53 protein-coding genes and 1 pseudogene (2 of these 54 only partly in view) are annotated in these 57,080 nt (G+C 66.8%); 29 read left to right on the top strand and 25 right to left on the bottom strand.

Annotated features, from left to right (window positions below; all coding sequences use genetic code 11):
- A protein-coding gene (locus DFO63_RS01295; protein WP_049445290.1) for a hybrid sensor histidine kinase/response regulator crosses the window boundary here: on the top strand, positions 1-429 show its final stretch. Its footprint begins 1,971 nt before the window's first position; 429 of the gene's 2,400 nt are visible here — the last part of the coding sequence; its start codon lies beyond the left edge, outside the window; it ends in the stop codon at positions 427-429.
- Between the two features lie 2 nt (positions 430-431).
- Here DFO63_RS01295 and DFO63_RS01290 read toward each other — a convergent pair whose 3' ends face one another.
- The 3 genes from DFO63_RS01290 to DFO63_RS01280 are packed head-to-tail and all read right to left on the bottom strand — an operon-like array spanning position 432 to position 2,429.
- Positions 432-1,133, bottom strand: coding sequence for an oxidoreductase (locus tag DFO63_RS01290; protein WP_259337345.1), 702 nt, complete (start codon positions 1,131-1,133; stop codon positions 432-434).
- A gap of 1 nt (position 1,134) precedes the next feature.
- Positions 1,135-1,809, bottom strand: a complete 675-nt coding sequence (locus DFO63_RS01285; RefSeq protein ID WP_049445293.1) for a ChrR family anti-sigma-E factor — start codon at positions 1,807-1,809, stop codon at positions 1,135-1,137.
- Complete coding sequence (locus DFO63_RS01280) at positions 1,806-2,429, bottom strand: sigma-70 family RNA polymerase sigma factor (RefSeq protein WP_049445296.1); 624 nt, start codon at positions 2,427-2,429, stop codon at positions 1,806-1,808. The genes DFO63_RS01285 and DFO63_RS01280 overlap by 4 nt, the downstream gene beginning before the upstream one ends.
- A gap of 133 nt (positions 2,430-2,562) precedes the next feature.
- Here DFO63_RS01280 and DFO63_RS01275 point away from each other — a divergent pair, with 133 nt between their 5' ends.
- The 12 genes from DFO63_RS01275 (at position 2,563) to DFO63_RS01220 (ending at position 17,614) form a co-directional block, all read left to right on the top strand.
- Positions 2,563-3,330, top strand: coding sequence for a hypothetical protein (locus DFO63_RS01275; protein WP_119006963.1), 768 nt, complete (start codon positions 2,563-2,565; stop codon positions 3,328-3,330).
- 81 nt (positions 3,331-3,411) lie between these two features.
- A complete protein-coding gene (locus DFO63_RS01270) occupies positions 3,412-4,362 on the top strand; it encodes an acyl-CoA desaturase (protein ID WP_049445299.1) in 951 nt (316 codons plus the stop codon).
- A gap of 1 nt (position 4,363) precedes the next feature.
- Positions 4,364-5,641 carry an FAD-dependent oxidoreductase gene (locus DFO63_RS01265; RefSeq protein ID WP_119006244.1) on the top strand — a complete coding sequence of 426 codons (1,278 nt, stop codon included), beginning with the start codon at positions 4,364-4,366 and terminating at the stop codon, positions 5,639-5,641.
- Positions 5,638-6,405, top strand: coding sequence for a DUF1365 domain-containing protein (locus tag DFO63_RS01260; RefSeq protein ID WP_119006243.1), 768 nt, complete (start codon positions 5,638-5,640; stop codon positions 6,403-6,405). Before DFO63_RS01265 ends, DFO63_RS01260 begins: the two co-directional genes overlap by 4 nt.
- Positions 6,402-7,661, top strand: a complete 1,260-nt coding sequence (locus DFO63_RS01255) for a cyclopropane-fatty-acyl-phospholipid synthase family protein (RefSeq protein WP_119006242.1) — start codon at positions 6,402-6,404, stop codon at positions 7,659-7,661. Before DFO63_RS01260 ends, DFO63_RS01255 begins: the two co-directional genes overlap by 4 nt.
- A 1-nt stretch (position 7,662) precedes the next feature.
- Positions 7,663-8,208, top strand: coding sequence for a DUF2878 domain-containing protein (locus tag DFO63_RS01250; RefSeq protein ID WP_119006241.1), 546 nt, complete (start codon positions 7,663-7,665; stop codon positions 8,206-8,208).
- Positions 8,205-8,990 carry a DUF1295 domain-containing protein gene (locus DFO63_RS01245; protein ID WP_119006240.1) on the top strand — a complete coding sequence of 262 codons (786 nt, stop codon included), beginning with the start codon at positions 8,205-8,207 and terminating at the stop codon, positions 8,988-8,990. The genes DFO63_RS01250 and DFO63_RS01245 overlap by 4 nt, the downstream gene beginning before the upstream one ends.
- Complete coding sequence (locus DFO63_RS01240) at positions 8,987-10,060, top strand: cyclopropane-fatty-acyl-phospholipid synthase family protein (protein WP_119006239.1); 1,074 nt, start codon at positions 8,987-8,989, stop codon at positions 10,058-10,060. Before DFO63_RS01245 ends, DFO63_RS01240 begins: the two co-directional genes overlap by 4 nt.
- Positions 10,061-10,068: 8 nt before the next feature.
- Entirely contained in the window at positions 10,069-10,602 is a 534-nt protein-coding gene (locus tag DFO63_RS01235; RefSeq protein WP_119006238.1) for a lipocalin family protein, read from the top strand.
- A gap of 298 nt (positions 10,603-10,900) precedes the next feature.
- Complete coding sequence (locus DFO63_RS01230) at positions 10,901-14,380, top strand: AAA domain-containing protein (RefSeq protein WP_119006237.1); 3,480 nt, start codon at positions 10,901-10,903, stop codon at positions 14,378-14,380.
- Positions 14,381-14,663: 283 nt separating this feature from the next.
- Positions 14,664-15,290: a response regulator transcription factor gene (locus DFO63_RS01225; RefSeq protein ID WP_049445327.1), complete on the top strand. Its 627-nt coding sequence runs from the start codon at positions 14,664-14,666 to the stop codon at positions 15,288-15,290.
- A complete protein-coding gene (locus DFO63_RS01220; RefSeq protein ID WP_119006236.1) occupies positions 15,287-17,614 on the top strand; it encodes an ATP-binding protein in 2,328 nt (775 codons plus the stop codon). The genes DFO63_RS01225 and DFO63_RS01220 overlap by 4 nt, the downstream gene beginning before the upstream one ends.
- On the opposite strand, the gene DFO63_RS01215 is transcribed toward DFO63_RS01220, so the two are convergent.
- From DFO63_RS01215 to DFO63_RS01175, 10 genes are all read right to left on the bottom strand, one after another.
- Positions 17,615-18,370, bottom strand: a complete 756-nt coding sequence (locus tag DFO63_RS01215; protein WP_014037169.1) for a SapC family protein — start codon at positions 18,368-18,370, stop codon at positions 17,615-17,617.
- 110 nt (positions 18,371-18,480) lie between these two features.
- On the bottom strand, positions 18,481-18,753 hold the full coding sequence (locus DFO63_RS01210) for a hypothetical protein (RefSeq protein ID WP_005409616.1): 273 nt from the start codon (positions 18,751-18,753) through the stop codon (positions 18,481-18,483).
- A gap of 55 nt (positions 18,754-18,808) precedes the next feature.
- Positions 18,809-19,210 carry a hypothetical protein gene (locus DFO63_RS21910; RefSeq protein WP_147416372.1) on the bottom strand — a complete coding sequence of 134 codons (402 nt, stop codon included), beginning with the start codon at positions 19,208-19,210 and terminating at the stop codon, positions 18,809-18,811.
- 63 nt (positions 19,211-19,273) lie between these two features.
- Positions 19,274-21,310, bottom strand: a complete 2,037-nt coding sequence (gene fusA, locus DFO63_RS01205) for an elongation factor G (protein WP_119006235.1) — start codon at positions 21,308-21,310, stop codon at positions 19,274-19,276.
- 414 nt (positions 21,311-21,724) lie between these two features.
- Positions 21,725-22,474: a hypothetical protein gene (locus DFO63_RS01200; RefSeq protein WP_119006234.1), complete on the bottom strand. Its 750-nt coding sequence runs from the start codon at positions 22,472-22,474 to the stop codon at positions 21,725-21,727.
- Between the two features lie 63 nt (positions 22,475-22,537).
- Positions 22,538-23,299: a heme ABC transporter ATP-binding protein gene (locus DFO63_RS01195; protein WP_119006233.1), complete on the bottom strand. Its 762-nt coding sequence runs from the start codon at positions 23,297-23,299 to the stop codon at positions 22,538-22,540.
- Positions 23,296-24,339, bottom strand: a complete 1,044-nt coding sequence (locus tag DFO63_RS01190) for an iron ABC transporter permease (protein ID WP_049421974.1) — start codon at positions 24,337-24,339, stop codon at positions 23,296-23,298. Before DFO63_RS01190 ends, DFO63_RS01195 begins: the two co-directional genes overlap by 4 nt.
- Positions 24,336-25,382: an ABC transporter substrate-binding protein gene (locus DFO63_RS01185; protein ID WP_119006232.1), complete on the bottom strand. Its 1,047-nt coding sequence runs from the start codon at positions 25,380-25,382 to the stop codon at positions 24,336-24,338. Before DFO63_RS01185 ends, DFO63_RS01190 begins: the two co-directional genes overlap by 4 nt.
- 51 nt (positions 25,383-25,433) lie before the next feature.
- On the bottom strand, positions 25,434-26,810 hold the full coding sequence (locus DFO63_RS01180) for an ATP-binding protein (protein WP_049445531.1): 1,377 nt from the start codon (positions 26,808-26,810) through the stop codon (positions 25,434-25,436).
- Positions 26,811-26,932: 122 nt separating this feature from the next.
- Positions 26,933-27,961, bottom strand: coding sequence for an alpha/beta hydrolase-fold protein (locus DFO63_RS01175; protein ID WP_049445345.1), 1,029 nt, complete (start codon positions 27,959-27,961; stop codon positions 26,933-26,935).
- 281 nt (positions 27,962-28,242) lie between these two features.
- Here DFO63_RS01175 and DFO63_RS01170 point away from each other — a divergent pair, with 281 nt between their 5' ends.
- A complete protein-coding gene (locus tag DFO63_RS01170; protein WP_119006231.1) occupies positions 28,243-28,617 on the top strand; it encodes a hypothetical protein in 375 nt (124 codons plus the stop codon).
- Positions 28,618-28,690: 73 nt separating this feature from the next.
- Here the strand turns inward: DFO63_RS01170 and DFO63_RS01165 are convergent, their stop codons facing one another.
- The 5 genes from DFO63_RS01165 to DFO63_RS01145 all read right to left on the bottom strand — a co-directional run bounded on the left by DFO63_RS01165 (position 28,691) and on the right by DFO63_RS01145 (position 35,904).
- Positions 28,691-29,062, bottom strand: a complete 372-nt coding sequence (locus DFO63_RS01165) for a DUF805 domain-containing protein (RefSeq protein ID WP_042359180.1) — start codon at positions 29,060-29,062, stop codon at positions 28,691-28,693.
- 181 nt (positions 29,063-29,243) lie between these two features.
- Complete coding sequence (locus DFO63_RS01160) at positions 29,244-30,521, bottom strand: replication-associated recombination protein A (RefSeq protein ID WP_014037159.1); 1,278 nt, start codon at positions 30,519-30,521, stop codon at positions 29,244-29,246.
- A 289-nt stretch (positions 30,522-30,810) separates the two neighbouring features.
- A complete protein-coding gene (lolA, locus tag DFO63_RS01155; RefSeq protein WP_049445350.1) occupies positions 30,811-31,449 on the bottom strand; it encodes an outer membrane lipoprotein chaperone LolA in 639 nt (212 codons plus the stop codon).
- Between the two features lie 111 nt (positions 31,450-31,560).
- Entirely contained in the window at positions 31,561-33,504 is a 1,944-nt protein-coding gene (locus DFO63_RS01150) for a DUF3857 domain-containing protein (protein WP_049445353.1), read from the bottom strand.
- Positions 33,505-33,543: 39 nt separating this feature from the next.
- A complete protein-coding gene (locus DFO63_RS01145) occupies positions 33,544-35,904 on the bottom strand; it encodes a DNA translocase FtsK (RefSeq protein ID WP_049445356.1) in 2,361 nt (786 codons plus the stop codon).
- Positions 35,905-36,137: 233 nt separating this feature from the next.
- Here DFO63_RS01145 and trxB point away from each other — a divergent pair, with 233 nt between their 5' ends.
- Positions 36,138-37,109, top strand: a complete 972-nt coding sequence (gene trxB, locus DFO63_RS01140) for a thioredoxin-disulfide reductase (RefSeq protein WP_119006230.1) — start codon at positions 36,138-36,140, stop codon at positions 37,107-37,109.
- 121 nt (positions 37,110-37,230) lie between these two features.
- Here the strand turns inward: trxB and DFO63_RS01135 are convergent, their stop codons facing one another.
- Positions 37,231-38,739 (bottom strand): N-acetylmuramoyl-L-alanine amidase, encoded by a 1,509-nt coding sequence (locus tag DFO63_RS01135; RefSeq protein ID WP_119006229.1) that lies wholly within the window; start codon positions 38,737-38,739, stop codon positions 37,231-37,233.
- A gap of 191 nt (positions 38,740-38,930) precedes the next feature.
- Here DFO63_RS01135 and DFO63_RS01130 point away from each other — a divergent pair, with 191 nt between their 5' ends.
- Positions 38,931-40,055, top strand: coding sequence for a GNAT family N-acetyltransferase (locus DFO63_RS01130; RefSeq protein WP_049445364.1), 1,125 nt, complete (start codon positions 38,931-38,933; stop codon positions 40,053-40,055).
- A 115-nt stretch (positions 40,056-40,170) separates the two neighbouring features.
- Here DFO63_RS01130 and DFO63_RS01125 read toward each other — a convergent pair whose 3' ends face one another.
- On the bottom strand, positions 40,171-41,439 hold the full coding sequence (locus DFO63_RS01125) for a hypothetical protein (RefSeq protein ID WP_101765427.1): 1,269 nt from the start codon (positions 41,437-41,439) through the stop codon (positions 40,171-40,173).
- Positions 41,440-41,511: 72 nt separating this feature from the next.
- Here DFO63_RS01125 and aat point away from each other — a divergent pair.
- The 3 genes and pseudogenes from aat to DFO63_RS01110 all read left to right on the top strand — a co-directional run.
- A pseudogene (gene aat, locus DFO63_RS01120) lies at positions 41,512-42,168 on the top strand (leucyl/phenylalanyl-tRNA--protein transferase); the annotation flags it as partial.
- A gap of 170 nt (positions 42,169-42,338) precedes the next feature.
- Entirely contained in the window at positions 42,339-42,557 is a 219-nt protein-coding gene (gene infA / locus DFO63_RS01115; RefSeq protein WP_005409596.1) for a translation initiation factor IF-1, read from the top strand.
- Between the two features lie 89 nt (positions 42,558-42,646).
- On the top strand, positions 42,647-43,141 hold the full coding sequence (locus DFO63_RS01110; RefSeq protein ID WP_235434916.1) for a hypothetical protein: 495 nt from the start codon (positions 42,647-42,649) through the stop codon (positions 43,139-43,141).
- A 57-nt stretch (positions 43,142-43,198) separates the two neighbouring features.
- Here DFO63_RS01110 and DFO63_RS01105 read toward each other — a convergent pair whose 3' ends face one another.
- The 3 genes from DFO63_RS01105 to clpA all read right to left on the bottom strand — a co-directional run bounded on the left by DFO63_RS01105 (position 43,199) and on the right by clpA (position 46,236).
- Positions 43,199-43,486: a HigA family addiction module antitoxin gene (locus tag DFO63_RS01105; RefSeq protein ID WP_049445372.1), complete on the bottom strand. Its 288-nt coding sequence runs from the start codon at positions 43,484-43,486 to the stop codon at positions 43,199-43,201.
- Between the two features lie 8 nt (positions 43,487-43,494).
- A complete protein-coding gene (locus DFO63_RS01100; RefSeq protein ID WP_233490860.1) occupies positions 43,495-43,839 on the bottom strand; it encodes a type II toxin-antitoxin system RelE/ParE family toxin in 345 nt (114 codons plus the stop codon).
- Between the two features lie 111 nt (positions 43,840-43,950).
- The gene (gene clpA, locus DFO63_RS01095) at positions 43,951-46,236 is read right to left on the bottom strand and encodes an ATP-dependent Clp protease ATP-binding subunit ClpA (protein ID WP_049445375.1); all 2,286 of its coding nucleotides are present in this window, start codon (positions 46,234-46,236) and stop codon (positions 43,951-43,953) included.
- A gap of 138 nt (positions 46,237-46,374) precedes the next feature.
- Here clpA and DFO63_RS01090 point away from each other — a divergent pair, with 138 nt between their 5' ends.
- A complete protein-coding gene (locus tag DFO63_RS01090) occupies positions 46,375-47,187 on the top strand; it encodes an APH(6) family putative aminoglycoside O-phosphotransferase (protein ID WP_119006228.1) in 813 nt (270 codons plus the stop codon).
- A 137-nt stretch (positions 47,188-47,324) separates the two neighbouring features.
- On the opposite strand, the gene clpS is transcribed toward DFO63_RS01090, so the two are convergent.
- Positions 47,325-47,651 (bottom strand): ATP-dependent Clp protease adapter ClpS, encoded by a 327-nt coding sequence (clpS, locus tag DFO63_RS01085; RefSeq protein WP_005416477.1) that lies wholly within the window; start codon positions 47,649-47,651, stop codon positions 47,325-47,327.
- A gap of 112 nt (positions 47,652-47,763) precedes the next feature.
- Between clpS and DFO63_RS01080 the strand changes: the two genes are divergently transcribed.
- The 8 genes from DFO63_RS01080 to DFO63_RS01045 all read left to right on the top strand — a co-directional run bounded on the left by DFO63_RS01080 (position 47,764) and on the right by DFO63_RS01045 (position 53,217).
- On the top strand, positions 47,764-48,237 hold the full coding sequence (locus tag DFO63_RS01080; protein WP_049445381.1) for a hypothetical protein: 474 nt from the start codon (positions 47,764-47,766) through the stop codon (positions 48,235-48,237).
- 1 nt (position 48,238) lies between these two features.
- Positions 48,239-48,700 carry an NUDIX hydrolase gene (locus DFO63_RS01075; protein WP_049445384.1) on the top strand — a complete coding sequence of 154 codons (462 nt, stop codon included), beginning with the start codon at positions 48,239-48,241 and terminating at the stop codon, positions 48,698-48,700.
- Positions 48,697-49,839 (top strand): tRNA 2-thiouridine(34) synthase MnmA, encoded by a 1,143-nt coding sequence (gene mnmA / locus DFO63_RS01070; RefSeq protein WP_049445387.1) that lies wholly within the window; start codon positions 48,697-48,699, stop codon positions 49,837-49,839. Before DFO63_RS01075 ends, mnmA begins: the two co-directional genes overlap by 4 nt.
- Positions 49,836-50,450 (top strand): high frequency lysogenization protein HflD, encoded by a 615-nt coding sequence (gene hflD / locus DFO63_RS01065; RefSeq protein ID WP_032127363.1) that lies wholly within the window; start codon positions 49,836-49,838, stop codon positions 50,448-50,450. The genes mnmA and hflD overlap by 4 nt, the downstream gene beginning before the upstream one ends.
- 173 nt (positions 50,451-50,623) lie before the next feature.
- Positions 50,624-51,814: a methyl-accepting chemotaxis protein gene (locus DFO63_RS01060; protein ID WP_049445390.1), complete on the top strand. Its 1,191-nt coding sequence runs from the start codon at positions 50,624-50,626 to the stop codon at positions 51,812-51,814.
- Between the two features lie 98 nt (positions 51,815-51,912).
- A complete protein-coding gene (locus tag DFO63_RS01055) occupies positions 51,913-52,128 on the top strand; it encodes a hypothetical protein (RefSeq protein WP_014037139.1) in 216 nt (71 codons plus the stop codon).
- A gap of 97 nt (positions 52,129-52,225) precedes the next feature.
- Positions 52,226-52,573: a hypothetical protein gene (locus DFO63_RS01050; RefSeq protein ID WP_101765423.1), complete on the top strand. Its 348-nt coding sequence runs from the start codon at positions 52,226-52,228 to the stop codon at positions 52,571-52,573.
- A gap of 137 nt (positions 52,574-52,710) precedes the next feature.
- Complete coding sequence (locus DFO63_RS01045) at positions 52,711-53,217, top strand: hypothetical protein (protein ID WP_049445399.1); 507 nt, start codon at positions 52,711-52,713, stop codon at positions 53,215-53,217.
- Positions 53,218-53,600: 383 nt separating this feature from the next.
- Here the strand turns inward: DFO63_RS01045 and DFO63_RS01040 are convergent, their stop codons facing one another.
- On the bottom strand, positions 53,601-56,360 hold the full coding sequence (locus tag DFO63_RS01040; protein WP_101765421.1) for a GGDEF domain-containing phosphodiesterase: 2,760 nt from the start codon (positions 56,358-56,360) through the stop codon (positions 53,601-53,603).
- A gap of 130 nt (positions 56,361-56,490) precedes the next feature.
- On the opposite strand from DFO63_RS01040, the gene DFO63_RS01035 reads away from it, so the two are divergent.
- On the top strand, positions 56,491-57,080 hold the start of the coding sequence (locus DFO63_RS01035) for a PAS domain-containing sensor histidine kinase (protein ID WP_119006227.1). Its footprint extends 1,513 nt past the window's final position; the window shows 590 of its 2,103 coding nt (coding positions 1-590); the start codon lies at positions 56,491-56,493; its stop codon lies beyond the right edge, outside the window.

Genomic DNA, 57,080 nt, shown 5'->3' with positions numbered 1-57,080 from the left:
GCCCTGCCCTGCGCGGCAAGCGCGCCTCAGACAGGCTTGGCGGGCTACTCGCCGCGCGAGGAAACCATCCTGGTGGCCGAGGACAACGATGATGTGCGTGCGCACACCGTTGATGCCCTGCGCCTGCTCGGCTATCGCGTGCTGGAAGCGCACGACGGCCCCTCCGCGCTGCGGCTGCTGGAACGTCCCGACACCCGGGTGGACCTGCTGTTCTCGGACGTGGTGATGCCCGGCATGTCGGGTTGGGAGCTGGTGCGTGAAGTGCGGGAACGCTGGCCGGAAGTCGCCGTGCTGTTCACTTCGGGGTATCCACGCGACCACGACCAGGTGGGCAGCCAGGGCCGGGCAGCCGCGCTGCTGCCCAAGCCGTTTACCCGCAGCGACCTGGCCCAGGCCGTGCGTACCGCGCTGGAAGGTGCCGCGCACTGAGGTCAGGCAACCGGGTCGCTCACGTCCATCGCGATCCGGTTGATGTCCGCGCACTCCACCGTGGCAGGCGGATGTTCCCTGCCGGCCAGTGCAATCATCGCCTGGCCGAGGGCCAGATTGCTGGTCATCAGCGATGGCGCAATCGCACCGGCCAGCTTCATCAACGGTGCGCCACCCCAGTACAAGGGCTTCAGCAGGGGATGGCGGGTATCAGTTCCCTCGACAGGGCGCACGCCACCCGGGCGCAGCATGACCGTGCGGACCGGCAGTTCCTGCAGTGCCCGCTCGGTCTCGCCCTTCACCCGCAATGGCATTACCCGGCTTCGCGCATCCGCGCCGGCGCCGGAGACATACAGGAAGCACCCCTGCGGATTCGCGGCGGCCCAGGCGCGGGCAACGGCCAGGGTGGTGTCCAGCGTCACCCGCCGGTACTCGGCCTCGGCCGTGCCCACCGGCGGAGCGCCGGCGCAGTAGAAGCAGGCGTCGAATCCCAACAGGTCATCCTGCCGTTCCTGGATACGCAGAAAGTCAGGCACGATCAGTTCGCTGCCAGTGCCATTGAGACTGCCCGGGTGCCGGACCAGGGCAGTCAGATCGGCGACCCGGGGCGAGCGCTGGCAGGCCAGGGCCACACCCTGCCCCACCAGCCCTGCAGCACCGGTCAACAGAACCCGTAGCGCGCCCGTTGCCATCGCCGCACTCATCCTAGAGCTTCACAAACCGCTGGATCTTCCGCGCCAGCCAGCCACTGAACACCAGTGGCGCATCCAGCGCCGACACGCAGATGCACGGCAGGCCCGGCGCCGTCACCGGTTGATGCTCCACTTCCTCATCCAGATCCGCCACGTCGCCCGGTGCAAACAGCCCCAGCGCATCGTTGTAGGAACCGCGCAGGATCTGGGTCAGCTCGCTGCGGCCATGGCTGTGCATGGGCAGGCACTTGCCCGGGGCGATCTTCAGCATGATCAGCGACGGCATCTGCTCGGCACGGATGCAGTGCACGCCCGGCGCCATCCAGCGCCAACGCAACCCGCTGAGCGAGGCGCCGAAGAAGGGGTGCAGCGAGGCAGGCAGATGGTCCGGGTCGGCCTCGGGCCGCTCCTTCGGCACGGAACGCGCGGCTCCGGTCATGGCAATCGGCATTTCCGCAGCCAACTGCATCAGCATGGCCTCACGCAACTGCTCACGCCGCGAATCGGCGGTGGACGGTTGTGTCTGTTCCAGCAGAGCGGAGCCGATCGCCTCAGCCTCGCGCAGGCGCTGGCGGCAATGCGGGCACTGCTCCAGGTGGGCGCCGGCCACGATGCTCAGCGGCGCCGGCAGCGCGCCGGCGGCATAGCTCATCAAGGTGGATTCATGCAGGTGGTGATGCGGATTCACAGCGCACCTCCCACTTTGGCCTGCAGTTGCAGAAACGCGCGGCGCAGGTGTGATTTGACCGTCCCCAGCGGCATGCCGAGTGCCTCGGCGATCTCGCTGTGGCTTTTGGCTTCGAAATAGGACATCCGCACCAGTCGCGCCTGCACCGCGGGCAGCTCGTTGATGCGCTGGCGCAGCCGTGCCTGGTCGGCGAACTGCTCGGCGCTGCTACGTTCGATCACATCCACCGTCGCAGCGTCCTCCACCGCCGCCTGCACCTGCATCCAGCTGCGTTCGCGCCGTATGCGATCGATATGCAGATTGCGGGCGATGCGATACAGCCAGGTACTCAGCGCCCCCTGCGCAGGATCGAAGTCGGCAGCGCGCAGCCATAGCCGCAGCAGGCTCTCCTGCGCCAGCTCCTCGGCCACCGCCTCAGGCACGCCCAGGCCACGCAGGTACACGCACAGCCGCGGCATGAAGTAGTCGTAGATCCGCATGAAACAGTCGCGGTCACGCAGCCGTGCCACGCCGTCCATGTCACCGGCCCAGTTCGTCGGCTCGTTGCTCGGCTGCTGGGCGCTGGACACGATGCGTACGCTATCGAAGTTGAGGAGGTGGCTGGCGGCGTCAGGGTACATCGGCGTTCGCGGCGGGCGGGTGAAGGTCTGTCCTCTGTACGGGCGGGGGCAGCAATTGGATGCAGGCAATGCAATGCATCCAACCAGCCGCTCCCGCCGTATCACCTGGACCCTTCCCTTCCGGATGAACGCCATGCGCGCTGCCTGGCTGTTGCTGTGCCTGCCCCATGCTGCGCTGGCGGCGCCCTGGCTGCGAAGCGAGGGCGTGGCGACCTCCAGCCAGGGCGCCGTCCTTTACCGTGAGGTGCACTGGCGGCGCGAGGCAGCGGAGGGCGCCGAGCGATGGGTGTTGTACCAATGCCCGGACGGCCAGCCATTCGCCCGCAAGCATCTGCCGGCAAGCGCCCGGCCGCAGGCACGGGGCTACTCGCTTGAGGATCGTCGCAGCGGCCAGAAGGCCGAGGTGGAGGCCGCCGGCGATTCGGTGTCGATCTCCTGGCGGGAAGATGGCACAAGCCCGCTGCGGCAGGGCAAGCTTGCGTTGCCGACGGATGCGGTGATCGATGCGGGATTCGACGCGGCGGTGCGCCTGCACTGGCCGGCGCTGCTGCGGGGCGAGCGCATCACGCTACCGTTCCTGGTACCGGCGCGCCAGCGCTACTTCCCGGTACAGGTGCGGCGCACCGGTCCTGTTCGCTGGCAGGGTATCGACGCCCAGGCCATCGAGGTCAGCCTTGATACCTGGTACGGCGGCATCGCGCCGCGCCTGGCCCTGGTCTACGCCACTGCCGACCGCCGCCTGCTGGAGTTCCGCGGCACCAGCAACCTGCGCGATGCGCGCGGCAGCTACCCGCAGGTGACGGTGCGCTTCCGCTCGCCACCGGCCGAGCAACCGGCAAGCGACTGGCAACAGGCGTGGGCGCAACCCCTGGTGGAGCGTTGCATCGTGACGCCCAGGTGAAATGGAAATTTACTGCGCCGTGGCGCATCCATTGCGCATCCTGCTGCGTAAAGGAAGACACGACACCCGCCGAGATCCGCCATGGCCTCTGTAGCGCCCCTTCCCCGTCGACGCTGGCACCTGCTGCGCACGCTGCAGCGCTGGTTCGATACCGGCAACGCCGCAGACGCCACCGGCGAGCGGCCGGGGCGCATCGACTGGTTGCGCGCCGTGCCCTTCGCGCTGATGCATCTGGCCTGCTTCGCGGTGATCTGGGTGGGCTTCTCGTGGACTGCGGTAATCGTGGCCGCAGCACTCTATGCGGTGCGCATGTTCGCCATCACCGCGTTCTACCACCGCTACTTCTCCCATCGCACCTTCCAGGCATCGCGTCCGGTGCAGTTCGTGTTCGCGGTGATCGGCGCCTCCAGCGTGCAGCGCGGGCCGCTGTGGTGGGCTGCCCACCATCGCCACCATCACCGTCACGCCGACCAGCCGCTGGACCCGCACTCCCCCCGTGAAGGCGGCTTCTGGCGCAGCCACATGGGCTGGTTCCTGACCCGCGAGGCCTTTGCCACCGATCTGTCGCGGGTACCGGACCTGGCGCGCTTCCCCGAACTGCGCTGGCTGGACCGCTTCGATACCGCCGTGCCGGTTCTGCTGGCCGCAGCGCTGTATGCACTGGGCGCCGGGCTGGAGCGATGGGCACCGGGCCTGCACACCTCCGGACCACAGTTGCTGGTGTGGGGCTTCTTCATCTCCACCATCGTGCTGTTCCATGCCACGGTCACCATCAATTCACTGGCCCATCGCTTCGGCCGCCGCCGCTTCGAGACCCGCGATGACAGCCGCAACAACCTCTGGCTGGCCCTGCTGACCTTCGGCGAAGGCTGGCACAACAACCACCACTTCTTCCCGGGCACCGTTCGCCAGGGCTTCCGCTGGTGGGAAGTGGACCTGACCTGGTATGGGCTGCGCGCGATGGCGGCGCTTGGGCTGGTCAAAGGGCTCAAGCCGATTCCCGAGTGGGTGCTGGCCAAGGCGAGGTACTGACATGCGCATCGCGATCATCGGTTCCGGCATTGCCGGACTGGCCAGCGCCTGGTGGCTGGACGGCGAACACGACGTCACGCTGTTCGAGGCCAACGACTACCTGGGCGGCCATACCCACACCCACGACGTGCAGGTGGAAGGCATGCGCATGGCGGTGGACACCGGCTTCATCGTGTTCAATCCCCAGCACTATCCGCTGCTGACCGCATTGTTCGACGAGCTGGGCGTCGCTTCGCAGCCGACCACGATGAGCTTCTCGATGCACAGCGAGCGCAGCGGCGTGGAGTACAACGCGACCTCGCTGGATGGCCTGTTCTGCCAGCGCCGCAACCTCGTGTCGCCGCGGTTCTGGGGCATGCTGGCCGACCTGCGCCGGTTCTACCGCGATGCCCCCCTGTTGCTGGCAGAAGACGAGGGCCCAACGCTGGGGCAGTACCTGCGCAGCCAGCGCTACGGCGATGCCTTCATCGACGAGCACCTGCTGCCGATGGCCTCCGCGCTGTGGTCGTCCCCGACGGCCACGGTGATGGACTTCCCGGCCCGCTACATGGCCCAGTTCATGGCCAACCACCAGATGCTGCAGATGACCGGGCGAGCGCCGTGGCGGGTGGTGAGCGGCGGATCGGCGCGCTATGTCGATGCCCTGCGTGCCCGCTGGCGGGTGCATGAGCGGCTGGAGTGCCCGGTGCAGTCGGTCGAGCGCATGCCCTGGGGGGCGCGCGTGCACAGCGCGGCCGGCGTGGAAGGCTTCGATCAGGTCATCCTGGCCTGCCACAGCGACCAGGCCCTGGCGCTGCTGCGTGACGCCGACTCCATCGAGCGCGACGTGCTCGGCGCCATCCGCTATCAAACCAATGAAGCGGTCCTGCATACCGATGCGTCATTGCTGCCGCGCAACCGCAAGGCGTGGGCGGCATGGAACGCCCATGTGCCCCGCGACCCTGCCGCGCCGTGCACGGTCAGCTACTGCATGAACCTGCTGCAGGGCCTGCCCGGCAACACGCCGCTGGTGGTCACGCTCAACCGCAGCGCGGCGATCGACCCCGGCAAGGTGCTGCGCACCCTGCGCTACGCCCATCCGGTGCACGACCATGCGGCAGTGCGCGCGCAACAGCGCTGGGCCGAGCTGCAGGGCCGCCGTCACACCTGGTTCGCGGGCGCCTATTGGGGCTGGGGTTTCCATGAGGACGGCATCCGCAGCGCCCGCCGCGTGGTCGATGCCCTGCGCACCTGCGAGCCGCACCGGGTCATGGCGGCTCACGGCGAGGTGGCCGCATGAGCGCCAGCGCGCTCTACTTCGGGCAGGTGATGCACCGCCGGCACCTTCCACACCCGCATGCGTTCCGCTATCCGATCGCACAGCTGCTGCTCGACCTGGATGAGCTCGACAGCGTGTTCGCCGGGCGCTGGCTGTGGTCGATCAATCGCCGCAACCTGGCCGAATTCCGTCGCAGCGATTACTTCGGCGATCCCGCGCGGCCTTTGGCCGATGCAGTGCGCGACCACGCTGCAGCCACCCTCGGCTACCGGCCCACCGGCCCGGTCCGCCTGCTCACCCATCTCCGCTTCGCCGGGCACGTGTTCAACCCGGTCAGCTTCTACTACTGCTACCGGGCCGATGGCAGCACGCTGGACTGCATCGTCGCCGAGATCACCAACACGCCCTGGAAGGAACGGCACGCCTACGTGCTGCCAGTCGCAACGGCCACGCACGAAGGCACCTCGCTGCGCTGGCGGTTCGACAAGTGCTTCCATGTCTCGCCCTTCATGCCGATGGATTGCCATTACGACTGGCGGTTCAACTGCCCTGATGAGGATCTGCGCGTGCACATGCAGGTCTGGCGCGACGGCGCGCGCCAGTTTGATGCCACCCAGGTCATGCAACGGCACGCCCTGGATGGCCGCGGGCTGGCCCGCGTCCTGGCCTGCTATCCACTGATGACCACCCAGGTGGTGGCCGCCATCCACTGGCACGCGTTGCGGCTATGGCTGAAACGCAATCCCGTGCACGACCACCCCACCCTTGCCGAGAAACCGCGATGAACTCAATGACTCCTTCGGTCGCGCTGCCGCGCCCCGGCTCCTTGGATGCCTTCCTGCGCCGCCGCCTGCTGGCCCAGCTGGCCCCGATGCGCGACGGCCGCCTGTGCGTGCGCGACGCGCTGGGCGAAGTCTGGTTGGGTGATGCCCGCGGCGAACTGCATGTCACCGTCACCATCGAAGACCCGGCGTTCTATCGCAAGGTGGCGGCACAGGGCAGCGTCGGTGCAGGCGAAAGCTACATCCACGGCGAATGGCACTGTGACGACCTGGTCGCCCTGATACGGCTGCTGGTGCGTAATCGCGATCTGCTCGACGGCATGGAACACGGCCCGGCCCGAGTGGGCGGCTGGCTGTTGCGTGGCTGGAACCGCCTGCGCCGCAACAGTCGTGAAGGCAGCCGCCGCAACATCGCCGCGCACTACGACCTCGGCAACGACTTCTTCGCCCTGTTCCTGTCGCCGGACCTGATGTACTCCTCGGCGCTGTTCGCCGAAGAAGGCGAGTCGCTGGAGTCCGCCTCGCACCGCAAGCTGGACCGCATCTGCCAGCAGCTGCAACTCAAGCCAGGCGACCGCGTGGTGGAGATCGGTACCGGTTGGGGTGGTTTTGCGCTGCACGCGGCGCAGCACTATGGCTGCCACGTCACCACCACCACCATCTCCGCTGAGCAGCATGCGCTGGCCACCGAGCGCGTCCGCATCGCCGGCCTGCAGGACAAGGTCACGCTGCTGATGCAGGACTACCGCGACCTGCAGGGCCAGTTCGACAAGCTCGTATCGATCGAAATGATCGAAGCCATCGGTGCGGAGTACCTGGACACCTACATGGCCACGCTGCAGCGCCTGCTCAAGCCCGATGGCATTGCCCTGCTGCAGGCCATCACCATCGAGGACCATCGCTACGAGCAGGCCCGGCGCAGCGTCGACTACATCAAGCGCTATGTGTTCCCGGGCAGCTTCATTCCGTCGATCAACGCGATCATGGCCGCCAAGACCCGCTCCAGCGACCTGCAGCTGATCGCCCAGCAGGACTTCGGCCACTCCTACGCACTGACCCTGCGCGCCTGGCGCCAACGTTTCCTTGCCCAGCTGCCCGCCGTGCAGGCGCAGGGCTTTGACACGCGCTTCTGCCGGATGTGGGAGTTCTACCTGGCCTATTGCGAGGGCGGCTTCCTGGAGCGTTCGATCGGCGTTTCGCATCTGCTGCTGGCGCGTCCGGGGCATCGTCCGAGTGCCTCGCCGGACCAGGGCAGCTGAGATGCGCCGGTTCTGGGCCAATCTACTTGGCAACCAGCTGGTCTGGCTGTGCGCCGTGGCCGGCGCCGGGCGCGGCTGGCAATGGCCGGCGCTGCTGGCAGCATCGCTCTACATCGGCAGCCAGCTACTGACGTCGCCACAACCCCGGCTGGATCTCCGCCTGATGCTGTTGGCGCTGGCCTGCGCGTGGCTGGTCGACGCCAGTGCCGCCGCCAGCGGCGCCGTGCGCTACGCTGCTGCCCCGCTGGGCTGGGCGCCGCCGCCCTGGATCATGGCGTTATGGGCCGCGTTTGCGATGACGCTGACCACCTCGATGCGCTTCCTGCTGCGCCACCCTGCCCTGCCAGCCCTGTTCGGCCTGTTGCTGGCCCCGCTGGCGTATCTCTCCGCAGCGCGCGGTTTCGAGGCGGTCCGTTTCACTGCGCCGCTATGGCAGGGCCTGCTGGTGCTGGGTGTGGGCTGGAGCATCGCGCTTTCGCTGCTGTGCATGGCCGCTCGTCGCGGCTCCCGCACCCTCCCGCCGCCCTTGGCCGGAGCACCGTCATGATCAATCTGCTGTGGGTGCTGCTGTATGCCGCGCTGGTGATGAGCTGGGGCTGGGCCTGGCAGCGCCGCCACCACAACATCGGCGTGGTCGATGTGCTCTGGGCCAAGGGTGTGGGCGCATCGGCCCTGCTGCTGGCGCTGCTGGGCGATGGCGCGATGGTGCCGCGGGTTGCACTGGGGCTGCTCGGCGGCCTCTGGGGCAGCCGACTCGCCCTGCACCTGTGGCATAGGGTCCGTCACGAAGACGAGGACGGGCGTTACCGTTACCTGCGCGAGCATTGGCACGGGCATCAGGGCAGGATCTTCGGCTTCTTCATGGCCCAGGCATTGCTGGTCGTACTGTTTGCCCTGCCCTTCGTTGCAGTGGCTGCCAATTCCCACGCCGGCCTGACACCGTGGATCGTGGCCGCGGCATGCGCCTGGCTGCTGAGCGTCGGCGGCGAGAGCCTGGCCGACCATCAACTGGCCCGGTTCCGCGCGAATCCAGCGAACAAGGGTCGCACCTGCCGCGACGGGCTCTGGCGCTACTCCCGCCACCCCAACTACTTCTTCGAGTGGCTCCACTGGTTCAGCTACGTCCTGCTCGCCATCGGCTCACCGCTATGGTGGCTGGCCTGGGCCGGCCCGCTGCTGATGTACGTATTCCTGCGCTACCTGAGCGGCATTCCGTTCACCGAGAAGCAGGCGCTGCGCAGCCGCGGCGACGACTACCGCGCCTACCAGCGCAGCACGCCGATGTTCTTCCCCTGGTTCCCCCGTTCTTCCAAGGAGCATTCCGCATGAGCGCGATCCCGTCACTGAACCCGGCCGACGACACGGAAACCGGGCTGGTCGCCTGGGCCGAGCGCGGACTGGTTCCCGATGCGGCGCTGCGCGCCGGCATCCGTCGCCTGTGCGCGCAGCGCCTGCATGAGGAATTGGCGGGCGGTATCGAGGCGCAGTCCGCGCGCTTCAGCCGTCGCATCGCAGAGCTCGCCGACAGCCCGCTCGCGCTGCACACCGACGCGGCCAACCGCCAGCACTATGAAGTTCCCGCAGCCTTCTTCCAGGCCTGCCTGGGCAAGCGCCTGAAGTACAGCAGCTGCTACTACCCCACCGGGCGCGAAACGCTGGACCAGGCGGAGGAGGCCATGCTGGAACTGTATGGCCAGCGCGCCGAACTGGCCGATGGCCAGCACATCCTGGAGCTGGGCTGCGGCTGGGGTTCGCTGACCCTGTGGATGGCCGAGCGCTTCCCGCAGGCCAGGATCACGGCGGTGTCCAATTCGCACAGCCAGCGCCAGCACATCCTGGCGCAATGCCAGGCCCGGGGGCTGCACAACGTCGAGGTGCTGACCCGCGACGTCAACCAGCTCGAGCTCCCAACCGCGCGCTTTGATCGCTGTGTCTCGGTGGAAATGTTCGAGCACGTGCGCAACTACGAACGCCTGCTGGCGCGAATCAGCCAGTGGCTGAAGCCCGACGGCGCGCTGTTCGTGCACATCTTCGCCCATCGCACGCTGATGTACCCGTTTGAAACCGAGGGTGGCGACAACTGGATGGGGCGTCACTTCTTCACCGGCGGGCTGATGCCGGCGGCCGATACGCTGCTGCACTTCCAGCGCGACCTGCGGCTCGATCAACGTTGGCTGCTGGATGGCACCCACTACCAGCGCACCGCCGACCACTGGCTGGCCAACCAGGATGCAGCCCGCGAGCAGGTGATGCCGGTTCTTGTCGCGACCTACGGCCAGACCGCGGCGAAGATCTGGTGGCAGCGCTGGCGCATGTTCTGGATGGCATGCGCCGAGCTGTTCGGCTACGACGACGGCCAGCAGTGGCTGGTCGCCCACTATCTGTTCCGCCCCCGTTGAGGTGTGACATGCGCATGCGCTCGCTGCTTCCCCTGCTGGCATTGAGCCTGTTTGGCTCCGGCTGCAGTTCCAGCGATACCCGTCCCCTGCCCCGCCCGCCATCGGTGGACGTGCCACGCTTCATGGGCGACTGGTATGTGATCGCCCACATCCCGTCCTGGCCGGAGCGCGAAGCCTTCGACGCGCTGGAAAGCTACGCGTTGAAGCCGGACGGGCGCATCCAGACGACCTTCACCTATCGCAAAGGCAGTTTCGACGCCCCGCAGAAGTCGATGCACCCTGTTGGACGGGTCGAGAAGAACGGCAACGGCGCCATCTGGGGCATGCAGTTCGTCTGGCCGATCCAGGCCGAGTACGTGATTGCCTGGCTGGACGACGACTATGGGCAGACCATTGTCGCCCGCAGCAAGCGCGACTATGTCTGGTACATGGCACGCACGCCGCAGGTATCCGAGAGCGACTACCAGCAGGCCGTACAACGCATCGCGGCCATGGGCTACGACACCGGCAAGCTGAGGCGTGTACCGCAGTCGGTGCGCTGACGGCAGCGTATATCGACATCTGGCTGGCGCCGGATGTCGCATTCATCACCGCAGCCGCCTTGGCCATGCCGCACGCGCGCAGCCGCTGTCGCGGCCATGTGTACCCTCATCGCCACCGTCCCGGGCCAGCCAGCAATGGTCGCCGACGGCATCGCAGCCTGGCGCCCGAACCACGAACACTCAAGACTCGACCGCGGCAGCCGCTAATGGCCAATGCAGGGCTGTGCGCGCCGGTCACAATGGCCCGCGAAGGGCGCACTCCGGCCGCAGCCGATTTCACAATGGAAGGAACAGGCAGTTGAAGGAAGAACGACGCAACACGTTGCAGGCCAGGCACCGCGTGATCCTCAGCTTCTGGCACAGGGTTGAGTTCTTCATACCCTACGATCTGCAGGGCCAGGTCCTTGAGTCGAAAGACGCGGATTGGAGCGTACGGCTGCTGTCCAGGGATCAGCTGGAGCGACTGGACCCGCAGGATCTGTGGTCCCCACCCGTGCCATCCGGGCGCAGGCTGAGTGGATTCGATGTCTACCTCGGCATTTTCGACAAGGTCCAGCTGGCCGACATCACCCAGCGGGTACTGGCCGATACGCCGAGCGATGACGAATCGCTGGAGCAGGACGAACGGGCCGAACTGGAAGGCCTGACCTGCGCGGCCAGCCTGCGGGCCAACGCCGACGGCGTGATGCAGCTGGGTGAAATCTCGGTGTCGACCGTTCCGTGGGCACTGGGCACGATCTCCAGGCATGGCTTGCAGGGTCTGGGCTTCGACGCCTTCCAGGCAAGCCTTGAAGCACTCAAGCGCGACGTGGCGACGTTCCGCAGCACCACTGCCAGCCCCGCCGCACAGGATGAGGGCCCGATGCCCTGCAGCCCCGACGACCTGCTGCGCCTGCTCGACATCCTGCACACCTGGTCGGGTCATGACCCGTCCGCGGGCGACGCGTCCGCTCCCCTGCTGGTCATCCGGGCGAAAAGCGTTGAAGACAAGCCGAAGCCGGAACAGGCACCAAAGGCCGCACCCCCGGGGCCCGACAATGCGTCAACGCCGGAAGCGGACGACGCCGAGGACGATGAGGCCCAATCCGAAGAGGACGCGGAGATCAGCATCCTCAACAGCTTCTTCGTCGAGGATATCGCGTGCGCCATCGGCGCACTGGACCAGGGCACTGCCAGTGCCCCCCTGCGCGCCTACCTGAGCCCATTGCCGGAAAGCCGGCGCGAAGACCTGTACACACCGAAAGGGCAGACGCTGATTTCCGAGCGGCTGCGGCCGCGGCACATCAATCGGGGCCACTGGCCCGGTGATCCTGCGCACACGATGAGCCTGATGCAGCAGTTCGCTGTGAACAGCATCTTCGAGCAGGTGCGCGACTCAGGCATTTTCTCGGTCAATGGCCCACCCGGGACCGGCAAGACCACGCTGCTGCGTGAAATCTTCGCTGAAAACATCGTGCGCCGTGCACGCGCATTGTCACAGTGCGCAACGCCCGCCGCTGCGTTTGATGCAACCCGCGAAGTGAACTTCGAAGGTGAGAAGCCGTGCAGGATCTCCCTGCTGAAGACCGACCTGACCGGCTTCGAGATGGTGGTTGCATCGTCGAACAACGCCGCCGTGGAGAACATTTCGCGTGACCTGCCGAAGAGCCGCTCACTGGGCAAGCCCGGAAGTTCGTGTTGGCGTAGTAGCACAGGGGACGTGACCTTTGACTACCTGCGGCCGCTGGCCCGCAACCTGCTCGATTGGAATGGCAGGGGCGCCTATGAGCGACCGGCAACAGATAGCGATGCCTGGGGGCTGATCAGCTGCGCACTGGGCAGGAAAGCCAACCGCGAGGCGCTTGTGCGGGCGATCAGCGTGGCCGGCCCGAGGAAGGGCGAAACGACCTCACCGAAGGGGTACGACCCGACCCGCCACCAGTCGCTCTGGCAATGGCGCAGCAGCCCGGCAGCCATGAGCTTCCAGGAGGCCCGGCAGGCGTTCGACCAGGCGGATGCGATGGTCAACGGACTGGTCGAAAAGCTTGATCGGCTCGCCTCGCTCAGCCGTGAAATCAGGGGCAACGATCAGGAGAGCTTCTGCCGGCATACGGCTTCACAGCTTCGCGATGCACAGCGCGCGCATGAGCAAGCCGTACAGGCATTCATTGCACTCGACAGCCAGCGCCGCAGGACCGATGAAGAGCTCGCGCTGCTCAAGGCGCAACGCACCCTGCTGAAGGAAGAGAAGCCTGGCTGGTGGGCCCGCATCTTTGATCGGCAACGTGCGAACAGCCATGCGGCCACAATGGCGCAGAACGCAGATCATCAGCAGCAATGGACCCTGCGCCGCCTCGAACTCGGGCCGCAATGTGATTCAGCGCAACGGCACCTGGACCGCACCGCGAGCACCCTGGCCGAGGCATCGGCCGCCGCGCAGGCACGGGCGCAGCAGTGGGATGGAATGGCGAAACAGCTGGAACAGCTGAAAGCCGAACTCGGCAACGCATCCCATCCCGCCACCGCGGCCGAACTGGAGAATCAGGACTGGCAGATCAAGGGCGTCTGGAACAGCGAACAACTCAACGAGCAGCGTGCCAACCTCTTCGTGGCGGCACTGCAGCTTCACCAGGCCTGGCTGCACGAAGTCCTGCAGACAGGCGGCGGCTTCGCCCAGAACGTCATTGCGCTATGCCACCTGCTGGGCGGCAAGCGGCTGCAGGAGCCGCGCGATGCGCTGGCCATCTGGCAGAGCCTGTTCATGATCGTGCCGGTTGTCTCCAGCACGTTCGCTTCCGTCGCACGCCAGTTCCGCCATCTGGGACCGGACTCGATCGGCTGGCTGTTCATCGATGAGGCCGGCCAGGCCGTGCCGCAGGCGGCAGTCGGTGCACTGCTGCGCTCGAGGCGCGCAATCGTGGTGGGTGATCCGCTGCAGATCGAGCCGGTGTTCACCGTGCCGGTCAAGCTGTTGCAGGCGCTGGGCCAAACCAGCGCACTGCCCGCAGACATGAACGTCTCGCCCGACAAGACCTCCGTACAGGTACTGGCCGACGAGGCCAACCCGCTCGGTGCCCGCATGGAGTCAGGGGGCTCGCCGCTCTGGATCGGCAGCCCCCTGCGTGTGCATCGTCGCTGCGTCGAACCGATGTTTTCCATTGCCAACACGATTGCCTACGAGGGGAAGATGATCTTCTCCAACCCCTGGGAGCCAAGCGCAGCGCGGCCACCCGCTGACAGCCTGGACATCGGCGGCAGCGCCTGGGTACACGCCCCCGGCCGCACCAGCGACAAGCAGGTCGTGCCGTGCCAGATCGACCTGGTGCAGCAGGCGTTGGCGGCGCTCTATCACAGCACCGGAACCCTGCCCCCGGTCTATATCATTTCGCCCTTCAAACGCATCAAGAACGCCCTGCTCGAGCGGCTGCGGAACCAGGCTGCCTGGCTTGGCGCGGATGCCCCGCCCGGCACGCAGGCGCCACGCACCGCCGAGCTGCGCACGTGGTGCAGGGAGCGCGTCGGCACCGTGCACACCTTCCAGGGCAAGGAAGAGAGCATTGTCTGGATGGTGCTGGGGTGTGACACGGACACGGTGGGCGCGGCGCATTGGGCCTCCAGCAAGCCCAATCTGCTCAACGTCGCCGTCACCCGCGCCCAGCACCGCTGCTTCCTGATCGGAGACACCGCGCTCTGGGGCGGTCTGCGCCACTTCTCGGCCGCCCATGCCGAACAGTTGCCCCGCATCACGCCGGCGCAATTCCTGGATCGCATGTCGATACCCGGCGTGCAGACTCGATAGCTGCCCTCCCCTGCCCTGACGGAGCCGCCCTCCCAGGGCAGGGGCGCAAGATCATGCCGGTGTGACGCGTCACGTTAATAACCCCGGCGGCCACGACGGAAGTCACGCGCACACCCCTGACCAGCGCCATATTCATTTGCACCATAAATGAGTAGGCCCGGCCCAATCGGCCGCACAAATCGATCTTTAGGAATAGTCGTAAAAACGCAACACATTCGATGTTCGACGCGACAGCGGCGCCAGAATGACGGCCACGCCCACGGGCGCCGACCACCTCCCGCGCATGAATGGATTTCCTGCACCGCGTCGGCTACGCCTGGCGCTCCTGGACGACCACGAAGTGGTCCGCCGCGGCACCGCCCTCCATCTGTCAGGCGACCTCCGCTTCGACATTGTCGCCAGCCATGGCTGCAGCGACGCTCTGCTCTGCAGCCTGCAAGGCACGCACGTTGATGTGGCCATCATCGACCTCACGCTCGCCCGTGGCGACCTGGGCGGCATCGAGCTGGTTGCCCGGCTGTGCCGGGAGTTCCCGCGCACGCCGTTGCTGGCCTTCGCTACGCTCTCGCCCACCACCAACCTCAACAGCCTGATCGATGCCGGACTCAGCGGGTTCGTCAGCAAGGCCGAGCCGCTTCCTGCGTTGTCCGATGCCATCGTGCGGGTTTCCCAGGGCCTGACCCGGGTTCCGCCGGACGTCAGGCTGGCCGGCGATCGCGGCGAGCTCAGCCGCAACGAGCGCGAGGTGCTGGGCCTGCTGCTGGAAGGCTTGACCGTCTCCGAGATCGCACTGCGCCGGCACCGCAGCATCAAGACCGTCAGCACGCAGAAGGTTGCCGTGCTGCGCAAGCTGGGATTGCGCAGCGATGTGGAAATCTACGCACTGCGCGAACGACTGGAGACGCCGTGAGGCGCCAGCCTCCATTGCGCCGCCGCTTCCTGTCCACGGGGCTGCTGGTGCTCCTTCTTCTGCCGGCTGCCTCGGCTGAAGATATCCGGTCGCCACGCTGGCTGCCGGGCAGCACGGTACGGGTCGCCACGACCCCCTCCCTGCGCCCCCTGCCCGCAGCCTTGGCCGATACGTCATCACCGCCAACGCTTGCCCACGGCTACGCCAACCTGGTGGCCCGACACGCCCAGCTCAGTTTCCTGGAACAGCCCTATCCAACCACCGCCGCATCGATCCTCGCGGTGTGCCATCACGAGGCCGACCTGGTCATGGTCTTTGGCGGGGCGAGGCACCAGGCCCTCCCCTGCCCCGACCTCGCCGCGTCCAGTCGCTTTCGTGGCGGCGCCACCCTGCTGGCCGGACGCGCCGGCGAGTGGTTGCCACGGGAGATGCACGAACTCGACACACGGGTCATCGCCGTCGTTGAAGGTGGGCCCTACGCCGGCTGGCTGCACGCACATCACCCACAGGTCCGGCTGCGGCACCTGCCTGATCGGTACGCGGCATTGGCCGCGGTCGAATCCGGCCTGGCGGACGTGGCGATCGGCCTGGAGCCCACACTACGCCCCCTGGTTCGACGCCATTTCAATGGCAGCCTGCGCCTGCAGTCGTTCGACAGCGGCTTCTCCACCGACCTCTACCTGCTCGTCCGCCACGAAGACCAGCAGCTGCTGGACCGCATCCAACAGGCACTACGTGAGATCACACTGGAGGAGCATGCAGGCCTCCTTCGACTCTGGGCGGGACAGACGCTGCCTGCCGCGGCCGGGAATGCACTGGACTGGATGCAGGCGTCGCCCCCGCGCGGGCGGCTGCTGCTGGCCCCTCTACTGATCGCCCTGCCGCTGCTGTGGCTCGCAATGCGCCACCTGCGGGCGCGCGGTGACCGCAGCGGCGCGCATGCCATCGGTGTGATCAGCCACGAGATGCGCAACTCGGCGCAGGCCGTGCTGACCTCGATCGAGCTGCTGGGGCAATCGACACTGCCGAAGGGTGAACGCGATCTGCTGGCCGCTGCCAGTACGGCCAGCCAGTCCCTGCGCAGCCTCTTGAACCGCGCACTGGACTTTTCGCGCCTTGCGAGCGGCGCTTTCAAGCCGCATGCGCAAGCCTGCGATGCAGTTCAGCTGTGCCGGCAGGCACTGGAGGCGATCCGGCCGCAGGCCCAGCGGAAGGGCCTGCAGCTGCACCTCGATGTCCAGGACGCATCCCCGTCGAATATCCTGGTGGACGCCGATGCGCTACGCCAGATTGCCAGCAATCTATTGGCGAACGCGGTGAAGTTCAGCGATATCGGCGGCATCGAGCTGCGCCTGCAGCTGATGCCAGCGACGCGTCCACGGGAGCTGCTGCTGGAAGTGATCGACAGCGGCATCGGCATCGCACCCGCGCAGGTGACCGCCCTGTTCCAGCCTTTCCAGCAAGGCAGCAGTGGACACCAGCGTGGCGGCAGCGGCTTGGGGCTTTCCATCGCGCGCGAGCTGGCCCGCGCGATGGGCGGCGACCTCACCGTGCATAGCGTGCTGGGCCGCGGCAGTCGCTTCATCCTGCGCCTGCCGGTGTATCCGGCAAGCGCCAGCGAGGATGCCGAGGGCCTGTGCACAAGCGGTACGCCACTGGCCGGACTGCACCTGCTGCTGGTGGAGGACCACGAGCTCAATCGCCACGTCATCGCCGAACAGCTGCGGCGCTGGGGCGCTGAGGTGTGCGCCGTGGAAGATGCGGCCGGTGCCCTGGCCGAACAGGCAAGACAGCCCCGCCCCATCGCATTGATCGACATCGGGCTGCGCGGCATCGATGGTCACGTGCTGGCGCGCGAACTGCGTGGGCATGCCGGGCAGGCCATTCGCCTGATCGCATTGTCCGCCCGCACCGGACGGCGTCATCGCGCACGCTGCCGCCGCTCGGGCTTCGACGCGGTGCTGGCCAAACCGCTGCGCGCCGCCCACCTGCTGCCTGCGCTCGGCATTGCGCGACCAGGGGGCGTGGACGCAGCCGTGCAGACGATTGACATGGACGCGGCCTACATCGCCGACATCCGCGATGAGCTCGACAGCATGGAGCGGGTTGTCGATCGCGCGGACGCATCGGCACTAGGCCATCACGCGCACCGACTGCAGGGCACGCTGCAGATGCTGGGCCAATGCGAGCATGCGGCCATCGCGGCGGAGCTGGCCGATCTGGCACATGACGCCGCGCCGGACTGGGCCGATGCGCGGCGCCTGCTGGACGTGCTGAAGGCTGGACAGGGCTCCTACGCAGCGGGAACCCTGCCAGTGCCTTGATCAGGCGGCCAGGCGCTCGACCTGGCGACGGGTCAGGTCATTGAAGCGACCCAGCGACATCAGGTGCTGGTGGATCAGTGCCAGCCAGCCGCTGCGGTGCCACTCGACCACGGTTGCTTCCGGCAGTGCAACGAACTTCTCGACGTCCACCACCAGGAAGCCATTGAGGTTGAACTCGCGACCATCCGGGGTACGCACGGTGGCGTTGCGCTCGACCAGCAGGCCGTTGTCGGTCAGGGCCTTGGAGAAGGCCAGGGTCTGTTCGTGCTCGCGGGTGTACTGGCCGCAGAACTCCAACGCCTGCTGCACCATTTCGGTGGCCTTGCCGTCGACGAACAGCGGCTGGCCTTCCTCGCCGCCCTTGACCACGCGCGGGCTTTCCTCGTCGATGCCCAGCAGGAAGTCATTCTCCGCGCCGGTGTCGATGAAGATGAAGGGGTGGCGGCGCAGGTAGGCCGGAATATAGGCCTCGTCTTCCCACAGGCCGTCCTTGATGAACAGGTTCTGGTCGGACACGCCCACGGCGGCCATCGGCACCGCGCCCGGGCCGGCGAACAGGATCGGGAAGTGGTGCAGGGCCAGCGAGAACTCGCCCAGCACCAGCGGAATGGCGTTGTTGCCGGCGGCGAACTCGAGCTTGCCCGGCAGGATGCGCAGATCGGCATGCACATCGGCCTGCAGCGGCACCGGACGGGTATAGAACAGGGGGGCGCCGCTCTGCGCCGCTTCGGTGGTGGTGTCGCTGGTGGTGGTCATCTTGGGAACCGTTCGATCATGCGCGCCTGCCATCCCGGGCACGCCAGCGGGAACAACCTGAATCCCGCATTATCAACAAGCTCGATGACAACGGCCACCCCACCGCCGAACTATTTCAGCTGCAGGGGATAGCGCTGCCAGAGTACGTGGACCAGGAACCCGGCCAGTTCGGTGTCGCGCGCGCTCACCGCGGCACGGATCTTGTCCAGCAGCACCATGTCGCTGCAGGAGCGCACGTCGGCATGATTGGCCTGCCCTGCCCTGCGCGCACGGTAGCGCGCGGCCCGCTGCGCATCGCTCATCGCGTACCCGAACTTGGGCGGACGACCGCGCTTGCGCGGCAGGGTCAGCTCCAGGGTTCCGGGGTCTTTGTCATCACGCATGGGCAGGGTGCGGGCGGCGGCGAGCAACGGGGGGTGCGCAATTTATCGTGAGGCATCACTTTAATCCAGCTTTTTCTGCAGTTTTGTTGCGATGCAGTGCAAAAACGGATCCCCTGAGAACGGCATCCACGCATGGCGTGGATCTACTGCAGAGCCCGCAACCCGATCGCCCATGGATCCACGCCATGCGTGGATGGGCAAATCCCAACGACACCCGGTAGATCCACGCCATGCGTGGATGTGCAAATCCCAACAACACCCGGTAGATCCACGCCATGCGTGGATGGGCAAATCCCAACGACACCCGGTAGATCCACGCCATGCGTGGATGTGCAAATCCCAACAACACCCGGTAGATCCACGCCATGCGTGGATGTGCAAATCCCAACAACACCCGGTAGATCCACGCCATGCGTGGATGGGCAAACCCCAACGACACCCGGTAGATCCACGCCATGCGTGGATACGGGAACCGGCCAATACAAAAAAGGGAGCCCGCGAACGGGCTCCCTCACCTTCTTCATGCAGCGCGCACCGGCTCGTAGCCATGCAGGTGCGCCTGGCTGCTGGCCCTGCCCTGGCTCAGCGAGCGCAGCGAGGTGGTGTAGCCCACCAGCTGCGCCAGCGGCGCGAAACCGCTGACCTCGGCACGACCATCCTGGTCGTCGATGCGGGCAATGCGACCGTGGCGTCGGTTGAGGTCGCCGACCACATCCCCCACCGATGCCGACGGCGAATGCACCGTCACTGCCATCACCGGCTCCAGCAGCTGCGTGCCGCCCTCTGCCAGCGCGGCCTTGATCGCCTCGGCGCCGGCGCGATGGAATGCCATCTCCGAAGAGTCCTTGGCATGGGTCTGGCCATCGACAAGACTGACCTCGATGCCGACCACCGGATGGCCCTGCGGACCTTCCGACAGCGCGGCACGCACGCCCTTCTCCACCGCCGCGATGAAGCTGCGCGGCACCACGCCACCGACGATGCGGTCGTTGAACACCACCTGGTCGTCCTCGCGCGGGGCCACATCCAGCACCACATGCGCGAACTGGCCCTGGCCGCCGGTCTGCTTGACCAGCCGGCCCACTACGCCGGTCATCGCACGCATCGGCGTCTCCTGGTAGGCCACGCGCGGCGCACCTACGCCCACGTCGACCTTCCATTCACTGCGCAGGCGCTCGACCATCACCTCCAGATGCAGCTCGCCCATGCCCCAGACCAGAGTCTCCGCCGTGTCGCGATCGGTTTCGACACGGAACGACGGATCTTCCTGGGCCAGGCTGGCCAAGCCCTGTGCCATCCGGATCAGGTCGGCAGCACGCGCCGGCTCCAACCGCCACGCCAGCACCGGCGCCTGTGCCTGGATATTCTCCAGGCGCAGCGGCTGCGCACGCCCGCTCAGCGTTTCACCGCTGACCGCATCCTTCCAGCCGAGCACCGCGACGATGTCACCAGCCACGGCCTGTTCGATATCGTGGGTCTGGTCGGCCTGCACCCGCACCAGGCGACTGACGCGCCGCCCTTGTGGATGCTGCGAACTGGACACCGCGTCGCCCACCTTCAAGGTGCCCGAGTACAGCCGCACGAAGCTCAGGGCACCGTGCTGCTGGTGGGTGATCTTGAACAGCAGGCCGGCCAGCGGACCGTCAGGGTCCGGCGGCAGCACCACCTCACCGCTCTCGCTTTCAGCGGTGACGGCCGGCCGATCCAGCGGCGACGGCAGGTAATCGACCACCGCATCCAGCAGCGTCTCGATGCCCTTGTCCTTGAACGCGGCACCGGCCAGTACCGGCACACCGGCACCGGCCAGCGTCGCCCGACGGATCGCCGCACGCAGCAGCTCGGCGTCGATCGCGCGACCTTCCAGCCAGGCATCAGCCAGAAGTTCGTCATGGTCGGCCACAGCCTCGACCAGTGCGTCGCGTTGCGCCTGCCACAGGGCGCGCGCCGAGTCGTCCCACGGCGTGATCGTCGCCACCGCACCGTCCTGCCAGCGCAGTACCCGCTCATCGACCAGGTCGATCCAGCCGTTGAAGTCGCTTTCGCTGCCCAGTGGCACACCGAGCGCCCACGGCCGCGCCTGCAGCTTGTCCTGCAGCTGCTCCAGCACGCGCTCGAACGAGGCGCCGACGCGGTCCATCTTGTTGACGAAGGCGATCAGCGGCACGCGGTGGCGACGCGCCTGGCGCCACACGGTCTCGGACTGCGGCTGCACGCCATCGACGGCCGAGAACACCGCCACGGCACCATCAAGCACGCGCAGCGAACGCTCGACTTCAATGGCGAAGTCGATGTGGCCGGGAGTGTCGATCAGGGTCAGCCGATGCGGCGCCAGGTCGCGCGGCGCCCACTGCGCCTGCACGGCGGCGGCGCCGATGGTGATGCCACGTTCGCGTTCGATCGCCGAGAAGTCGGTGGTCGCATTGCCGTCGTGCACTTCGCCGACGCGATGGATCTCGCCGCTTTTCCACAGCAGGCGTTCGGTCAGCGTGGTCTTGCCGGCGTCGATGTGGGCAATGATGCCGAGGTTGCGACGGCGGGAAAGGGTCTGGGCGTTCATAGTGAGGTTCCTGCAAAGCCAACTCCAGGGGCCGCGCACCCCGGTTGGCGACAGGGTGCGCGGCTAGCGTTCGGTCTCGGCGATCTGGTGCATGGCACGTTCTCCTTGCGGTACATCGGGTTACGGAAAATGGAACTGCGGAAACGAAAAGAGCGCCCCGGAGGGCGCTCTGTCGAAGGTCCAGCGATGACCGTCTCAACGGCCTCGTGGGGCTCCAGGCAGACACGCCCGTTCCGCGCTTGCGCGGGTCAGGGTGAAAAACTTCAGGAGCGGCATCCGGTTCATGGGGCGCATTCTAGACCAGCCAATCTGGCGCGCAAGTGAATATTACGCGCATAAATAGAACAATGAGGCCGACAACGATCGGGGTCGGATCCCTTTGCCACGGGCAAAGGGCTCTGACCCCAGCCGACCTCACTTGCACTCGTGCAGCGTGCGCGCCTCACCCACCGTCGCAGCCTGGTCGTCCCCCATCGAGATCCAGCCCTTCAGCGACATCGCCGGGTCCACCTGCGCCTGGCGGGGGCCGCCATGGATCAACGCCTCAGTCCAGCTCCCCACCGGTGCCAGCTCGGAAAGGCGAGCCGCCTGATCATCCTCCGTGCTGAACGTATCATCCGGCGAAGCGGGCTTGGCGTTGTTCACGGTTTCGGTCTTGCGCGCCCGCACCCGCAGCGCGCCGTCAGCCATGCGCTGGGTGGTGACGTCATACCGCTCCACACCGTAGGCCCAATTGCTTTCACCCGTGCGGCGCAGCTCGCTGCCATCGTCGGCCACCATCACCGCATCACCGGCCGCTTCGGCCACGGCTGCGATCGCCCCCAGCCCCGACATCACCGCCTGGTAGGTAATCATCTGCCGCTGCTCGGTGGTCAACGCACCGGCCTTCAGCTTGGCGGCGGGAATCTTCAGGTACGCCGCTTCCTTGCACAGCACCAGCACCTGCTGGTCATCCCAGCTGACCGACAGCTCATCATTGGCAAAGTAGCGGGTGGTCATCGCGGCGACCGGCGCGCCATCACCGGCCGAGTACCGGGTTTCGATCAGAGAAGCCTGCTCGGCCGCGCTCATCAGCGACACCGGCGAAGTCGATGCCGCATTGGCGGCGCCTGCGGAGGCGACCATCAGGGCCAGCAGCACGCCACGCGAAACATTACAGATCATTGCATCAGTCCATTGAAGGAAATCCCGTCGCGCATGATACGCGGTGAAGCGCGCTACGCTGACTCAGGTCACCACCACCAGCGGCACTCCACGGCGCGGATGCTCCAGCACCACCACATCCTGCTGGTAGACCCGCTGCAGATTGTCTTCGGTGAGCACCTGCAGCGGCGTGCCATCGGCCGCCACCCTGCCCTGCTCCAGCAGCACGATGCGGTCGGCATAGCCAGCAGCCAGATTGAGATCGTGCAGCACCACGATCACGCATGCGCCGGCCTCGGCACAGGCGCGCACACTGCGCAGCGTGCGTTCCTGGTGACGAAGATCCAGCGCTGCGGTTGGCTCATCCAGCAGCAGCAGCGGCGTGTCCTGCGCCAGCACGCGCGCGAACGTGGTCCGTGCCGATTCACCGCCCGACAGCTGCTGCACCTCACGCAGGCGCAGCGCCTGCAGTTCGGCAGCATCAATGGCGGCTTCCACCTGGGCGTCATCCACCACCGGATCCGGCGGATGCGGCAGCCTCCCCATCGCCACCACTTCCTCCACGCTGAAGGCAAAACGCACGCCGTGCTCCTGCGGCATCACCGCGCGCTCACGTGCCAGCGGCCCGGCCTTGTAGGTTGCCAACGGCTTGCCGAGCAGGCTTACCTCGCCCGTGTCAGCGCGAAGGTCACCGGCGGCGACGGCCAGCAACGTGGATTTGCCCGCGCCATTCGGGCCAACCAGGGCGGTCACCGTGCCCGGCTCGAACGCCAGCGAGATGCCATGCAGGATCTCGCGCTGCTGGCGGCGCACCACCACCTCGTGCAGCTTCAGCAGCACGCTCATGGGGCCGCCTTGCGGCGCTGCTGCAGCACCAGCCAGAGGAAGAACGGTGCGCCCAGCGCGGCCGAGAACAAGCCCAGCGGAATCTCCGCGGGTGGATCAAGCGTGCGTGCGGCGGTGTCGGCCACCACGATCAGCAGCGCACCGAGCAGGCCGGACAACGGCAGCAGCCAGCGATGCCCGGGGCCGACCAGCAGGCGCGCCACGTGCGGCACCACCAGGCCAACGAAGCTGATCGAGCCGGCAAAGGCCACCGCCGCGCCCACCAGCAGCGCACTAAACGCCACCAGGCGACGACGCGTGCGGGTGACATCCAGCCCGAGGTGCTGTGCCTGGCGCTCCCCCAGCGCCAGCATGTCCAGCGGCGTGGCCAGTCGCTGCAGCGCAAACACGCCAATCGCAAACAACGGCACCACGGCTGCCACATCGGCCCAGTTGGCACGCGCCAGCGAGCCCATCTGCCAGAACACCAGTGACTGCAGTTCGCTTTCACTGGCGATATAGGTCAGGAAGCCGATCAACGCCGAGCAGAACGCGGCCATCGCGATACCGACCAGCAGCAGCGTGGCGTTGCCCGTCCCCTTGCCCGGTCGGGCCAATGCGTAGGTCAGGCCGATTGCGAGCGCGCCACCAGCGAACGCGGCCACCGGCACCAGCCAGCCGGCCGCACCGGCCGCGCCGAGCACGATGGCGGCAACTGCACCCAGTGCCGCGCCCTGACTGACGCCGACGATGCCGGGGTCGGCCAGCGGATTGCCGAACAGGCCCTGCAGGCTGGCGCCGGCCATCGCCAGCGACGCACCGACCATCGCGCCCAGAAGGGCGCGCGGAATGCGCAACTGCCATACCACAGCCAGGTCACGACTGCTGACTGCCTGCGGATCAAGCAGGCCCAGCTTCACCGCCAGCGCCTGCATCACCTCCAGCGGCGGCAACCGCAACGGACCCACGGCGAACGACGCCAGCACTGCCCCCAGCAGTGCGAATAGCGCCACCAGCAACATCGTCCGCCCGCGACGGCGGCGCCGATCCGCCGGACTCATGCCTTCGGCAACGCCGCCAGGGCCTTGGCCAGCGCCAGCGCACCGGCACCGGAGCCCACGCTGGTGTACTTCAGCTGCACATCCGGCATCACCCAGACCCGGTTGGCCTGACCGGCCGGCGTCTGCTTCAGCGTCGGGTACGCCTTCCACAGGCCTTCGGCACCGCCGAACAGCTGCAGGTCATGCTCGGTCACCAGGATCACTTCCGGTGCCGCCGCGACCACGCCCTCATTGCTCAGCTGCGAGTAGTTCTTCACTCCCGCTTCGGTACCGATGTTGATGCCGCCCGCCAGTGCGATCAGCTGCGCCGACGCACTGTCGGCACCTGCAACGGTCGGTGAGCCACCGGCGCCGGTGGCCGAGACGTGGATCACTCGTGGCGCATGGCCCAGGCCCTTGCCAATCGCTGCAGCCTCGTCGAGCTGATGCTGCACCTGTGTGGCAAGTGCCTGCCCTGCCTCGGCCAGCCCTAGTGCGGCGGCGACCTTGCGCACCTTGTCCGGCGCCGGCTGCAGATCGTCGATGACCACGGCCGGCTCACCCACTTCGCGCAGCTTCTTCGCCAGTTCGGTGTGGCGGCGCAGGCTGTTGCCGAGGAACAGCGACCCCTTCAGGCTCAGCACGCCTTCCACGCCCGTGGTGCGGTTGAACAGGAACTGGTGCGGCGCGGCCAGGCCGGCCTGGGTGGTGGTGTTGGTCGGCGCGGCGAACACCTGCGTGCCCAGGCCTAGCGCTTCAATCACCGCGATCACGTCGTCACCACCGGCGATGATGCGGCTGGTATCGGCCACCTCGACGTCGGCGCCGTCATCGGAATGCACCTTGGCCGGCAGCACGGCCTTCTGGTCGCGCACGACCGGCATATCGGTGCCAGCCACGCGCTGCCAGCCAGCCGGCAACGCAACTTCGCCAGGCGCGGTTGCGGCGGCGGGCTCAACCGACTTGCCGCTGTCCGAGGGCGTCGATGAACCGCCACAGGCAGCCAGTGCCAGCGAGACAGCCAACGGAAGCGCACACAGGCGCAGACGGGACGCGATGTTCATGCTTGTTCTCCTTGCTGGCAGGGTGACGCGCACGCCGCCCTGCCGTGTGACTTACTGCTTCGGGGTGATGCGGGTGATGCGGTCACCCTTCGGGTCTTCAGCGCCGCGCGACTTGTTCACCGCGAACACGTTGCCCTTGCCATCGGCACGGACGTGGTTCGGCAGCGTGCCACCATCGAGGTTCGCGACCACCTTGCCGTCGCCGTTGACCACGGTGACGGTGCCGGCGCCACGGTTGCTGACGTAGGCCAGGCCGGAGGCATCATCGAAGGCGACGTTCAGCGCGCCGGCGCCGACCGGCACGTCATGCAGCACCTTGCCGGCGGCCACGTCGACGATCAGCAGGTTGTCGGTGCCCTGCGAGGCCACGTACAGGCGGTTGCGTGCCGCGTCGAAGGCTACGCCCGACGCACTGATCGAATTGCCCAGGTCAATGACCTTCTCGACCTTGCTGCTGGCCACGTCGATCACCGCCGCTTCCGGGGTGCCGATGCTGACGGTGAACAGCTTGCCGCCCTTCTCGTCCAGCACCAGGCTCATCGGGGTGAACTTGCCGTCATCCACGCCGGACTCCAGCGTCACCGCTGGCAGCTCCTTGAAGGTCCTGGCGTCGAACACCGACAGGTGGTCCTCACCCGTGGCCGAGGCGAACACCTTGCCGTGGGTGCCATCGACCACGACGTCGCGCGCATGCGGCACGGCATCGACCGGGAACTGGTGGGCCAGCGACAGATCCTTCTGGCGGTAGACCGCGATCGAGTTCTGGCGGGTGTTGGTGACCCAGACATTGCCATTGGTGTCATCCACGCCCACGCCGTAGACCGCGTACACCGCGCCGTTGGTGCTGCCCGGCACCTGCGCCGGGGTGATCGCCTTGGTCACCTTCAGCGACTTCGGGTCCAGCTTCAGCAGCTGCGACTGGGTCACCGGCGGACGGCCCACGGCCGAGGTCACGAACACCGCATTGCTGGCGGCGCTGTAGGCGGACTGGTACAGGCCCGGCACCAGCTTGTTGGACTGGGTGGCGAACTGCGCCTGGCCGGACAGCGGCAGCTGCGGCGACACGCGCAGCTTCAGCACCGTGGCTGCGGCCGGCTGGCTGGCGCGCACCACCACCGGGTGGGTACCCGGCACGGCGTCGGCCGGAATGCTCAGCTGGGTCTTGAAGTTGCCATCGGCATCGACCACCAGCGGCTGCGTGTTGAGCACGCTGTCGCCACGCAGCAGGCTGACCTTCTGGCCCGGCACGAACCCGCGACCGACCACGTCGGCCGTACTGCCGGGAACCACGTTCTCACCGCGTGAGACGACCTCGCCCTTGAAGGTGGCATTGGCCGGCTGATCGAACACCGGCTGCGCGCTGGCGGTCACCGCCAGCAGCAGGCCGGCGGCCAGGGAGGTAAGACGGAAAGACGGACGGAACGACATGGAAGGCTCCTTGCACACGTAGGCCGCGCCACGTGGCGCGGGATTCATCGGTTGCCTGGGCCGCTGCACGTCGGCAGCCTCGCCTGGGTAGTGGGGTCGCACGGCATCGCGTGCGAAGGGATTCATTCGGCGGCGTTGTCACCGCCATCGGGCGCACCGTCGCCGGCACTGCGGTCGGTCACGCCGTACAGCTCATGCAGCGCCGCGTGGAACGACGCCGGCAGCATCGGGCCGTGGCCGAGGCCGGGGAACTCGCGGTACTGCACGCGCATACCCGGCACCTTGCCCAGGCGCTCGGACAGCTGCATCGCCGCATCCGGCGTGGCGCCGCCGATGCGGCGCAGGTGCGCGACCACGCGCGGATTGTTCATGTCACGCTTGCCGCGATCACCGACACGCTCGGCACCGCCCAGCATCAGCCAGAGCGTTGCCGGCTGGCCGTGCACGTTCTGCACGAACTGTTGTTCCGGATCACCCAGCGCCGCACCCTGGCTCCACCACAGCGACGGGCTGGCGGCCAGATAGGACTGGAAGGCTGCGGGGCGGGTGTACAGCGCATTGAGCACGAACAACCCGCCCAGCGAGTGGCCCCACAGCGCTTGCTGCTGCGTATCGATGCGTGCGCGACGCTCGACTTCCGGCTTGATGCGGCGCTCGATCACGTCCAGGAACGCGGCAGCACCACCGCCGACCGCCTGGGTCGTACCGCTCTCATCGTCGGCGCGGTCGATCCATGCGGTGTAGTCGCGGGTACGCGCCTTCGAATCGATGCGCAGGTCGTTGTCGTAGCCGATCAGCACCAGCACCGGCGGCGCCCTGCGTGCGGCCAACTCGGCCAGAAGCGGCTGGTCCAGCACCATCGCCACGGCATTGCCATCCAGCGCGTACAGCACCGGCGATGGCGTCTTGCCGGCCTTGGCCGGAATCGCCAGGTTCACCCGCCAGCGGCGTTGCTGGTCGGGGCTGTCCACCACGAAATGCTCGAAGCGATAGCTCGCCGCCGGCTCGTCGAGCACGGTGTGGCCGATCTTCTGCAGCGGATTGCGCTGCTGCGCATGGGCGTACGGAGTGGCCAGGAGCAGACCCATCATCAAGGCGGCCAGGCCGCGGGCCAACCGGCCCCGGCGCGAAGGCAGGACGAAATGCTTCATCAGCGGCGGCAGAAGCGGCCCACGGCCGCCGGTTCACAAGGGACCGCAGTCTACCTCAAACGCGAATGATTATCACATCGATCGAACGTCACGCTATGTATCACGCGCGCGATGACCCGGTTGCGCTGGACGCGGCACTCCCCTATTTTGCCGGCCACCGGGGCATTGGATCGCCCCGCTTACAGCGCAGCCACGGAGGGCGGGCAGTCTGCCGCCGACCAGGCCGCGTTCATCCGCGCCATGACCACCATGGGATTGGATCCCATGATTGTGAGACTCCCTTGAAGCACACCGCACTGATCGCCCTGTCCCTCGGCCTGCTCGCCCCGCTGGCCGCCCACGCCGCGCAGGATCTGCCGTCGCTCTACCAGGCCTTTGAAGAGGCCGGCAATTCGACGTTGAGCATGGACCAACTCAACCAGACGGTGACGTTCACCGCCGTGGCACTGAGCGTTTCCAGCAACCTGGCGGGCGAACCGCTGATCGAGGCCGGCGACGACCAGGGCAATGTCCTGGCCCGGCTGACCAGCGACGATGCGCAGCAGGCCGCCAAGCTGGGTGCCCTGGAAGAAGGTGCGACCTTCACCGCCAGCTGCACGCTGCAGTTCAGTTCCGGCACGGACTACCTGTCCTTCGGTGACTGCAGCATCAAGTAAAGGCGAAGCCGGCGAAATGCCGGCTTCAGTTCATTGCCCCTGTAGCGTCGAGCCATGCTCGACTCCCTCAGCCTTACGGCCCCGTCGGCACCGGGCCGTACACATTCTCCTGCGGCGTACCCGGCATCAGCGCGAACACGAAGATCACCAGGCCACCGAACGGAACGAAGGCCAGCAGGTACAACCAGCCCGACTGGTTGCAGTCATGCAGGCGGCGCACGGTGACAGCGATGACCGGCAGGAAGGTAGCCAGCCAGAACACAACGAACAGAATGATCGACGCGATGCCCAGGCCATCGGACTGCATCACCAACCCGGCGATGAGCGGTACCATCAGCACGGCGGAGACGATCAACATGAACAGCTGGAACATCCAGTATTCGCGACGGTTGGCACGACCATCGAACTGGGCGTAACGCTTCAACGGCAGAATCATTTCCTGCACGGCATCCATCCTTGAAAAAGTAGCCGCGCAGTGTGCCAAAGACCGGCGCGCAGGACAATGCAGAGTCGAGCCGTGCAAGGCTGCGTTGTAGAGTCGAGCCATGCTCGACTGCTGTTCCAGAAGGCACCCGTAACCCGCGCAAGAGCGAAGTCGAGCATGGCTCGACTCTACCTAAGCCGGCTCAACGGCCCTTTGCCGCCCTAGCCGCTTCGCGCTCGGCACGCAGCCGGTCCAGCTTTTCCTTCAGCTTGATTTCCAGCCCGCGCGGCACCGGGTTGTAGTACACGCGTTCGCCCATCGCATCCGGGAAGCCGGTCTGGTCCAGTGCGATGCCACCCTCGGCGTCGTGGTCGTACTGGTATTCAGCGCCGTAGCCCAGCTCCTTCATCAGCTTGGTCGGCGCATTGCGCAGGTGCAGCGGCACCTCTTCGGTGCCACTCTCGCGCACATCGGCCTTGGCCTGGTTGAAGGCCGCGTAGCCTGCATTCGACTTGGCGGTGCTGGCCAGGTACAGCACCAGCTGCGCAAAGGCGAGCTCGCCTTCCGGACTGCCCAGCCGCTCGTAGATGTCCCAGGCCTCCAACGCCATGCTCTGCGCGCGCGGATCGGCCAGGCCGATATCCTCGATCGCCATGCGGGTCAGCCGGCGCGCCAGGTAAGACGGATCGCAGCCGCCATCGAGCATGCGGGTCAGCCAGTACAGCGCGGCATCCGGGTTGGAGCTGCGTACCGACTTGTGCAGTGCCGAGATCTGGTCGTAGAACTGCTCGCCGCCCTTGTCGAAGCGACGGGTGCGGTCGGCCAGTACCTGGGTCAGGGTCTGCGGCGTGATACGCCCACCCTCCCCGCCCGCCAGCTCGGCGGCGATTTCCAGCAGGGTCAACGCACGACGCACGTCGCCGTCGGCGGCGGTAGCGATTTCCAGCAGCAGCTCGGGGGCGACCTCGATGCCCTCCTCGCCCAGGCCGCGTTCGCGGTCACCCAGCGCACGCTCCAGCGCCTCGACGATATCCGTGGGCGAAACGCCCTCCAGCACATGCACGCGGCAGCGCGACAGCAGTGCGGAGTTCAGCTCGAACGACGGATTCTCGGTGGTGGCACCGACAAACAGGATGGTGCCGCGTTCGATGTGCGGCAGGAACGCGTCCTGCTGTGCCTTGTTGAAGCGATGCACCTCGTCCACGAACAGCACGGTGCGGCGACCTTCAGCGAAACGCTGTGCGGCCTCTGCCAGCACCTGGCGCACTTCCGGCAGGCCGGACAGCACCGCGGAGATGGCGCGGAATTCGGCGTCGGAATACTCGGCCAGCAGCAGCGCCAGCGTGGTCTTGCCGCAGCCCGGCGGCCCCCACAGGATCATCGAATGCACTCGCCCGGATTCGACCGCGCGACGCAGCGCGCTGTCCGGCGCCAGCAGGCGCTTCTGCCCGACCATTTCGTCGAGGGTGCGCGGGCGCATGCGCTCGGCCAGCGGGCGCAGATGTTCCCGATCGACGCTCAGCAGATCGGGGCCGGGAAAGGATGTTGAACGATGTCTTGCCACCCGCTCATTGTACCGCGAGAGCGTGCCAACCAAGGTTGGCACCCACCACGGCGGCCGGGCCATGAGCGGTAGTGCCGGCCGCTGGCCGGCAGATCAAAAGCGTGTCAACCAAGGTTGACACCTACCGGAGCAGATCAAAAGCATGCCAACCAACGGTTGGCACCCACCAGAGCAGGTAGCGCCGGGCCATGCCCGGCGTCCCCGATCAGTTGCCGATGACGTCGGTGCCCTTCGGCGGGGTGAAGCTGAAGGTGCCGGCAGCGAAGCCCGGGTTGCGCTTCCAGCCGCTGAAGCTGATCACGGTGCGCTGGCCGACGGCGTCGGTGATCTCCATCTTGGCCAGGCCCTGGGCATTGAAGCCCAGCGCGGCGTACTGGAAGCTGGCTTCGGTATCGCGCTTCGGCGACAGCGACAGCCACTGCAGGCCGTCGCGCTGCGCGGCCTCTTCACTGACGTCGTACTGCTGTTCCAGCAGCGCCGGGTTGATCAGCGCGGTCAGCGGGCTGTTCTGCTCTTCCTTGCCCTGCTCGCGCACGGTGGCCTGCTCCAGGTCCGGCTCGTACATCCAGACCTTCTTGCCATCGGCCACGATCAACTGTTCGTGCGGGCGCACGTACTCCCAGCGGAACAGGCGCGGCGCCGACAGGGCCACGCGGCCGCTGGTCGATTCCTTCACCTTGCCGCGGCTGTCGAACACCTGCTGGCTGAACTGGCCATCCAGGCCCTTCAGGCCACTGGTGAAGGTCTTCAGGTCATCGCGGGCGCCAGCCCAGGCGCTGCCGGCGGCGGCGCAGGCCACGGCCAGTGTGGTGGTGGCAAGGAAACGGCGGAAGCGGAAGTTCATGCGGGAATCCTGTGGGCGCGGGCGCCAGGAAAGGTGGTTGCCAGTGTGCCCAAATAAAGATGAATGGGCGATCAGGGCGACATTATGCCGCCCCGAACGTCCATCGGCGATTCAGCCGCCGGAGCCCGGCAGCTTGCCGTACAGCACCTGGCCACGGAAGCCACGACGCACTTCGCGGTACAGCGCGCGGAACGCCGGATAGTCCTGCGGCTGGCACAACGCCTCCGGGCCGCGCACCGCGTTCTGCTGCAAGCGGTGGTGCACGATCACGTCCTGGCCCTCGCGACTCCAGTCCACCCGATACTCACCGGCGGCGTTGGTGAAACGCTGGCTCGCCGGGATGGCGATGATCGGTGCATTGGCCGGGAACTGCAGGCGGTAGGTTTCCTCGCGCAGGCTGGCATTGCAGTAGAACGGCGTCTCGTTGGCCGGCGCCGAGGCGGTGGCGTACAGCCCACGTACCGACTCGCCACCCGGCGGGTCCGGAACGGCCATGCCGCCGGCCACGCTGAAGTCGGCGTAGTCCTCGGCCTGGAACGCCATGCGGTAGCCGAACGGCCGGGTCAGGTCGACCGGCACGCCCTGGATCTGCAGCTGCCCTCGCCCGTCGAAACCGGACGCGGCCATGATCTGCTCCTCGGCGCGCGCACGGTTCTGCGCGTTGAGCTGGGAGAACTGGGCACGCATGCCGATCTCGGCGTTCTCGCCCAGCTTCGGGATCGTCTCGCCGCGCAGGTTGCCGTTGGCGTCGAAGGTGAAACGCACCTCCATCGAGGTGGCATTGCGCTGCGGCGTGTTGGCCGGGGTGCGTGCCAGCGTGGCATCGCGGGTGCGCATCACCGGTGCGCCCAGGTCACCTTCCGGCAACTGCCCGAAGCGCGCCCACGCGGTGGTCGAATCCAGGTACAGATCGAATTCGGGGATGTAGGTGATGGCGTGGTTGAAGCGGCCGAGCACCGGGATCTTCGGCAGCGTCGGGCCGCCGCCGGCACCGATCAGCACCGGCGAACTGGCGATGCCCTTGGCTGCCAGCAGCGCCTCGAGGATCGTCACATGGTCCTTGCAGTCACCATAGTGGTTGTCGAGGATGCTCTGCGCGCTATTCGGCTCCAGGCCACCATTGCCCAGGTACACCGCCACATAGCGGATGTTCTGCGCGACCCAGCGGTACAGCGCATCGGCCTGCTCGCGGCGGTCGCTGATACCGGCGGTGACCTGGTCGGCCAGCGCCTGCAGTTCCGGCGTGACCTGCGCGGCAGGGCCGGCCTTGAGCTGGTAGGCGCGACCCATCTGCGACCAGTCACGATAGGTGCTCGCCATGATGTTCGGGCCAAACTCCCAGCCCGCCGCCGACCAGTTCTGTGCTGGCATGGCTTCGCGCCGCTGGTAGCGCCAGCGCCACTGTGCCTGTCCGTTCTTCACCGTTGGGCGATCACTGCCCTGCACGCCGCGGCTGTCGACGAACATCGGCAGGTTGGCCGGCGCACTCAGGGTGACCTCGGCGTCCTCGTACTCGGTGAAGACATTGAAGGTTTCCCACAGGCCGAAGTAGCCCGGGAAGTACGGCGTGGCCTGAGTGCGGCGCACCTGGTAATACAGGCGCGTGCCCGGGGCCAGGTTCGGGAACACGATCACCCGCACCTTGCGGTCGGCATACATCGCTGCCGAAGCGCTGGAGTAGCTCTCCTGGGTGTAGATGCGGTCGGCCGGTACGTCGCGGCGCTGGCCATCGGCGGTGATGGTGTAGGCGCCAAGCACTTCCAGCGTTTCCATCTTTTCGCTGTAGCTCAGCCGCACCTGGCTGAACTGCTCGACGGAGGCCTTGGTCTTGAGCAGGACTTCGTAGGTTTCGGTCTGCACATTGCCCGCATCCGGCCGCACCTGGTAGTCGGCGCGGTAACGGACAATGCTGAAATTATTGCTGGCTTCGGTATCGCCGCTGGTGGAAGGCGGCGCCGTGGCGGGCGCGGAGGTGGCGGTGTCTGCCAGTGCCGGGCCGGCAGCCATCAGGGCTGCCAGCGCCAGTGCCAGCGCGCTTGGTACGGGGTGAAGCATGCGTCGGTTCCTTGGACGTCGTGGGGGATACGTCGGGCCTTACTTCGGCGGCGGCGGTGCCAGCACCGTGCGGTCACCGTTGTGCTCGGGCGAACTGACCACGCCGGCCGCTTCCATGGCCTCGATCAGTCGCGCTGCACGGTTGTAGCCGATCTTCAGCCGGCGCTGCACGCCGGAAATCGAAGCGCGGCGGGTCTCGGTGACCACCCGCAGCGCTTCGTCATACAACGGGTCGGACTCATCGCCGGCAGAGCTGTTCTCGGGCAGGCCGGTGGCACCGACGACCACGCCGTCGCCCATCGTCTGCACTTCGTCCAGCACGCCGTCGACATAGTCGGCCGGGCCCATCGCCTTGAGATGTTCGACCACGCGGTGCACTTCCTCGTCGGAGACGAAGGCGCCGTGCACGCGCTCGGGCATCGCGGTACCCGGCGGCAGGTACAGCATGTCGCCGTGGCCGAGCAGGGTTTCCGCGCCCGACTGGTCGAGGATGGTGCGCGAGTCGATCTTGGAGCTGACCTGGAAGGCGATGCGGGTCGGGATGTTGGCCTTGATCAGGCCGGTGATCACGTCCACCGACGGGCGCTGCGTGGCCAGGATCAGGTGGATGCCGGCCGCACGCGCCTTCTGCGCCAGGCGCGCGATCAGTTCTTCCACCTTCTTGCCGACGATCATCATCATGTCGGCGAATTCGTCGATGAAGATGACGATGAACGGCAGCGTCTCCAGCGGACGCGGCGCCTCGCCCAGTTCCGGGTTCGGCTTGAACAGCGGGTCCATCAGCGGCTGGCCGGCGTCCTGCGCTTCCTTCACCTTCTTGTTGAAGCCGGCCAGGTTGCGCACGCCCACCGCGCTCATCAGCTTGTAGCGGCGCTCCATCTCGGCCACGCACCAGCGCAGGCCGTTGGCGGCCTCCTTCATGTCGGTGACCACCGGCGCCAGCAGGTGCGGGATGCCCTGGTAGACGCTCAGTTCGAGCATCTTCGGGTCGATCATCAGCATCCGCAGGTCTTTCGGCGAGGCCTTGAACAGCAGGCTCAGCACCATCGCATTGACCGCCACCGACTTGCCCGAACCGGTGGTACCGGCCACCAGCAGGTGTGGCATGCGCGCCAGGTCGGCCACGGTGGAGCGGCCGGCGATGTCCTTGCCCAGCGCCAGAGTCAGCACGCTGGCCGACTTGTCGTATTCCTTCGAGCGCAGCAGCTCGGACAGGTAGATCATCTCGCGGGTGACATTGGGAATTTCCAGGCCGATCACCGACTTGCCCGGAATCACGTCGACCACGCGCACCGACTTCACCGACAGGCCGCGCGCGATGTCCTTGTCCAGCGAACTGATCTGGCTGACCTTGATGCCCGGCGCCGGCTCGATCTCGAAGCGGGTGATGACCGGGCCCGGGTTGGCGCCGACCACCTGGGCGTCGATGCGGAAGTCCTTCAGCTTGAACTCGATCTGCCGCGACAACGCGTCCAGGGTTTCCTTGTCGTAGCCCACCGGCTGCGGCTTGGGATCGTCCAGCAGGGCCAGCGGCGGCAGGTCCGAGCCGTCGCCGTTGACGCCACGGAACATCGGGATCTGCGTGTCGCGCTTGGCCCGGTCACTCTTCTCGATCACCGGTTCCGGGCGCGGCTCGATCTTCACCGGCTCGCGCTTGGCGCGCACCTCGGCATCGGCCTTGCGCACTTCCTGGCGCTCCTCGCGCATCACCCGGGTCTGCTGCCACTCGGTGACTTCTTCCTTCTTGCGCGCCAGCAACGGCGCCAGCGACATCACGCCGCGACCGATCTTCTCCATCACCGTGAACCAGGACAGCCCGGTGGCCAGGGTGATCGAGGCCAGCAGCAGCACCAGCACGAACAGGTTCGCGCCCAGCGCGCCGAAGCCTACCGTGAGCGAATTGCCGACCAGCTTGCCGAGGATGCCGCCGGCGCTGGAGACATCGCCACTGAACAGGCGCACATGCAGGAAGCCGGTGCCGGCGATCAGGAAACCGACCAGGCCGACCAGGCGCAGCGCCGGGTCCAGGTCGTTCTCGCCCTTGCTCTCGCGCTTGAGGCCGAACATGGCGATCCACGCCAGCGCGCCCAGCACCACCGGCAACAGGAAGGCGATGTAGCCGAACAGCTGCAGCAGCACATCGGCGATCCAGGCCCCGGCGCGGCCGCCGAGGTTGTGCACCGGTGCGACCACGCTGCCGGTGTGCGACCAGCCCGGATCCGTGGCTGAATACGTGAAAAGACTGGCCGCCAGGTACAGCAGGGCCGGCGCGATCGCGATCAGGCCCAGATCGCGCCAGAGGCGCTGGCGGCGTGGATTGTCGGTCGTCGCCGCCGCGGCCGTGCGACGTGACGCCTTGCTGTCGTCGGACTTGGAGCGTTCGGGGACCTGCTTCGCCACCTTAGACCATACCTTTGGAATGCGCTGTTAGTGATTGATAATAAATGAGACGGCGTCAGTTTTCAGTTATGCGACATCTGACAGGGCGATCAGAGGGCCGGAACCACCGCTGGATGACGGCGTTCTGTTCATCGGCTTGAATCGCCCTGCCCCAGCCGCCACTCTATGACCAGCCACGGATGCTGCGCAAACATCGCCAGCGCCTTGTCCCATCTACCTTTTCGCGAGTCTACATGAGCACCAGCCTGCCCTCCCGCCACCAGCGCCTCGTCATCCTCGGTTCCGGCCCGGCCGGTTGGACCGCCGCCGTCTACGCCGCCCGCGCCAACCTGAAGCCGGTTGTCATCACCGGCCTGCAGCAGGGCGGCCAGCTGATGACCACCACCGAGGTGGACAACTGGCCGGGCGACGTCCATGGCCTGATGGGCCCGGACCTGATGGCGCGCATGCAGGCCCACGCCGAGCGCTTCGAGACCGAGGTCATCTTCGACCACATCCACACCGCCGACGTGTCGCAGCGCCCGTTCAAGCTGATCGGCGACAGCCACGAGTACACCTGCGATGCCCTGATCATCGCCACCGGCGCCACCGCCAAGTACCTGGGCATCCCGACCGAGGACGAGTTCAAGGGCCGCGGCGTGTCCGCCTGCGCCACCTGTGACGGCTTCTTCTACCGCGACCAGGACGTGGTCGTGGTCGGTGGCGGCAATACCGCCGTGGAAGAGGCGCTGTACCTGTCCAACATCGCCCGCAAGGTCTACCTGGTCCACCGCCGCGACACCCTCAAGGCGGAAAAGATCATGCAGGACAAGCTGTTCAAGAAGGTGGCCGAAGGCAAGATCGAGACCGTCTGGCACCACCAAGTGGAGGAAGTGCTGGGCAACGACGCCGGCGTGACCGGCGTGCGCGTGAAGTCCACCCTGGACGGCAGCACCCGCGACATCGACGCCCACGGCTTCTTCGTGGCCATCGGCCACCACCCGAACACCACCCTGTTCGACGGCCAGCTGGCGATGAACAACGGCTACCTGGAAATCCGCTCGGGCCTGGGCGGCAACGCCACCCAGACCTCGGTGGAAGGCGTGTTCGCCGCCGGCGACGTGGCCGACCAGCACTACCGCCAGGCGATCACCTCGGCCGGCTTCGGCTGCATGGCCGCACTGGATGCCGAGCGTTACCTGGACGCGCAGGGCAAGGCCAGCTGAGTCGCTGACCTGCTTCTGTAGCGTCGAGCCATGCTCGACCCAGACCAAAGGCCGGCGCGAAAGCGCCGGCCTTTGTACTTTCAGTAGTGCCAGGCCACGCCTGGCGGACCGATGCCAGCCTTCACGCCCGCACGCACGCCTGCGAGAACTCGACCGGTGCCGTGGCAACGCCATCCGCGTCGCGCAGTACAGCACTCCAGCGCGCGACACCCGGGTCTGGGCCATTGCAGGCGAGATTGATGGTCAGCGGTTTGGCAGGGTCATCGAACGTCGTCGCCGATGGCGTGCATGCGCCTTCCCCCGAACAGGAGGCCAGTGAGAGCTCCACAGACAACGGATACTGAGGATTCCCGGCATAGCCCAGTTCAATGTCCCGGGCCGCCTGGATCGGCACGTCGGTATCCGGCACCGGACGCAGTGCCAGGGGCTCGCAGGTCTTTCCTGTTGCCCACAGGCGATAGCCCTTCTCCACGCCTTTCATGGACGCCGAGCGGAAGACGGGGTCCTGCAATGCCTTGGCATCCTCCGGATTCGTGTGAAATGCCGTCTCTACGATGATCGATGGCATGTGCGCCTCGCGGTTCTCCCCTTTGTTCAGCGCGTGCGGAGCAGGAGCCACGGTGAACGCCCCATACTCAGGTAGCGAGTGAATCAGCTCCTTCATCGAGCACAGGACACTCTGTGCAAGGGCAGCATCCATCGGCCTACCAGGTTGCACGATCACACGAGTGCCGCGTGCCGCCCCCGAGGGTTCTCCATTGCTGTGCAGATGAATCGCTACCTCAGCGCCGTGGTGGTTTGCGAGCAGCGGCCGACTATTGATGTCTTCACGCTCCTCCCGATCCCAAAGCGCACTGCCTGCGTACGTATTCCATATCTTTGTCTCGGCCGGATACTGCTCCGCAATTGCGTAGCGCGCAGCTATGGTCCACCACTCTTCACCACTCTGCGGATGAGTCGACCCCGTGATCTGAACGCGCGGACGGACGACAGGCATTTGGCTCCTTTGCTCGATCACCGCCTTCAGGTCCGCGGCGTACGACGGAGTCAACAACCCCTCGGAGACGCCATTCCATTCATCTCTCGAGGTCACCCACCGGTTGTCCTTGTAGCTATAGAAATACCCATGTCCGGCTGCGACAAATGCCATCCCGGAACCAGTCGCCCCACGCATCCGCCGCAGCGCCTCTCCCGCCTCCCGCGCCGCGTCGTCCGCAGCCTTTATCTCGGGAAAGTAGTATTCGATCTCTTTCCCGTCATACAGAAAAACGACACGACTGAACGGCGCCGCCTGCTCGGCCCAATGCAGTAGTCCAAAACTGATCTCGCTTCGCTGATCCTCGAACGACGGTCCGTAATCGGCAGGAAGGAAGACCCGATCCAGCGCTACGGTCACTACACCGTTGGCGATATCTGCTGACACCTCAACCCGGTGACTGCGCGCCTGGCCATCCACGAGACGAACGCGCCCCAGAATATCGCGCGCCTTCTGGGTCAAGAGGATGTCGAGCCCAGTGTCCTGCCCCATCGCAGGAGGAGCATCAACGGCCTGCGCGGGGCTGATCAACAGTCCGCTGCCCAAAAGAGACAGCAGGACAGAAAGGGATCCAAGGCGAATTTTCTGGTTCATTTTGGCTACTCCATGCAAAGAGTGAATGCACCGCTCCAGCGGCGCAGCTCACTCTGCCCCTGTGCATTCAGGCATTCCGCAACCAAGCGCACACGAATGGAGAATTCAAATTTTCCTCACCCCCAACCGGAACAAACCAACCCAGGCCCGCCAACACCGTTCGCGATCCACCTGGCCTATCCTTGCCAACCATGCCCTCCGCCCGCTTCCTCGACTCCCTGCAGTCCATTCCCGCCACCGACTGGGATGCCCTGCACGACGGCCAGAACCCGTTCGTCAGCCATGCCTTCCTGTCTGGCCTGGAACAACACGGCTGCCTGCGCGAGGACTGGGGCTGGCAGCCCCGGCACTTCACGCTATGGGAGGGCGACCGCCTGATGGGCGCCATTCCGGGTTACCTGAAGACCAACTCCCACGGCGAGTTCGTGTTCGACCACGCCTGGGCCAACGCCTATGCCCGGCATGGCCGTGACTACTACCCGAAATGGCTGGGCGCGGTGCCGTACTCGCCGGTCACCGGCCCGCGCCTGCTGGCCCGTCACGATTCAGAACGCGCCGCGCTGCTGTCGGCGTTGCGTGCTGCGCTGCCGGCACTGGACGTGTCCTCGGCCCATATCAATTTCCACACCGCGGGCGACGAGGCGCAGTTCGGCGATGACTGGCTGCTGCGCGAGGATGTGCAGTTCCAGTGGCAGAACCCGGGTGAGTGGGCGACGTTCGATCAGTTCCTCGGCGCGATGAACCACAAGCACCGCAAGAACATCCGCCAGGAACGGGCCAAGGTCACCCGCCAGGGCATCACCTTTCGCGTGGTGCATGGCGACGAGGCCAGCCGCGCCGACCTGCAGGCGATGTACCGCTTCTACCTGCAGACCTTCCTCGAATACGGCAACGCCCCGGCGCTGACCGAGGCCTTCCTGCGCCATCTGGCCATTTCATTGGGGCGCGGGCTGGTGCTGTTCCTGGCCGAGCAGGAGGGCCAACCGATTGCCGGTGCACTTTGCCTGCGCGGTGGCGACACGCTTTACGGCCGCTACTGGGGTGGCGCTACCCTGCCCGGCCTGCACTTCGAGGCCTGCTATTACCAGGGCATCGAATACTGCCTGCGAGAGGGGCTGACCCGTTTCGAGCCCGGAGCGCAGGGCGAGCACAAGCTGGCACGCGGCTTCCTGCCTACGCTGGTGCGCAGCCGGCATTGGGTGGCCGACACGGAGTTCGCCGAGGCGCTGCAGGACTGGTGCCGACAGGAGCGGCGCGATGTGCGGCGCTACCAGCAGGAGCTGCAGGGGCATGGGCCGTTCCGCGTAGAGCCGTAGCGGAAAAGCGTGCCAACCAAGGTTGGCACCTACCAAGGCGTCCGACCGAGGCAAGATCGGCACCCACCAGGCCATAGGGTTGGCGTTTACCAGCGCGATGGCGAGTGCGCTGCGCTCAGGTGCACTGCCAGAAGTGCCCACTCACCCGGCACGTCGCGCACCAGAACGTGTAGAGCATGCCGCCACTGCCCCACAGCAGCGTGCCCTCACGCGTGGTCGGCAGCGTCGAATCAAGCTGCATCACGAAGGGCATCTCCTCGCCGCAATCGATGCACGCCGGGTACCAGGCACTCTGCACCCAGCTGGGCGCACCGCCCACGCGTGACAGGTTCTGCCGATGATTGGACTGGCCCCAGTCCTGTTGCTGCCAGCGCACGCTTTCCAGCGCCACAAGTCCCACCTCGGCCTGCATCAGGTCGCCGCTGTCGGTGGGCGTGTTCGGCACCTCGCGGTACTGGCTGGGATGGCAGCCGGGCAGGCCCTCGCCGTCGTGGCGATAGAAGCGCACCGGCGGCTCCTCCCAGCCGCAGCAGTCCAGGCACAGGCCCAGCGTGATCTCGCCCGCTGCACCCGGCTGCAGCGCGGCAGCGTCGGTCTGCAGCAGGCGCTGCAGCGGCGCATGGCAGCTGCCACACAGCGCTTCCAGTGGTCCACCCATGTGGCCGGCGTGCTGTACCTGCCCACCATTCCAGGTCGGATGCAGGCGCCAGATGCGTTTGCGCCAGCTCGGCTCGTCGGCCTGCTGTGCGCGATGCTGCGCTCGACCGAAGCGGATGTGCAGCGGCTTCTGGTCATGCAGGTGGCGCGGCCGCGCACCGTTGGCCACGCCGGCCCAATGCGCCCAGACCTCGGGGTCCAGCTGCCCCCAGTCGGCGAGGTATCCGCGGGCCACCGGGTAGCTGTCCGGCTGTGTGGCGAGCAGCAGTACCCTGGCCCGCGCCATCTCACGATCGTCCCCGGCCTCGGCCAGGGCCTGCGCCCACTGCGCGGCCACCTCGGCTGGCAGGTCCCGCCATACCTGCGAGGCCAGCTGCAACTCGTCTTCAGTGGCCAGCGCCAGCAATGCCTCCCAGTCGTCCTGCAGCACCTGCGGCGCCTGGTAGCTGGCGAATTCGATCACGCTGGCCAGCAGTTCTCCGCGCTCGCCATCCCGATAGCGCCGCCATGCATCGGCAGCGACCGCGGGCACCGCCTCGTCCGGCAACAGGTCCAGCGCCATGTCGAGGAAGGCCGAGCCGGGCGAGCGTCGCGCCACGGCCTGCAGCATCAACTCACCCAGTTGGCGCGGATGCTCGGCGGCCAGCGACAGCAGCATGCCCTGGCTGTCGTTGCGCGTGCGCGGGGTGTCATGCAGGTCGAGGATGGCTGAGATCGGGTCGCTCATTCGCAGGCTCCTTGCCGTTGGATGCTGATGGTGCCAGACATCACCGATCACCACGGCGAATACAATGCCAGCATGACCCGCCAGCTGCCCTGGCGCCTGGCCGATGCGCCGGACGCTCCGTTCCCCCCGGCCGAGACGGCCCTGCGCCAGCCCGACGGCCTGCTGGCAGTGGGCGGCGACCTGCATCCGGCACGCCTGCTCAATGCCTACGCCGGCGGCATCTTTCCATGGTTCAGCGAGGGCGAGCCGATCCTGTGGTGGTCGCCCGACCCGCGCATGGTGTTCCGTACCGATGGCGTGCATCTGTCCAGCCGCTTCCGGCGCCAGTTGCGCGGCAGCACATGGGAGGTCACCGCCGACACTGCCTTCAGCCGGGTGATGCGCGCCTGTGCGGCGGCACCTCGCCCTGGCCAGGACGGCACCTGGATCAGCCCCGACATGGTCGAGGCCTACAGTCAGTTGCACGACCTCGGTTTTGCCCACTCCTTCGAGGTCTGGGACCGGCAGACGCTGGTCGGCGGCATCTACGGGGTGGCGATCGGAACGATGTTCTTCGGCGAGAGCATGTTCAGTGGCGCCAGCGGCGGCTCCAAGATCGCCCTGGCCGCGCTGGCATCCAGGCTTCACGGCTGGGGCTGGGCGTTGATCGATGCCCAAGTGAAGAATCCGCACCTGCTGCGGATGGGCGCCGAACACCTGCCGCGCGCGGCGTTTCTGGAGCACGTCCGCCACGCGGTGCGCCATGACGGCCGTGAAGGCCCGTGGACACAGGCGGTCGGACGCTTGCCGGCACGGCGTTTGGCCGGGGGTTAACACAAACTTTGCAAGCTGGACCCGTCACGCGTAAAATACCGCGCCTTAGGCCCAGCGTGGCCGTTTTCTGAACCGCACAGGACTACATGTCGAAAGACGATTCCATCGAGTTCGAGGGCACCGTCAGCGAGACGCTGCCGAACACCACTTTCCGCGTTCGTCTGGAAAATGGGCACGAAATCATCGCCCACATCTCCGGCCGCATGCGCAAGAACTACATCCGCATCCTCACCGGTGACCGGGTCAAGGTTGAAATGACCCCGTACGACCTGACCAAGGGTCGTATCACCTACCGCATGAAGTAAGCGGTCGGCGCGTTGCGCCACTTCGACAAGGCCAGCCCTGGTTGCTGGCCTTTTGTCATGCCTGCAATCTGGCCCTGCCGGAGGTCATCGTGACCGAACTCACCGTGACGTCGGTCAGCCCTGCTTGCGGCAGATTCGCATCTGCATCCGTGGCGGCATCGTGGGACCCGATCCAGTCCGGATCGCCATCCCCCTGCCCCGCCATGAACATGCTCCCGCTAACCACTCTGCTCGTCGCCGTTGTCGCGTCCACCAGCGCACTGCCCGCGCGCGCCGCCGACACCCCTTCCGCCGCCAGTGACTGCGTCCAACTGGGCAGCGATCAGCAACTGGTGCGCGCCGGCGCGTCGCGCAACATCCTGCTACGCAATGGCCAGGACCACTACGTCGTGCATTTCCAGGACGACTGCTCGGCAGCGGGCTACTCGCGGAAACTGAGCTTCTCCACGGACGGCCAACAGGGCCTGCTGTGTGCCGCTGGGCGCAGCCAGCTGCACACCGACTCCAGCCGCTGCACCGTGGCGCAGATCGAGCCTGTCGACGAGGCCACCTTCAAGAAGAAGGCCCGCCAGCGCAGCCGCTGACGGCGCATATGACGCATATGACAAGGGGGGCCGAAGCCGCCCTTGTCATGAAGGGCATCACCGCGCAGGCGCAACCAGTGGCAGCACCCGTGGCTGCTTATGTTGCCGCGCCAGCCAGAGATCGTAGTTGGATTGCAGCCCCATCCAGAAAGACGCCGTACTGACCCCGGCCATTTCCAGGCGAATGGCCAGATCAGGGCTGATGCCCGCCTTGCCGTTCAACACCCGCGACAATGCCACCCGCGACATTGCCAAGCGCTCGGCCGCTTCGGTCACCGAGAGATCCATCGGATCGAAGACCATTGCCTTGATCGTCTGCCCTGGATGTGGGTGGTGATGAATCATGCGCAGCCTCAGTGATAGTCCAGGTAGTCCAGCAGCTCCACGTCGCCACCGGTGAAACGGAAGGTGATCCGCCAATTCCCATTGACCCATACGGACCAATGCCCCTTCAGGTCGCCCCGCAGCTTGTGGAGGCGCAATCCAGGCATGGCGAGATCCCCGGGCGCCGAAGCCGCATCCAGGATCGACAGGATCATCAACACCCTGCTGGTGTGACTATGCCGGATCCCGCTGCTGATGCCGGAACGGTAGAGGCGCTCGAGACCCTTGTGGCGAAAGCCGATGATCATCACTGTATCCCGTATCGTTGCGCGATACAAATGAAGCAACACCCCATCGCGCTCACGGAACAGCATCGATGCCTCCGCACCCTTCCAGCAAGGCCGCAGGCGACAGACCCAGAACAACAAGGGCGGCCGAAGCCGCCCTTGTCATTTCAGGTCCACCGGGCCAGGCCCGGTGTCAGCTCACTCCACAGTCGCCGGCAGCAGGCGCTCCGGTTCGGCCTGGGTCTCGACCACCAGCTCGTCGTCGCGGACATCGATGTTCACCTTGCCGCCGTTGACCAGCTTGCCGAACAGCAGCTCGTCGGCCAGCGGACGCTTGATCTTGTCCTGGATCACGCGGGCCATCGGGCGCGCACCCATCAGCGGGTCGAAGCCGTGGTGGGCCAGCCAGTCGCGTGCGGTCGGGGTGGCCGACAGGCTGACGTGCTTGTCCTGCAGCAGCATCTCCAGCTCGATCAGGAACTTGTCGACTACGCGCAGGATGTGCTCGAAGCCCAGCGCCTGGAACTGCACCACCGCGTCGAGGCGGTTGCGGAATTCCGGGGTGAAGCTGCGGCGGATGGTCTCCATCGCGTCGGTGGCATGGTCCTGCTTGGTGAAGCCGATCGAGCGCCGCGAGGCCTGCGCCGCGCCGGCATTGGTGGTCATCACCAGCACCACGTTCTTGAAGTTGGCCTCACGACCGTTGGTATCGGTCAGCACGCCGCGGTCCATCACCTGCAACAGGATGTTGAAGATGTCCGGGTGCGCCTTCTCGATTTCGTCCAGCAGCAGCACGCAGTGCGGCGTCTTGACGATCTTCTCGGTCAGCAGGCCGCCCTGGTCGAAGCCAACGTAGCCCGGAGGCGCACCGATCAGGCGGCTGATCGAATGCGGCTCCATGTACTCGGACATGTCGAAGCGGACCAGCTCGATGCCCAGCTGCAGCGCCAGCTGCTTGGTCACCTCGGTCTTGCCGACACCGGTCGGGCCGGCGAACAGGAAGTTGCCGATCGGCTTTTCCGGATTGCCCAGGCCGGAGCGTGCCAGCTTGATCGCCGAGGACAGCGTCTCGATGGCCGGGTCCTGGCCGAAGATCACCATCTTCAGGTTGCGCTCCAGGTGCTGCAGCACATCCTTGTCGGTGGCGCTGACCTGCTTGGTCGGGATGCGCGCCATCTTGGCGACGATCGCCTCCACTTCCTCGACGTCGATCAGCTCCTTGCGCTGGCCTTCCGGCAGCAGGCGCTGACGGGCACCCGCCTCATCGATCACGTCGATGGCCTTGTCCGGCAGCAGGCGGTCGCCGATGTGCTTCACCGACAGGTCCACGGCCGCCTGCAGCGCTTCGTCGGAATAGGTCACGCCGTGGTGCAGTTCGTACTTGGACTTCAGCCCCTGCAGGATCTCGTAGGTCTCGCCAACGGTCGGCTCGACGATGTCGATCTTCTGGAAGCGGCGGGCCAGCGCCCGATCCTTCTCGAAGATGCCACGGTATTCCTGGAAGGTGGTCGAGCCGATGCAGCGCAGCTCACCGGAGGCCAGCGCCGGCTTGATCAGGTTGGAGGCATCCATGGTGCCTCCCGACGCCGAACCGGCACCGATGATGGTGTGGATCTCGTCGATGAACAGCACCGCATTGGGCACCTTCTTCAGCGCGGTCAGCACGCTCTTCAGGCGCTTCTCGAAGTCGCCACGGTACTTGGTGCCAGCCACCAGCGCGCCCAGGTCGAGCGAATAGATCACCGCGTCGGCCAGCACGTCGGGCACCGAGCCCTCGACGATGCGGCGGGCCAGGCCCTCGGCAATCGCGGTCTTGCCCACGCCGGCCTCACCCACGTACAGCGGGTTGTTCTTGCGGCGGCGGCACAGGACCTGGATGGTGCGCTCGATCTCATCGGCACGGCCGACCAGCGGGTCGATGCGACCGGCCCGGGCCTGTTCGTTGAGGTTGCTGGCGAACTCGGTCAGGGCATCGCCCTTCGGCTCACCCTCCCCGCCTTCCATGCGGCTCTCGCCCTCGGAGGAAGAGGACGGCTGCTCGCCCTCCTCACCCAGCTTGGCGATGCCGTGGGACAGGTAATTGACCACATCCAGCCGGGTCACGTCCTGCTGGTTGAGGTAATAGACGGCGTGCGAGTCCTTTTCGCCGAAGATGGCGACCAGCACGTTGGCGCCGGTGACCTCCTTCTTGCCCGAGGACTGCACGTGGTACACGGCCCGCTGCAGCACGCGCTGGAAGCCCAGGGTCGGCTGGGTATCGCGGCCGTCATCTTCGGCCAGGCGGGACACGGAAGCCTCGATGGCCTGCTCCAGCTCCTGGCGCAGGCGTTCGGCGTCGGCACCACAGGCCTTCAGTACGGCCTGGGCGGACGGGTTGTCGAGCAGTGCCAACAGCAGGTGTTCGACCGTCATGAACTCATGCCGGGCCTCACGGGCGCGCTTGTAGCACTGGCCGATGGTGTGTTCGAGGTCTTTGCTGAACATGGATTACTCCGGCGGCAGATGGGGACAATATGCGGCCTGACTACGCGATTTCCATCACCCTAGCGGATTGCTGCGTTCAGATGGCGTTAGCAGTGCGAATCGCTTGATCTTCATTCACTCCAGGACAGCCCACCCAGCATGAGCGAACCCTACCTGAGCCGCTGGCGATTGCGGCGTGATGGCCCGGCCATCGAAACGCCCCATGCCCAGCTCTGGCCGGTGCTGACCGCCGCCGGCGAACCGGCGATGCTGAAGGTCAGCAGCGAAACCGAAGAGCAGAACAGCCATCGCCTGCTGCGCTGGTGGGACGGTGACGGCGCCGCCCGCCTGCTGGCCCACGAGGGACCGGCGATCCTGATCGAGCGTGCCGGCGGCGACTCGCTGCGGCAACGTTCGATCGACGGCGACGATGACGCCTGCACCACCCTCCTTTGCCAGGTCCTGCAGCGGCTGCACCGGCCACGGAGCGCGCCGCCAGACGACCTGGTCTGCCTGCGTAGATGGTTCGTCGACCTGCTGCAGCCAAGGGCGGCGCTGCCACCACTGCTGGAACAGTGCAGATCGCTGGCGGAAGGCCTGCTGCAGGAAGAACGCGAGATCCGGCCGCTGCACGGCGACCTGCATCACGACAACGTGCTGGATTTCGGCGCGCGTGGCTGGCTGGCGATCGACCCGAAGCGGCTGCTGGGCGACCGCGCGTTCGATTACACGACGATGTTCAGCAATCCGGACCTGTGCGGTGCCGGCATCCATGTGGCCACCCGGCCCGAGCGCTTTGCCGCCCGTTTGGAACAGGTCAGCGCACTGGCCGGCCTGGAGCGCACGCGCCTGCTGCGCTGGATCGCGGCCAGCACGGCGCTGTCGGCAGTGTGGTTCAGGGATGACGGCGACCCGGCCGACGTGGACGAGGCGGTGGCGCGGATGGCGCTGGAGGCGCTGGCGGAGGGGTGAGCCAGGGTTCTGGTAGATGCCCACCTTGGTGGGCACGGCCGCCCGGGATCGATACAGGCCTCATGCTCTGGTAGGTGCCCACCCTGGTGGGCACGCCCGGCCGGTGCCGATACGCCCGGACGAGAACCGGCAGCAGGTCAGGCCTTTTCCATCGTGCACAGCAGCGGGTGCTGGTTCATCCGCGAGTATTCGTTGACCTGGGCGACCTTGGTCTCGGCCACTTCGCGGGTGAACACCCCGCAGACGCCGCGGCCGCGGGTATGGACGTGCAGCATCACCTGCGTGGCCTTGTCCAGGTCCATGCTGAAGAACTGCTGCAGCACATCCACCACGAAATCCATCGGGGTGTAGTCGTCGTTGAGCAGCATCACCTGGTAGAACGGCGGCGGCGCCACTTCCGGGCGCGCGGGCTCCACGGCAACGCCGTGCTCGTGCTGGGAATCGGGGGAGGACTCATGGGGCATCCACCCATTATAGAGGCAGCGCCGGGCCTGCGTCGGCCCGCCGCAGATTGGACGGCACGCACGCCCACCGTCACAATTGCACCTTCTTTCAACGTTGCTTCACAGGATCTTCATGAAAAGGACCCTTCTCTCCGCCCTGCTGATCGCCCTGGCCGCTGCCGGCTCTGCCGCCGCCGCGACCAGTGCCGACAAGTCCGTGGCCCGCCACCTGGACAAGCTGGGCTACACCTACGAAGTCGACGAGGATGGCGACTACCGCATGGTCTTCGACGTCGAGGGTGATCGCACCCAGATGGTCTACGTGCGCTCGGCGGTGGAAGATTTCGGCAGCCACAACATCCGCGAGATCTGGTCGCCGGCCTACAGCACCAAGACCAAGCAGTTCCCGGTGGCCGTGGCCAACCGCCTGCTGGAAGATTCGCAGGACGCCAAGATGGGCGGCTGGGTAAAGCAGGACACCACCGCCATGTTCGTGGTGAAGATCGACGCCGATGCCACCGCCGACCAGCTCAGCGACGCCATCGATGCGGCCATCCGCACCGCCGACGCGATGGAGCTGGAACTGACCAAGAAGGACGAGTTCTGAGTTGAACGCCACGCCGGACCCGCGCTGGGCACCGCACGCCACCGTCGCCACGGTGGTGATCGACGGCGGCCGCGTGCTGCTGGTCGAGGAGACCATCGACGGCCGCCAGGTGCTGAACCAGCCGGCCGGCCACCTCGAGCCGGGCGAAAGCCTGGCCGAGGCGGCCCTGCGCGAGACCCGCGAGGAAACCGGCTGGACCGTGCAGCTGACCCATTTCATCGGCTGCTACCAGTGGACCGCCGGCGACGGCACTACCTTCCTGCGCTTCTGCTATGCGGCGCGCCCGGTCTCGCATGACCCGGCGCAGCCGCTGGACACTGGCATCGACCGCGCGCTGTGGCTGACCCCGGCCGAGCTGCAGGCCGCCGGCGAGCGCCAGCGCAGCCCGCTGGTCTGGCAGGTGGTGGCCGATTACCTGGGTGGCCAGCGCCATCCGCTTTCGCTGGTCCGGGAGGTCGCATGAGCACTCCGCGTGTAATGGTGGGCGTCTCCGGTGGCGTCGATTCCTCGGTCGCCGCCTGGCGCCTGGTACAGCAGGGCGAGGCCGTGGCCGGCCTGTTCATGCAGAACTGGGCCGACGACGGCAGCGGTGACTGCCGCGCCGAGGATGACCGCCGCGATGCGGTAGCCGTCTGCGGCCTGCTGGGCATTCCGTTCCACTTCCGCGACTTCTCCAGCGAATACTGGCAGGGCGTGTTCGAGCACTTCCTGGCCGAGTATGCGGCCGGGCGCACCCCGAACCCGGACGTGCTGTGCAACCGCGAAGTGAAGTTCAAGCACTTCCTGGATGCCGCCCGCGAGCTGGGCGCCGAGCGCATCGCCACCGGCCACTATGCGCGGGTGACCCAGCGCGGCCACCAGTGGCTGCTGCTGCGCGGCGCCGACCGCTCCAAGGACCAGAGCTACTTCCTGCACCAGCTGGGCCAGGAACAGCTGGCAGCCACCCTGTTCCCGATCGGCGACCTGGAAAAGAGCGACCTGCGCCGGATCGCGCGCGACGTCGGCCTGCCGACCCACGCCAAGAAGGATTCCACCGGCATCTGTTTCATCGGCGAGCGGGATTTCCGCGAGTTCCTCGGCCGCTACCTGCCGGCCAAGACCGGCCAGATCCTCGACCCGGCCGACGGCAGCGTGATTGCCGAGCATCCGGGCGTGTTCTATTTCACTCTGGGCCAGCGCGAGGGCCTGAACATCGGCGGCGTGCGTGGCCGCCCCGCCGCGCCGTGGTACGTGGTCGGCAAGGATGTGGCCAGCAACGTGCTGTACGTGGACCAGGACCGCGACAGCCCATGGATGCTGTCCGACCGCCTGCGTTCGGAAACCGCGCACTGGATCGCCGGCTCACCGCCGGCACGGCGCTTCGAATGCACCGCCCAGACCCGCTACCGCCAGCCCGACGAGCCGTGTACGGTCGAGGTGCTGGACGATGGCAGCGTGCTGGTCACCTTTGCGCGCCCGCAGCGCGCCGTTACCCCTGGTCAATCGCTGGTGCTGTATGACGGTGATGTGTGCCTGGGCGGCGCGGTGATCGCCGCCACCGATGCGCCGCTGGAACAGCGCCTGCGCACCACCCCTTCCCCTTTTGAGGTAATCGCTGCATGAGTTTCACTGTCGACGACCGCGTCCTGGCCCTGGCCGGCATTGCCCAGGCCCTGCAGCAGGTACGCCGCATCGCCGATACCGGCCATTCCGACGCCGCCGCCGTGCGCACCGCCGTGGACAGCGTGTTCCGCGTCGATGCGTCCTCGCCGCAGGAGGTGTTCGGTGACCGCCATGCACTGAAGGCCGGACTGCGCCTGCTGCACAACTACTTCCGCAGCCAGGGCCAGGACCCGATCCTGCCCAAGCTGGCCCTGTCGGTGCTGCAGCTGGAGCGCCGCTTCGTGCAGGACGGGGCGACCGTGAACAAGGTCGCCTCGGGCATCGAGCGCGCCCAGCGCCAGGCCGTCGAGCTGGGCGACAGTGGCCACCCGGACGTACTGGCCAATCTGGGCGGCCTGTATGCCGACACCATCAGCCACCTGAAGCCGCGGGTGATGGTGCAGGGCAACCCGCACTACCTGGGCCAGGCCGGTGTGGTCGCCGAGATCCGCGCCCTGCTGCTGGCCGCGGTGCGCTCGGCGGTGCTGTGGCGCCAGCTGGGCGGCAGCTACTGGGACTTCCTGTTCAGCCGCAAGGCGATGATCGAGGCCGTGGACCGCCAGCTGGCATGAGGCCATGGGGTCAGAGCCCTTCTCCATGGAAAAGGGATCCGACCCCGCTTGACCCCGAGTTGCCCGGCAGCGCCGGAAAACCGGCGCATTCAGAATGCACTTCGAGGCACATCGACGTTAAAGAGAAAGGGGGTACGGCCGATACATCCTCCGTGCACCTCCCGAGAACGTCCATGTACTCACGCATTTTCATCCGTCTGGCCGCCCCCCTGGCTCTGACCCTGCTGCTCCCCTTCGCCATCGGTTTCGAATGGCCGGCCGCCCTGCGCTGGGCGATCCTGACCACGATGACGCTGAGCTGGCTCGGCTTTGCGTGGTGGACCACCCGCGCCCAGGCGCATCGCTCCCCGGAACATGCCCGTGTCCTGCGTGAGCAGGACCAGCTGCTGACCGAGCTGCGCAGCTTCGTCGGCAACGAAATCGACGGCTCGCGCGGCGAAGTGGAACGCGCCCGTGACCTGATCCGCCAGGCCGTGTCCAGCCTGGGCGGCAGCTTCGATGCGATGAACCGCAAGTCGCGCCAGCAGAGCCAGGCCCTGTCGCGCATCGTCGACCGCGCCGGTGATGAAGGCAATGCCGGCCTCGACGTTGCCCGTTTCGCCCAGCACGCCAGCCACCGCATGGAACAGCTGGTGGAAGCGCTGGAACAGGTGAGCGGCCAGAGCAGCACCACCGTGCAGCACATCGACCAGATGGCGCAGCACCTGGATGGCATCTTCGCGCTGCTGGAAGACGTCAAGTCGATTGCCGACCAGACCAACCTGCTGGCCCTGAACGCTGCCATTGAAGCTGCGCGTGCCGGTGAAGCCGGTCGTGGCTTCGCGGTTGTCGCCGACGAAGTGCGCAACCTGTCCGAGCGCTCGACCACCTTCAACGAGCAGATCCGCAAGCTGGCGCACAGCTCCAAGGACGCCATCGCCAAGGTGCGCGAGACGGTCTCGCACATGGCCTCGCGTGACATGGACCGCTCCCGCGAAGCGCGCCAGGAAGCAGCGGCAATGCTCGACAACGTCGCGCAGATCAATGCCTCGCTGGGCGACGGCATGCGCGAAGTCTCCGAGTGCGCCCGTTCGATCGACGGCAGCGTGGCCGAAGCCGTGCGCGCCCTGCAGTTCGAAGACATTGCCACCCAGGCGCTGGGCGGCGTGCACACCCACCTGGACCGCCTGACTGCGATCAACCGCGAAGCGGTGGCCCTGCAGGAACTGCTGCACCGCAATGGCGGCGTGTTCGACGAAGAGATCGCCACCGCCCTGCAGCGCACCGGCAGCCGCCTGCGCGAACTGCGCAGTGAGTGGGAGCGCCCGCCGCACAAGCCGGTCGCCCAGCAGACCATGGGCGCTGGCACGGTCGAGCTGTTCTGATCCTGATGTCCGCTGCCGTTGCCGGCAGCCCGCAAGGCCCCGGTTCGTCCGGGGCCTTTGCCTGTAGCCTGCCGTTGGATGCATCCTGTACGCGCACCATGACCCTGATCCGTGCCCTGCCCTCCCTCGCCGACACCGACCGCCCGCGCAACGCGAGCGTGCGTGAGCAGCTGCAGCAGCTGGAAGAGGTGGCACGCGAGGAGATCCGTGAGCTGCAGCAGCTGGCGGATGCGCGGCCTGGCCCGTCGCGGGCGGATGAGGCGCTGCTGGGACTGGCGTGGGACCTGGGGTTGGATGGGGAAGCGCTGAAGTAGATCCACGCCACGCGTGGATGGCGTTCACCGCCACCCGTTCCACACCCATGGCATGATCCACCCACGCCCCCTACGGCTGGACACGGAGTGTCGTCGCATGAGCACCACGTTCATGACCTGGCTGGGATTTGCTGCGATGGTGCTCATCGCGGTCACCTTCACCTGGCGTCCCGCCTACGCCACCTTGCGGCCGCCCCGGCATCGACCTGTCGCGTTCCTGTTCGGCAGCCTGTTCTTCATGCTGATGGCCTTTCTGTGCGCCTGGATGGCGGCAAGTGCGATCAATACCGGGCATGTCCATCTAAGCCACCACCGCGCCGGCACCATTGATGCATGGCGGGAGATCGAACCGGTGACGTATTGGCTGATCATCGTGGCAGCGTACGTGTTCGGGCTGCTGATCGCCAGCTATTCCATTGCAGGCATTGCGTTGATGAACCGGTAGATCCACGCCATGCGTGGATGGCTTTCATCCGCCGGTGTGACGTCTGGCCCTCGCCGCAACATCCGCGCATGGCGTGGATCTACCGGGGTGGCGAAATCGTTGTGGCATGATGCCCCGGTCCCGCTCATGGAAGACCGATGGCCATCGCCCTGATCGCAGTGCTGCTGATCGAGACCGTCCTTCTGATGGCTTGGGTGGCCGGCTATTTCAGCTGGGGCATCACCCTGTTCAATGAGCGCATCTCGGCGTCACCGGCCATGCAGGCCCGGCTCTCGCTGGGAAGCCTGGAACGTGACCTGCCGCAGGACAAATGGCTGCACCTGGCCTTCCATGCGCTCCCCGACGGCAGCATGGCATTCCGCGAGAGCTTCGCGCCGAGCTTCGGCCTGCGCTACTTCCCGGTGATGCGCGGTCGCATCGTACTCAACGCGCGACGGCACGAGGTGCGGGTGATCGGCCTGTGCAGCTGGTTCGTGGCGATCCTGTCACTGCTGCTGTTGCCGCTGGTAGCGATGCGCCCGATGGTGGCGCCCATGCTGCTGGTGCTGCCGCTGTTCCTGGCCAGCTATCTGGTCCAGAAGCGGCGCTACGCGGCCATCGTCGAGGCGCTGCGCATGCAGTTGAAGGCGGAGTTTCCGAGGTAGATCCACGCCATGCGTGGATGATCGCGAGGTGCCGGCATCCGTGCCGACCAACGGTCGGCACCCACCAGAGCAGGTGCCTGTATCTGAAGTAGACCCACGCCATGCGTGGATGATCGCAAGCGCGGGCATCAGTGCCGACCAACGGTCGGCACCCACCAGAGCAGATGCCTGTATCTGAAGTAGATCCACGCCATGCGTGGATGATCGCAAGCGCGGGCATCAGTGCCGACCAACGGTCGGCACCCACCAGAGCAGGTGTCTGTATCTGAAGTAGATCCACGCCATGCGTGGATGATCGCGAGCGCGGGCATCCGTGCCGACCAACGGTCGGCACCCACCAAAATCGGCACCCACCAGAGCCGGGCTACACCAGCGTCCGGCTGTCAGCGCACCAGTACGGCTTCGCTGCTGGCGTCGGTGCGCACCGGTGCCGGGTGCTGCTGCCGCAGCCATTGCGCCAGGTCACGCGGGCTGAGCGGGCGTGAATACAGGTAGCCCTGGATCTCGTCACAACCCTGCCGGCGCAGCATGTCTTCTTCCTGGTGCGTTTCCACACCCTCGGCCACCACCTTCATGCCCAGCGCGTGGCCCAGGTGCACGATGGCCTGGGTGACTTCGGCCGTGCCTGAGTCATGCAGCATGCCCTGCACGAAACTGCGGTCGATCTTCAGGCGCCCCACCGGGAATCGATTGAGGTAATTGAGGTTCGAGAAGCCGGTACCGAAGTCGTCCACCGCCAGCGGCACGCCGTGCCGTTCCAGCACATCGAAGCAATGGCGCAGGATGTCGGTGTCACGGATCAATGCCGACTCGGTCAGCTCCAGCTCCAACCGCTGCGGCGGCCAGCCATGGGCATGGCAGATCTCGATCACGCGTTCGGCGAAGCCACGATCACGCAGCTGCACCGCCGATACATTGACGGCGATGCGGTCGAAGCGCAGTCCAGCGCGGTCCCACGCGGTCGCCTGGCGGCAGGCTTCATTCAGCACCCAGTCGCCGATGCGCACGATCTCACCGCACTTCTCGGCAATCGGTATGAACTCGGCCGGGCTGCAGTAGCCGATGCCGGGCCGGTGCCAGCGCAGCAGGGCTTCGATCGCCGGCGGTTCGCCCTGGTGCGCGTGCAGCAGCGGCTGGTAGGCCAGGCTGAACTCTTCACGCTCGATCGCGCCATGCAGCGCGTGCTCCAGCTCCAGCTTGCGCTGGATGCGGGCCAATGCGTCCTGGCTGTAGTACTGGTAGGTGTTGCGTCCTGCTTCCTTGGCCGCGTACATGGCGGCGTCGGCGGCACGCAGCAGTGAATCGAAGTCGGTCTGGGCATCGCCCAGCATCGCGATGCCGACACTGGCGCCGACCTTCAACGTGGTCTCGCCACGGCGCAGCGGCTCGGCCAGCGAGGCAATCAGCTTGCGGGCGACATGCCCAGCGTCTTCCGGCTCGGCCAGGTCGCGCAGCACCACGATGAACTCGTCGCCACTGAAGCGGCCGAACAGGTCGTTGTTGCGCAGGTTCTGGTGCAGGCGGGTAGCGGCGGCCTTCAGCAGCGCATCGCCGGTGGCGTGACCGAAGCTGTCGTTGATGGTCTTGAAGCCGTCCAGGTCGATGAACAGCATCGCCAGCGAGGTACCACGGTCGCGCGCTTCCTCGATGGCTTCGGCGGTCTGTTCGCCGAGCAGCACACGATTGGGCAGGCCGGTCAGCAGGTCGTAGTGGGCCAGCAGCTCGATGCGCTCGTTGGCCTCGCGCTCGCGGGTGATGTCACGGAACAGCACCACGAAGCGCGGCGGCAGGCCATCACGACGATCCAGCTCGATCAGCACCTGCACCCAGACACGCAGGCCGGACTGGCGGTAGAAGCACAGGTCCAGCTGCTCGGGCAGGCCGCCGCCGGCGATGCGGACCAGCGCCGCCTCGAACGCATCGCGCGAGTCTTCGGTATACAGCGCCATCGCCTGATCGAGGGTGATCGGCTCCTTGCGCAGGCCATGGATGCGATAGCACTCCTCGGTCCACTGCATGTGCCGGGTCTGTACCTCGATCTCGCAGCCGCCGATGCGGCCCAGCGCGGAAACTCGGTTGAGCAGCTCGGTGCGCCAGCGGATCAACGCGTCGGTCTGGTGCTGCTCGGTGATGTTCTGCACCTGGCCGAGCAGGCGTTTGGGCTGCCCGTCCATGTCCAGCAGCGGCTGCATCCACAGGCGCAGATGCTGCGAAGGTTCATGGCCGCGGGTCAGCTCCAGCTCGAGATTGGCGGCCCGGCCGTCACGCCACAGGCGCCGCCATGCCGCGCGCAGCACTCCTCGGGAACGCGGGTGCAGCTGCTTCAGCCAGCGTCGCTGGCCGGGCACGGCGCCCTGCTCCAGCGCCAGCAGCGAGCGCAGCTCCGGCGACCACCAGAAGTGGCCGCTGTTGGGGTCGAACGACCAGCTGCCCATGCTGGCGATGCGCTGGGCCTCGCTCAGGTGCAGCTGCTGTTCCTGCAGCAGCGATTCGAGCTGCTTCTGCTGCTCGATATCGGTATGTGTACCGACCATGCGCAATGGCTGGCCATCGGCGGTGCGCGCAACCACACGGCCGCGATCCAACACCCAACGCCACTGCCCGTCGGCCTGGCGGAAGCGGAACTGCGCACTGTACTGCTCGCTGCGCCCACGCAGGTGCTCGTCCAGCGCGGCACGCACCTGGGCGATGTCCTCGCTGTGCACCCGCGACAGCATTTCGGTGGCGGTCTCGTCGCCCAGCGCCGGCGTGCGCGCCACGCGGTCACTGGGGATGTCCCAGTCCCACAGGCTGTGGCCGGCGCTGTCCAGTGCCAGTTCCCAGCGCCCACCACCGTCGACCGGCACCGGCTCGGGAATGCTCAGGGTGAACGCCAGCAGATTGCCGGCGCCGTCGTGCACGGCGCGCAGGTGACCGTCGTAGTGTCCACGCGGGCCACCCGGCAGCGTGCAGGCCACGATGCCGCCATCGGCCGCCATCAGGCGCAGATCTTCCAGCATCGGCGCATAGGCAGCCACGGTGGCTGGCAGGCCATGCTCGCGCGCAGCCGGGTTGGCCGCCAGTGGGCGCCCGGTACGGTCGACGATGACCAGCGCCGACGCAAGCGGGTGCTGCAGCAGGCTGGCGATGATCCCTTGGTCCACGCGATCTTGCTCCGGATGACACGCCCGTCAGCGGGGCACGCAGTGGTTAACGGCGCCTGCGGCGGATAATTGAGTGGTCACGGCACGCTGCGGGGTAAGATGACCGGCGCCCCTTTCACCCGCCCCGTCCATGCCCGCAGAACCGACCGGCAACGCCCCAGTTCCCGACCCGCGGATGGCGCAGGCGCTGAGCCGCGACCGGCGCCGGGTGGTGCTGAGCTACCTGGCGATGGCGCTGGCCTGGATGATCTCCACCGACAGCGTGGTGCAGGCGCTGGTGCCGGACCCGCAGCAGGCAGCCCTCTGGCAGGGCCTGAAGGGTTCGTTCTTCGCGCTGGCCAGCGCGGGCCTGCTCTATCTGCTGCTGCGCCCGCTGGCCGAACACGTGCTGCATACCCATGCGCGCCAGCAGGCCTCCGAGCTGCGCCTGCGGCAGATGTTCGAGGGCAACCCCGGGCCGATCCTGGTCTACGACCTGGACACGCTGGCGATCCTCGATGCCAACCCCGCCGCCTGCAGTGCCTTCGGCTGGGACCGCGACGAGCTGCTGGAACAGACCATCGACGCCCTGTGGCCGCCGGGTCAGGACCAGGCGCTGCAGACCAAGCTGGAGGCGATCCGCGAAGCACCCGAGGAGCTGTGCATCCTGCGCGCCCAGTTGCAGCTGCGCGATGGCTCGCTGCGGCAGATGGAACTGCGCTCCAACGCCATCAGTTACGA

It is taken from the genome of Stenotrophomonas sp. AG209, from assembly GCF_003550055.1.
In the GTDB taxonomy this organism is placed as follows: Bacteria; Pseudomonadota; Gammaproteobacteria; order Xanthomonadales; family Xanthomonadaceae; genus Stenotrophomonas.
Note: the sequence above shows the minus strand (reverse complement) of the source record. Positions and strands in the feature narration are given on the sequence as shown.

Excerpts from the sequence above, each read along its gene's own strand:
- DFO63_RS01290 (WP_259337345.1), bottom strand. The coding sequence starts at position 1,133 with ATGAGTGCGGCGATGGCAACGGGCGCGCTACGGGTTCTGTTGACCGGT.
- DFO63_RS01280 (WP_049445296.1), bottom strand. The coding sequence starts at position 2,429 with ATGTACCCTGACGCCGCCAGCCACCTCCTCAACTTCGATAGCGTACGC.
- DFO63_RS01275 (WP_119006963.1), top strand. The coding sequence starts at position 2,563 with ATGCGCGCTGCCTGGCTGTTGCTGTGCCTGCCCCATGCTGCGCTGGCG.
- DFO63_RS01270 (WP_049445299.1), top strand. The coding sequence starts at position 3,412 with ATGGCCTCTGTAGCGCCCCTTCCCCGTCGACGCTGGCACCTGCTGCGC.
- DFO63_RS01265 (WP_119006244.1), top strand. The coding sequence starts at position 4,364 with ATGCGCATCGCGATCATCGGTTCCGGCATTGCCGGACTGGCCAGCGCC.
- DFO63_RS01260 (WP_119006243.1), top strand. The coding sequence starts at position 5,638 with ATGAGCGCCAGCGCGCTCTACTTCGGGCAGGTGATGCACCGCCGGCAC.
- DFO63_RS01255 (WP_119006242.1), top strand. The coding sequence starts at position 6,402 with ATGAACTCAATGACTCCTTCGGTCGCGCTGCCGCGCCCCGGCTCCTTG.
- DFO63_RS01250 (WP_119006241.1), top strand. The coding sequence starts at position 7,663 with ATGCGCCGGTTCTGGGCCAATCTACTTGGCAACCAGCTGGTCTGGCTG.
- DFO63_RS01245 (WP_119006240.1), top strand. The coding sequence starts at position 8,205 with ATGATCAATCTGCTGTGGGTGCTGCTGTATGCCGCGCTGGTGATGAGC.
- DFO63_RS01240 (WP_119006239.1), top strand. The coding sequence starts at position 8,987 with ATGAGCGCGATCCCGTCACTGAACCCGGCCGACGACACGGAAACCGGG.
- DFO63_RS01235 (WP_119006238.1), top strand. The coding sequence starts at position 10,069 with ATGCGCATGCGCTCGCTGCTTCCCCTGCTGGCATTGAGCCTGTTTGGC.
- DFO63_RS01225 (WP_049445327.1), top strand. The coding sequence starts at position 14,664 with ATGAATGGATTTCCTGCACCGCGTCGGCTACGCCTGGCGCTCCTGGAC.
- DFO63_RS01215 (WP_014037169.1), bottom strand. The coding sequence starts at position 18,370 with ATGACCACCACCAGCGACACCACCACCGAAGCGGCGCAGAGCGGCGCC.
- DFO63_RS01210 (WP_005409616.1), bottom strand. The coding sequence starts at position 18,753 with ATGCGTGATGACAAAGACCCCGGAACCCTGGAGCTGACCCTGCCGCGC.
- DFO63_RS21910 (WP_147416372.1), bottom strand. The coding sequence starts at position 19,210 with ATGGCGTGGATCTACCGGGTGTCGTTGGGGTTTGCCCATCCACGCATG.
- fusA (WP_119006235.1), bottom strand. The coding sequence starts at position 21,310 with ATGAACGCCCAGACCCTTTCCCGCCGTCGCAACCTCGGCATCATTGCC.
- DFO63_RS01200 (WP_119006234.1), bottom strand. The coding sequence starts at position 22,474 with ATGATCTGTAATGTTTCGCGTGGCGTGCTGCTGGCCCTGATGGTCGCC.
- DFO63_RS01195 (WP_119006233.1), bottom strand. The coding sequence starts at position 23,299 with ATGAGCGTGCTGCTGAAGCTGCACGAGGTGGTGGTGCGCCGCCAGCAG.
- DFO63_RS01190 (WP_049421974.1), bottom strand. The coding sequence starts at position 24,339 with ATGAGTCCGGCGGATCGGCGCCGCCGTCGCGGGCGGACGATGTTGCTG.
- DFO63_RS01185 (WP_119006232.1), bottom strand. The coding sequence starts at position 25,382 with ATGAACATCGCGTCCCGTCTGCGCCTGTGTGCGCTTCCGTTGGCTGTC.
- DFO63_RS01180 (WP_049445531.1), bottom strand. The coding sequence starts at position 26,810 with ATGTCGTTCCGTCCGTCTTTCCGTCTTACCTCCCTGGCCGCCGGCCTG.
- DFO63_RS01175 (WP_049445345.1), bottom strand. The coding sequence starts at position 27,961 with ATGAAGCATTTCGTCCTGCCTTCGCGCCGGGGCCGGTTGGCCCGCGGC.
- DFO63_RS01160 (WP_014037159.1), bottom strand. The coding sequence starts at position 30,521 with ATGCGCCCGCGCACCCTCGACGAAATGGTCGGGCAGAAGCGCCTGCTG.
- lolA (WP_049445350.1), bottom strand. The coding sequence starts at position 31,449 with ATGAACTTCCGCTTCCGCCGTTTCCTTGCCACCACCACACTGGCCGTG.
- DFO63_RS01150 (WP_049445353.1), bottom strand. The coding sequence starts at position 33,504 with ATGCTTCACCCCGTACCAAGCGCGCTGGCACTGGCGCTGGCAGCCCTG.
- trxB (WP_119006230.1), top strand. The coding sequence starts at position 36,138 with ATGAGCACCAGCCTGCCCTCCCGCCACCAGCGCCTCGTCATCCTCGGT.
- DFO63_RS01135 (WP_119006229.1), bottom strand. The coding sequence starts at position 38,739 with ATGAACCAGAAAATTCGCCTTGGATCCCTTTCTGTCCTGCTGTCTCTT.
- DFO63_RS01130 (WP_049445364.1), top strand. The coding sequence starts at position 38,931 with ATGCCCTCCGCCCGCTTCCTCGACTCCCTGCAGTCCATTCCCGCCACC.
- DFO63_RS01125 (WP_101765427.1), bottom strand. The coding sequence starts at position 41,439 with ATGAGCGACCCGATCTCAGCCATCCTCGACCTGCATGACACCCCGCGC.
- infA (WP_005409596.1), top strand. The coding sequence starts at position 42,339 with ATGTCGAAAGACGATTCCATCGAGTTCGAGGGCACCGTCAGCGAGACG.
- DFO63_RS01105 (WP_049445372.1), bottom strand. The coding sequence starts at position 43,486 with ATGATTCATCACCACCCACATCCAGGGCAGACGATCAAGGCAATGGTC.
- DFO63_RS01100 (WP_233490860.1), bottom strand. The coding sequence starts at position 43,839 with ATGCTGTTCCGTGAGCGCGATGGGGTGTTGCTTCATTTGTATCGCGCA.
- clpA (WP_049445375.1), bottom strand. The coding sequence starts at position 46,236 with ATGTTCAGCAAAGACCTCGAACACACCATCGGCCAGTGCTACAAGCGC.
- DFO63_RS01090 (WP_119006228.1), top strand. The coding sequence starts at position 46,375 with ATGAGCGAACCCTACCTGAGCCGCTGGCGATTGCGGCGTGATGGCCCG.
- clpS (WP_005416477.1), bottom strand. The coding sequence starts at position 47,651 with ATGCCCCATGAGTCCTCCCCCGATTCCCAGCACGAGCACGGCGTTGCC.
- DFO63_RS01080 (WP_049445381.1), top strand. The coding sequence starts at position 47,764 with ATGAAAAGGACCCTTCTCTCCGCCCTGCTGATCGCCCTGGCCGCTGCC.
- mnmA (WP_049445387.1), top strand. The coding sequence starts at position 48,697 with ATGAGCACTCCGCGTGTAATGGTGGGCGTCTCCGGTGGCGTCGATTCC.
- hflD (WP_032127363.1), top strand. The coding sequence starts at position 49,836 with ATGAGTTTCACTGTCGACGACCGCGTCCTGGCCCTGGCCGGCATTGCC.
- DFO63_RS01060 (WP_049445390.1), top strand. The coding sequence starts at position 50,624 with ATGTACTCACGCATTTTCATCCGTCTGGCCGCCCCCCTGGCTCTGACC.
- DFO63_RS01055 (WP_014037139.1), top strand. The coding sequence starts at position 51,913 with ATGACCCTGATCCGTGCCCTGCCCTCCCTCGCCGACACCGACCGCCCG.
- DFO63_RS01050 (WP_101765423.1), top strand. The coding sequence starts at position 52,226 with ATGAGCACCACGTTCATGACCTGGCTGGGATTTGCTGCGATGGTGCTC.
- DFO63_RS01045 (WP_049445399.1), top strand. The coding sequence starts at position 52,711 with ATGGCCATCGCCCTGATCGCAGTGCTGCTGATCGAGACCGTCCTTCTG.